This is a genomic window from Pseudonocardia petroleophila (genome assembly GCF_014235185.1).
Taxonomy (GTDB): Bacteria; Actinomycetota; Actinomycetes; order Mycobacteriales; family Pseudonocardiaceae; genus Pseudonocardia; species Pseudonocardia petroleophila.
Map to the genome: position 1 here is coordinate 4,740,139 of NZ_CP060131.1, position 55,145 is coordinate 4,795,283.

Genomic DNA, 55,145 nt, shown 5'->3' on the forward strand with positions numbered 1-55,145 from the left:
CATGCCGACGCGGTCCAGCGCGGTGCGCACCCGCACGCGCAGCGCGTCGCCGGTCACGCCGAAGTTGGCCGGCCCGAACGCGACGTCCTCGCCGACGGTGGGCATGAAGAGCTGGTCGTCGGGGTCCTGGAAGACGATGCCGACGCGGCGCCGGATCTCGCGGAGGTTGTCCTTCACGACCGGGAGCCCGCCGACGGCGACGCTGCCCGTCCCCGCGGTGAGGATGCCGTTGAGGTGCAGCACGAGCGTGGTCTTGCCCGCCCCGTTGGGCCCGAGCAGCGCGACGCGCTCGCCGCGCCCGATCCGCAGGTCGACGCCGTGCAGGGCGCGGTGGCCGTCAGGGTAGGCGAAGCCGAGCCCGGACACGGCCAGCGACGTGGTCGTGGTGGAGGTCGTCACGCCGTCACCAGGCCGGTCACCGCGAGGGCCGCGGCGACGACCACGGGCGACAGGCCGACCAGCCAGGTGCGGCGGGTGGTGACGGCGTCGTCGAGGCGGGGCATCTCCCCGGCCCAGCCGCGGGAGAGCATCGCGAGGTGCACCCGCTCGCCGCGCTCGTAGGACCGGATGAACAGCGCGCCGATCCCGCGGGCGGTCGCCCCGACCTGCCACAGGAAGCGCGGGTCGTGGCCGCGGGAGATGCGGGCCAGGCGCATGCGGCGGGCCTCCCCGGCGATGACGTCGACGTAGCGGAGCATGAGGGTGGCGATCGTGACGACCAGCGACGGGGCCCGCAACCGCTGCAGGCCCAGCAGCAGGTCGCGCAGCGGCGTGGTGGCGGCGAGGGTGAGCGAGGTCAGGACGCCGAGCGTGCCCTTGACCAGGATGTTCCACGCCCCGAGCAGGCCGGGCTCGGACAGCGTCAGCCCGACCAGCTCGACGTACGGCGCCGGGCCGGTGAACGGCAGCAGGACCGCCAGCACGACGAACGGCGCCTCGATCAGCGAGCGCACCGCGATCCAGCCGGCCGGGATGCGGGCGACCGCCCAGACCGCGGCGAGCAGCAGCAGGTAGCCGCCGAACACCGCGAACGCCTCGCGCGGGGTGATCACCACGCAGACGACGCCCAGGAACGCCGCGACGATCTTCACCTCGGCGGGCAGCCGGTGCACCGGCGAGGTGCCGCTCAGGTACAGCGGATGGGAGTGGCCGGCGCCCACTACTTCGGGCTGCGCGTGCGCAGGACCCAGAACAGCCCGCCCGCGACGACCAGGGTGACGACCACCCCGACGATCCCGGCGGCGCCGACGCTGCCCTCGCTCCCGCCGATCGCGTAGTCGGCCAGCGGGCTGCCCGACAGCCGGTGCTCCTCCGCGTTCTGCGCGATGCAGGTGCCGCCCACCGGTTCGCCCGCGTCGTCCAGGGTGCAGCCGGACAGGGTGACGCTGTCCAGCCCGTCGGGATCGGGGCTGGCGAAGTAGGACAGCCCGCCCGCGATCAGCAGCGCGACGAGCAGGAACCCGGCGAAGAAGCGGGTCCGGGACCGGGTCGGGGTGGTCACGACAGGCTCCTCTCGGTGGTGGCGGGTGCGGTGCGCAGCAGGTGCACGAGATCGGGCCGCACGGAGGCGACCGCGCCGACGGTGGCCGCGGTGATCACGCCCTCGCCGACGCCGATGAGCACGTGGAAGCCGAGCATCAGGGCGAACACCGTGCCCAGCGAGGCGCCCCCGGCCCCGCCGATGGCGTACTCGCCGACGAAGGCGAGTGCGGCGACGACCGTGTTGAGCAGGGCCGCGACGAACGCGGTGGCCAGCAGGCCAGCCCGGCTGCGGGTGGCGAAGCGGCGCAGCGCGAGCGCGACGAGGTGGCCGGTGAACACCCCGACCAGCGCCATGTTGGTGATGTTGGTGCCCAGCGCCGTCAGCCCGCCGTCGGCGAACAGGACCGCCTGCACGACCAGGACGATGGCGATGCACATCGACCCGACCCACGGGCCGACGAGGATCGCGACGAGCGCGCCGCCGAGCAGGTGCCCCGACGCCCCGGGCAGGATCGGGAAGTTGATCATCTGGACGGCGAAGACGAACGCCGTGACCAGCCCGGCCATCGGGGCCGTGCGATCGTCGAGGTCGCTGCGGGCCCGGGTCGCCGCGATCGCGAGACCGATCGCGGCGATCACCCCGAACAGCAGGGCCGTGGGCGGGCTGACCAGCCCGTCGCTCATGTGCATGGCGAGAACCACGTGGCGCCTCCTCGCGTCCCGGACACCCGTCCGGGTGGCCGGCCCAGGCTAGGCGCGTACGACCCGCAGTCGCAAAAGCAGTGCGACTAACGGTCAGGTCGGGTCACCCCCCGAAGGCGATCCCGACGTACTTGGTCTCCAGGAACTCGTCGATGCCGACCCGCCCGCCCTCGCGGCCCAGCCCGGACTGCTTGATGCCGCCGAACGGGGCGGCCGGGTTCGACACCAGCCCGGTGTTGAGCCCGATCATGCCCGCCTCCAGCCGCTCGCTGACCCGCAGCGCGCGCGTCAGGTCCTCGGTGAACAGGTAGCTGACCAGGCCGAACTCGGTGTCGTTCGCCGCGGCGACGGCCTCGTCCTCCTCGTCGAACACGGTGATCGCGGCGACCGGCCCGAAGATCTCCTCGTGGGTCAGCCGCGCCTCCAGCGGCACCCCGGTGAGGACCGTGGGCGGGTAGAAGTGCCCCGGGCCGTCGGACGGGTCGGCGCCGATCCTCACCTCGGCGCCCTTGTCGAGGGCGTCGCGCACCAGGGTCTCGACCTTCTCGCGGCCCTTCGCGTTGACCAGCGGGCCGACCTGCACGCCGTCCTCGGTGCCGCGGCCGACGACCAGCGAACCCATCCGGGCGGCGAGCTTGTCGGCGAAGGCGTCGGCGACGGAGCGGTGCACCAGGAACCGGTTGGCCGCGGTGCAGGCCTCTCCCATGTTGCGCATCTTCGCGGCCATCGCGCCCTCGACGGCCTTGTCCAGGTCGGCGTCGCCGAACACGATCAGCGGGGCGTTGCCCCCGAGCTCCATCGACGTCCGCAGCACCTTCTCCGAGGCCTGCTCCAGCAGCTTCTTGCCCACCGCGGTCGAGCCGGTGAACGACAGCTTGCGCGCGCGGCCGTCGCGGATCAGGGGCTCCATCACCGCGCCGGCGTTCGACGTCGTGACGACGTTGAGCACGCCGTCGGGCAGGCCGGCCTCGGCGAGGATCGCGGCGAGCGCGTGCATCGACAGCGGCGTCAGCTCCGAGGGCTTGATCACCATCGCGCAGCCGGCCGCGATCGCGGGCCCGATCTTGCGGGTGCCCATCGCCATCGGGAAGTTCCACGGCGTGATGAACAGGCACACCCCGACCGGCTGCTTCATCACCAGGAACCGGCTGTTGCCCGCCGGGGCGACCGCGTAGCCGCCGTCGATGCGCACGGCCTCCTCGGAGAACCAGCGGAAGAACTCCGCGGCGTAGGTGATCTCGCCCTTCGCCTCGGCCAGCGGCTTGCCCATCTCCAGGGTCATCAGCAGCGCGAGGTCGTCGATGCGCTCCATCAGCAGCTCGAAGGCGCGGCGCAGGATGTCCCCGCGCGCCCGCGGCGCCATCGCGGCGAACGACGACTGGGCCGCCGCGGCGGCCGCGAGGGCGTCGAGGCCGTCCTCGGGACCCGCGTCGGACACCTCGACGAGCGTCTTCCCGGTGGCCGGGTCGTCGACGGCGAGGGTGGCGCCGGACGCGGCCGGACGCCAGGACCCGCCGATGAACAGGCCGGTGGGGACGGCGTCGAGCACCCGGGCTTCGTCGGTCGGATTCGTCATGGGCGCGATGCTGCCACCCGGGTGCACCCGACGCAGCCCCCGCGTCCGTGCTGAGATCGCGGGGATGGCGCAGGATGGGGCGGTGACGTCCACGTTGAGCCGGTTGCCGGCGCTGGTCCCGCCCCCCACCGAGCTGCCGCCCCGCGCCGCCGCGCTGCGGGCCGAGGTCCGGGCCTTCCTCGCCGAGGAGCGCGCCGCCGGGGCCTGGACCCCGCGCGCCGACGTCTGGCTCTCCGGCTGGGACGAGCGGTTCACCCAGGAGCTGGGCAGGCGCGGCTGGCTCGGCATGACGATCCCCGTCGAGTACGGCGGGCACGGCCTCGGCGCGCTGGACCGCTACGTCGTCACCGAGGAGCTGCTCGCGGCGGGCGCCCCCGTCGCCGCGCACTGGGTGGCCGACCGGCAGATCGGCCCGACGCTGATGCGGTTCGGCACCGAGGAGCAGCGGCGGCGCTACCTGCCGCGGATCGCCGCGGGCGAGTGCTACTTCGGCATCGGGATGAGCGAGCCCGACGCCGGGTCCGACCTCGCCGCCGTCCGGACCAGGGCGGTGCAGGTCGACGGCGGGTGGGAGCTGACGGGCACCAAGGTCTGGACGTCCGGCGCGCACCACGCGCACGCCTTCTTCGCCCTCGCCCGCTCCGCCCCGAAGGACGACGCGAACCGGCACGCCGGGCTGAGCCAGTTCATCGTCGACCTCGACTCGCCGGGCGTGCAGATCCGCCCGATCCCGCTGCTCACCGGCGCGCACCACTTCAACGAGGTCGTGTTCGACCGCGTGTTCGTCCCCGACGGCCAGGTGCTCGGCGAGCTGGGGGCCGGCTGGGCGCAGGTCACGGGGGAGCTCGCCTTCGAGCGCAGCGGCCCCGAACGGTTCCTGTCGACGTTCCCGCTGCTCACCGCGCTGCTCGGCGAGCTGGCCGGCACGTCGGGGACCGAGCGCGAGGTCGGCCGGATCGTGTCGCGGCTGTGGACGCTGCGGCGCATGTCGCTCGCGGTGGCCGGGTCGCTGGAGTCCGGGGAGGCGCCGGAGCTGGCGGCCGCCGTCGTCAAGGACCTGGGCACCCGCTTCGAGAACGAGATCGTCGACGCGGCGCGCACGCTGGTGGCGGTCCCACCGGATCCCGGCGCGGAGTCCGGGTTCGCCCGGCTGCTCGCCGACGCCGTGCTGCACGCCCCCGGCTTCACGCTGCGGGGCGGGACCAACGAGGTGCTGCGCGGCATCGTCGCGCGCGGGATGGGGCTGCGCTGATGAGCGACGTACTGGACCTCGCCGAGTCCGTGCTCGCCGGATCCGCCTCCGCGGGGACCGACCTGGACGGTGCGCTCTGGACGGCGCTGGAGGAGACCGGGCTGGCCCGGCTCACGCTGCCCGAGGCGGCCGGGGGCAGCGAGGCGTCCTTCGCCGACGCCGCCGAGGTGCTGCAGGCCGCAGGGGCGCACGCGGCGCGCGTCCCCCTCGTCGAGACCGACCTGCTGGCCGGGTGGCTGCTGCACTCCCACGGCCTCGAGGTGCCCGACGGCCCGCTCACCGCGGTGGCCGCCGACCTCGCGGTGGACGGCACGGCCGTCCGGGGTGCCCTGGAGCGCGTGCCGTGGGCCCGCGGGGTGTCGGCGGTCGTCGTCCTGACGCCGTCGCACGTGGTGCTGCTGCCCGTCGACGGGCTCGCGGTCACCGACGGCGCGAACCTCGCCGAGGAGCCGCGCGACCGGGTCGTCGTCGACGGGGCGGACGCGGTCGTCGCACCCGTCGCGGAGGGGGCGGCCGCGGAGTTCCGGCTGCGCGCCGCGCTGGGCCGCGCCCAGCTCCTCGCCGGGGCCGCGCGCGGGGCACTGGCCCGGACCGTGCAGTACGCGGGGGAGCGGGTCCAGTTCGGGCGCCCGATCGGCAAGTTCCAGGCGGTGCAGCAGCAGCTCGCACTGGCCGCGTCGGAGGTGGCGGCGTCGGGTGCGGCGGCCTCGGCCGCGGCGGCCGCCGCCGACCGCGACGGGTTCGGTGCCGCGTCCGCCGCGTTCGCCGTGGCCGCGGCCAAGGCGCGCACCGGCGAGGCGGCGGGGGAGGTCGCGCGGATCGCCCACCAGGTGCACGGGGCGATCGGCTTCACCCGCGAGCACGACCTGCGGCTGCTCACCACGCGGCTGTGGGCGTGGCGCGACGAGGACGGCTCCGACGCCCGGTGGCAGGCCGAGCTGGGCGCCACCGTGCTCGCGGCGGGCCCCGACGCGCTGTGGCCGCTGGTCACCGGCACGCCGTAGGGGAGGGTCAGGGGTACCCGGATGCGTACGCATCCGGGTACGCTCCGGCCATGCTGCTGCCCCAGGTGCTGTCGTTCCGCGAGTTCCGCGCCGGGCTGGCGGCCACGCTGAAGCAGGTGCAGGAGCCCGACGCGGAGCCCGTGTTCGTCGGGGCGCACCGCAAGCCCGAGGCCGTCGTGATGTCGGTGTCGCACTACCAGCACCTGCGCGATCGCGCCGAGCGCCGCGAGGCGGTGGAGGAGGCGCTGGCGTCGGTGCGGGCGGAGGGGCTGGAGCCGAGCGCTCTCGGGCACCGGCTGCTCTCCGAGGTCGCCCTCGGCCGGATCAGCACCGACGAGATGCGCCGCCAGCTCACCGAGCACTACACCCGGTGAGCTGGGACCCCTACCTCGATCTCGACTCCGGGGTCCTGCGCAACCGCTTCGGCATCACCGACCGCGAGGAGCTGGCCCGGGCCGAGTCCGACTTCTCGGCGTCGCGCCTGGTCGACCTGGAGCACGCCGACCTCCCCGGCCGCTACGACCTCCCGCACCTGCAGGCCTTCCACCGCCACCTCTTCGGCGACGTCTACGACTGGGCGGGCGAGCTGCGCACCGTCGCGATCGGGAAGGGCGTCGCGTTCTGCGCGCCGCAGGACCTGGCGGCGACGGGCGAGCGCGTGTTCGTGCAGCTCGCGCGCCACCGCTGCCTCCGGGGACTCGACCGCGACACCTTCGTCGACGCCCTCGCCCGGCTGCTGGGCGAGATCAACGGGCTGCACCCGTTCCGCGAGGGCAACGGCCGCACCCAGCGCGCCTTCCTCGGCCAGCTCGCCCGCACGGCCGGACATCCGGTCCGCTGGGCGGCGATGGACCCGGCGGAGAACGTGGCGGCCTGTCGGGCGGCGCACCTCGACGGCGACCGCGTCCCGCTGCGGACGATGCTGGACGCCCTGGTCGCCGCCTGACGCGGCGTCCCGCGGAACGCCGCCGGTGCGCGCCGCCCGGCTCGCGTTCCGCGGAACGCGCGGGCGCTCAGCCGATCTTGCGGAAGTCCCAGCTGGTGATCTTCTCGGGCACCAGCTTGAGCCACGCGTGCCGGCCGTCGTGGTGCATGGTGCCGCCGGTGTAGCGGTCGGCGAAGGCCTGCTCCGGGCCGTCGAGCTCGGGCACCGGCTCCCCGGTGCGCGGCACCTCGCCCACCACCTCGACCCGCCCCCGGATCTCGACGCCGCGCAGCTCCGCGTAGTCCTGCCCGGCGTCGACGACGGCGGCGATCCGCGGGTCGGCGGCGAGGTCGGCCCAGCGCTGGCTGCGCGAGAGCGACGTGAGCCACATCGCCCCGCCGTGCCAGACGTACCAGAGCGGGGTGGCGTGCGGGCCGTGCGTGCCGTTGGTCGCGACGCGGACCGTCCGCTCCTCGGCGAGGAACGCGTCCACCTCCTCGGGCGTCATGGCGATCTTGCGGGACCGGCGCTGCTCCTTCATCCCGCGATCATCGCAGCACCCGGCGCGCAGGGTCGGATCAGCGGCGGCCGCGGGCGAGATCGAGCAGGTGGTCCAGGATCCGGGCGCCGTCGACGCGCAGCCCGTTGTGCTCGTACTCGCTGGTGATCCACGGCCGCAGGCCGCGGACCCGCGCGGCGGTCTCCTCGGAGAACGCGCGCTCGACGTAGAGGTCGTCGGTGTAGATCGCCGCCGCGGCCGGCACGTCGTTGCCCGCGAGCACCGCGGCGTCGTAGAGGCGCGGCCACTCGTGGGCGGCCAGGATCTCCGCGGCCCCGCGCAGCGGCGTCAGCGCGCCGAACTCGTCGAACATCCAGGGGTGGACGTGCTCGCCGGTGAACAGGGCCGGGTCGTCGGCGTACTCCGGCGGCATGACGCGCTGCGCCGACCAGCCCGTGACCCCGCCGTCGGCCCAGGAGGCCTCGTGCAGCACGGCGTAGAGCGGGTTGCGGGAGAACCCGATCGCGTCCACGTCGTGGGCGAACGCGGGGGAGTCCGGGGGCAGCTCGAGGATCGCGTGCACCGCCTCGGGGCCGTCGCTGCGCCCGAGGAGGTCACCGAGCTGGCGCAGCCGGGCGAGCGAGAGCCGGTCCCCGCCCGCCAGCCGCGGGGCGAGCGCGACGGCGGCGAGGAAGCGGTCGCGGTCGTCGGGGTAGCGGGCCCAGTAGCGGCGGGTGCGCTCCAGCACCCGGGCGTAGGTGGCGCGGTACACCTCGTCGACGTGCCGCCCGATCGGCGGGAGCCCGCCGGTGAACAGCGCCTCACGCAGCCCGTGCGGGGCCCGGGAGAGGTAGGCGAGCAGCGTGAAGCCGCCGAAGCTCTGGCCCAGCACCGTCCACGGCGGGCTGCCGAGGTGGGCGCGGAACGCCTCGGCGTCGCCCACGATCGCGTCGGCGCGGAAGTGCGTGAGGTACCGGGCCTGCTCCGCGGGCGTGCCGGGCAGCACGCCGACGGGCGTCGACCGGCCGGTGCCGCGCTGGTCGAGCATCAGCACCCGGAAGTCGGTCAGGGCGCGGTCGAGCCAGCCCGGTGAGCCGGGCAGGCGGGTCGGCCGCGGCGCCTCGAACCCCGGCCCGCCCTGCAGGTAGACGAGGAACGGGCGGTCGCGGCCGTCGGGGTCGGCGACCTCGCGGGCGAACACGGTGATCCGCTCGCCCGCGGGGTCGGCGTGGTCGAGGGGGACGGTCAGCTCGTGCTCGACGGTGACGAGCCCCGGGAGCCTGCGCAGCACGGACATGCCCCGATCATGCCCACCGGTCAGGGCCAGAGGCGCTTCGAGGCCAGCTCCGCCCCCGCCGCCAGCGCCCGGAACTTCTCCCACACGACGGTGGGGTGCACCTCGGGGGAGAAGCTCGCGCGCGAGGAGAAGCCGCAGTCGGCCCCGGCGATCACGTTCTCGCGGCCGACGATCCCGGCGTACTGCTCGATCTGGTCGGCGATCAGCTCCGGGTGCTCGACGTAGTTGGTGGCGTGGCCGAGCAGGCCGGGGATGAGGATCTGCCCGTCCTCCAGCGGGATGTCGCGCCAGATCTTCCACTCGTGCTGGTGGCGGGGGTTGGCGACCTCGAAGGAGTACGCGCCGGCCGGGATCCTCAGCATCAGCGGGGCGACGTCGCGCAGGTCGATGTCGTGCACCCGCGGGCCGTGGTTGAGGCCGTAGCAGGTGTGCAGGCGGATCTTCTCGCGCGGGATGCCGCGCAGGGCGTGCGAGAGGATCTCGACGTGCTGCTCGGCGTCGGCCCGGCGCTGCTCGGGCGTCGTCCCGGGGTTCTCCGACAGGTACTCGATCAGCCACGGGTCGTCGACCTGCAGCAGGAACCCGGCGTCGACGATGGCCAGGTACTCCTCGCGCAGCGCCTCGGCGACGGCCTGCAGGTACTCCCCGTGCGAGCCGTAGTGCTCGTTGCGGCCGAACCCGCTCGGGCTCGTCGAGGGCAGGAACGCCTCCGTGACGTGCCCGCCCGACTCCTCGGCGCCCGCGATCGCGGCCCGCAGGTTCGCGATGTCGGTCGCCAGCTGCTCCTGTCCGACGTAGCTGATCGGCCCGGTGCAGACCATCGTCGTCATGGGGGAGACCTGCTCGGTGTACTTGCCCAGGTAGCCGGCGTAGTACTCGGGGAACGCGTCGATCTCGACCTGCCAGGACGGCGGCATCAGCTTCTCGCCCGAGTCGGCGGCGAAGCCCGACAGCCGGTCCTTGACGTAGGTCAGGAAGCTGACCTTGCCCATCTCGCCGTCGGTCACGACGTCGATGCCGGCGTCGACCTGCTTGTCGACGACCTCGGCGACGGCGGCGGTGACGCGCTCGGTGTAGCCGTCGGCGTCGTAGGGGCGGCCGTGCTCCTTCTCCCGCATGACCTCCAGCAGGTCACGGGGCCGGGCGAGGCTGCCGACGTGGGTGGTGAGGATCCGCTCGCTGCTGCGCTGCATGGTCCACGGAGGCTAGGAGCGCGCGGCGGATCCGGACACCCCCGCGTTCCGCCCCGGGGAACGGTGGCGGCCGCGTAACCGACGCGGCGCGCGGTCGTTCGACAGGACGTGATGCGTCTGAGCCCGACCCGGATCGCCAAGCTGCTCCTGCCGGGCACGGTGCTCGCGCTCGGCGTCGTCCTCGCGACGCCCGCGGGGGCCGCGCCCGCGGAGAGCCCGTACGCCGCGGAGCCGCTGTTCGACTCCTACGTGGCGCTCGGCGACTCCTACGCGGCCGGGCCGCTGATCCCGCTGCAGAAGGGCACCCCGGCCGGCTGCCTGCGCTCCAACCGCAACTACCCGTCGCTGGTGGCGCAGACCGGCCGCGTCCCGGACTTCCGCGACGTCAGCTGCAGCGGCGGCACGACCGAGGACCTGTTCACCCCGCAGGTGACCGAGCTGGGCACCAACCCGCCGCAGCTCGACGCGCTCGTGCCGGACACCGCGGGCGTCACGCTGTCGATCGGCGGCAACGACATCGGTTTCGCCACCATCATCTCCGAGTGCGCCGCCCGGTCCCCGCGCGCGCCGCTCGGCGCCGCGTGCCGCGACTTCTACACCGGTTCCGACGGCGGCGACGAGCTCGCCACCCGCATCGAGGAGACCGCCCCGAAGGTGGCCGCCGCGCTGGCCGCGATCGCCGAGCGCGCCCCCGACGCCGAGGTCTACCTCGTCGGCTACCCCGCGATCCTGCCGGACGAGGGCCCCGGGTGCTTCCCGGTCGTCCCGTTCAGCGCCGGCGACGTCGCCTACCTGCGCGACACCGAGAAGGCGCTCAACGCGATGCTGGCCGAGCAGGCCGCCGAGGCGGGCGTGACCTACGTCGACACCTACGACCGGTTCGTCGGGCACGACGTCTGCACGCCGCCGGGCACGAAGTGGATCGAGGGCCTGGTGCCGACGGCCCCGGCCGCCCCCGTGCACCCCAACGCGCTCGGGATGCTGTCGATGGCCCAGGACGTGCTCGCCGCCGCCGAGGGCTAGCTAGCGCTCGTCGTAGCTCGCGACGGTGCGGGCCTGCAGCGGGAACCGGACCGGGGTGTCGCCGAACAGGCGGCGCCGGGTGGTGTCGGCGGCCGTCGCGACCGCGTCGACGACGGCGGGGGCCAGGTCGTCGGGGCAGTGCAGCACGACCTCGTCGTGCTGGAAGAACACCAGCTCCGCGGGCCCGCCGCGGAGCAGCAGCCGCAGCTCGGCGAGCAGCACCAGCGCCCACTCGGCCGCGGTGGCCTGCACGACGTAGTTGCGGGTGAACCGGCCGCGGGCCCTGGCGCGGGCGGGGTCCTCGTCGCCGGGCCGCGCCGGCGGGCAGGTGCGGCCCAGGTGCGAGCACACGAGCAGTCCCGTCTCGCCGGCACGGGCGGCGTCGTCGACGTAGGCCATCGCGCGGGGGAACCGGCGGCGCAGCCGCACCAGCAGCTCGCCCGCCTGCCCGGCGCTCGCGCCGTACATCGCGGAGAGCAGCGCGAGCTTGGCCTGCTCGCGGTCGCCGCCGAACTCGCGGGCGGCGAGCGCGGCGTAGAGGTCGTCGACGTCGGGGGCGAGCCCGTGGTCGCCGGACAGGGCGGCGAGCACGCGGGGTTCGAGCTGCGCCGCGTCGGCGACGACCAGCCGCCACCCCGGATCGGCCCGCACCGCGCCGCGCAGCGCCTTCGGGATCTGCAGCGCCCCGCCGCCGCGGGTGGCCCAGCGACCGGTCACCACCCCGGCGACGACGTACTCGGGATGGAACCGGCCCGTCCCGTCCGGTCCGGTGCGCACCCACGTCCGGAGCCACGCCCAGCCGTGGGCGGTGTGCAGCCGGGCCAGCTCCTTGTAGGCCAGCAGCGGCGCGACGGCCGGGTGCCCGACGTGCCGCAGCTCCCAGGCGCGGGTGCTCGTCAGCTCGTGGCCGGCGCGGGCGAACGCGCGCAGCACCTCGGCGGGGGAGTCGGGGTTGACCGGACGGCCGAACGCGGCCGTGATCTCCGCGGCGAGGGCGGCCAGGCGCGGCGGGCGCCCGCCGAGCACGGGACGCGGGCCGAGCAGGTCGGTGAGCAGCGCGTCGTGGTGCGCGGCGCTCCAGGGCAGCCCGTGCGCGGTCATCTCCTCCGCGACGAGCACCCCCGCCGACTCGGCCGCGGCGAGCAGCCGCAGCCGCGGGTCGGTCAGGGCGCGGAGCTGGGCGGCGTGCACGGCCACGAGGTCGGCCAGCTCGTCGCGGGCGGGACCGGTGTCGAACAGGCCGGGCGGCCCGTCGTCGACCGGCGCCGGGTCGGGGCCGGGCACCCGCCCGGCGAGCCGGGCCGCCGCGGCGGCGAGGCCGTGCGGCTCACCGGAGCGCCCGGCCGCGCCGACCAGCAGCCCCTCCACCAGCTCGACGTCGTGCGCCCGCCCCACGCGCACCCCCGCGTCGAGCAGCCTGCGGTAGGTGCGGGCGCGGGCGAACACCCAGCGCGGGGCGTGGTCGCGCTCGAGTGCGGCCGCCGCGGCCAGGTCCGGGAGCGCCTCGACGCCGGCCAGCGGCGCGCCGTCGTCGGCGAGCCGCCGGATCCGGACCGGCCCGTCGCGGGGGCCGGGGTCGAGGGCGATCCTCATCCCGGGATCCTCACCGCCGGGCGAGCAGCCCCCGCTGCGGGATCCCGCGGATCTCCTCGGGACCGGCGCCGACCTCGTCGAGGATGTCGTTGGCCGCGAGCACCCCGGTGACCGACGCCCGCTCCATCAGCCCCGTGAGGAACGGCGAGTCGACGTGGTCGCCCGCGATCCGGATGCCCCGCGCGTCGCCGGTGACGCAGGGCCGGGTGCCCGCGCCGCCGGGCGGCCAGGTGGGCGCGGTGGCCTCCATGCGCTGCTGCAGGTGCACGACCTGCGCCGCGACCGTCTCCGGCCACAGCGCGCCGAGCTCCGCGCGCATCCGTGCGGTGGCGGTGTCGGCGTCGGGGGCGTCGCAGGCGTAGGAGTGCAGCTCGACGACCGACCCGCCGGTGCGCGCCGCCCACTCCGCCGACGGCCGCTCCAGGCGGGAGTAGATCGTGACGGAGTCGAGCGTGGCCTCGCGGCTCACGGCGTTGAAGGTGGCGCGCTCGGGCCGGACGTCGCGGTCGAGCCACAGCCGGGTGACCGCGAACGGCGGTGCCACCGCGATCGCCGCGGCCTTGCGGGCCAGCTTGGGCGCGGCGACCGACATGTCGGGCGACCCCGCGACGATGGCGCGCAGCGCGCCCGGGTCGGTGGCCAGCACGAGGTGGCGGGTGCGCAGCGACGGGGCGGCGTCGACCTCGACCTGCCACAGGTGGCGGTCGACCGGCGCGATCGCGCTGACGCGGCTGTTCACGAGCACCTGCGCGCCGCGGGCCTGCAGGTACTCCGCGAACGGGGCCCAGATGCAGGTGAGGTGGTCGGTGTCGGGGGAGTCGAAGGCGATGCCCTCGGGGTTGCCGAGGAAGTAGTAGTGGAACATCGCGATCAGCTCGGCGGCCGAGAGCGCGCCCGGGTCGGCGAAGAACGACCGGGCGAACGCCTCGAACAGCATCGCCTGCGCGCGGTCGGACATGCCCAGCGAGGTGAGGAACTCCGCGGCCGGCATCCGGTCGAAGCGGGCGGTGGTGCGGTCGCGGTCGTAGGCGAGCAGCTGGGCGGCCAGGCCCTGGTTCGAGCCCAGCAGGTCGCGCAGGCCGAGGCTGGGCGATCGGGCGAACAGCGCCAGCAGGTTCAACGGCGGCGAGCCGGGCAGCGACGTGAGGTCCTCGTCGGGCCACTCGCGGGAGATCACGGGGTAGCCGCCGACGGGCTGGAGGAACGACAGCTGCGGGTCGATCCGGCGCAGCACCGCGCGCCAGGTGTAGTAGTGCCGGAAGAAGGCGTGGAACCCGTGCTCGACGACCTGCTCCGTGCCGTCGGGCAGGGTGTGCGGCCAGGCCCCGAGCCGCCCGCCCAGCGTGGGCGCGGCCTCGACCAGCGTGACGGCCACACCGCGCTCGGCGAGCACCACCGCGGCGCTGATGCCGGCGATCCCTCCGCCCACCACGACGGCCTCGGTGCCCTCCGGTGCCTGGTGGGGGCGGCCCGGGTCGGCGGGCACGAGCACCCGGGGACGCATGCGCAGGGGAGCGGCGCGGGAGAGCAGTTCGTTCACACCGCCGACCCTATGCGCGACCCCCGACACCCGCCCGGAATGCCGCGGCGGCCCCCGGGGTTGCGGTGATCATGACGGTCGAACTCGGCAGGTACGGGATCTGGCGGCACGCGGGCGGGCTCACCCCCGACCTGGCACGCGACATCGAGGCGCTGGGCTACGGCGCGGTGTGGATCGGCGGGTCCCCGCCGGCCGACCTCGAGCTGGCGGAGTCGCTGCTCGACGCCACCGAGCGCGTCGCCGTCGGGACCAGCATCGTTAACATCTGGTCCTCGCCCGCCGCCGAGGTGGCCGCGTCCTACCACTGCATCGAGGCGAAGCACCCCGGCCGCTTCCTGCTCGGCGTCGGGGTCGGCCACCCCGAGGCCACCAGCGACTACACCCGGCCCTACGCCTCCCTCGTCGCCTACCTCGACGAGCTCGACGCCGCCGGGGTCCCCACCGCCGGTCGGGCGATCGCCGCGCTGGGCCCGAAGATGCTCAAGCTCTCCGCCGACCGGTCGGCGGGCGCGCAGCCCTACCTGACCACGCCCCGGCACACCCGCGAGTCCCGCGAGCTGCTCGGGCAGGGCGTGCTGCTGGCGCCGGAGCACAAGGTCGTGGTCGACACCGACCCGGAGCGGGCCCGCGCCGTCGGCCGCCCGTTCGTGCACAAGCCCTACCTGGGGCTGCGCAACTACACGTCCAACCTGCTGCGCCTGGGCTGGACCGAGGACGACATCGCCGACGGCGGCAGCGACGCCCTGATCGACGCACTGGTCGCGCACGGCGACGCCGCCGCGGTGGCCGCGCAGCTCGCGGAGCACGTCGACGCGGGCGCCGACCACGTGTGCGCCCAGATCCTCACCGAGGGCTACGCCGATCCGCTGCCCCCGATGCGCGCGCTGGCGCAGGCGCTGGAGCTCGGCTGAGCGCCCGCCCGCACCCGGTGCGCTAGCGCGCCGGGTGCACCTGCGGCCCGGTGACGCCGCAGTGGGCGCACTCCTCGATGCGCACCCGGGCCGTCGGGGCCGCGGGGGCGGACGGCCGCCGGACCAGCGCGAACGCCGTGACCGATGCGGCGACGAGCAGTCCGGCCCCGATCGTCATCGCGGTCCGGAAGCCGGAGCCGAACGCGGCGGGGTCGGTGTAGTCGGCCCCGCCGATCCCGGCCAGCCCGGGGATCACGGCGACCGCGAGCAGCCCGGCCGCGCGGGCGACGGCGTTGTTGACGCCCGACGCCGATCCCGCGTAGCGGTCGGGGGCGGCGTCCAGCACGGTCGCCGTCAGCGGGGCGACGGTGAGCGCGAGCCCGGCGCCGAAGACCAGCACCGCGGGCAGGACGTGCAGCACCCAGGTGGCGTCGGCACCGATCCGGAGCATGAGCAGCAGGCCGCAGGCGCTCACCAGCGGGCCGACGGTGAGCGGGATCCGCGGGCCGATCCGCCCGGCCAGCGCCCCGGCGCGGGCGGAGAACACCAGCATGATCGCGGTGACCGGGAGCAGCGAGGTGCCCGCGGCGAGCGGGGAGAACCCGGCGACGGTCTGCAGGTGCAGGACCAGCAGGAAGAACACCACCCCGAGCGCCCCGTAGATGAGCAGCGTCACGGCGTTGGCCGCGCTGAAGGTGCGGCTCGCGAACAGCGCGGGCGGCACGAGGGGGTGCCGGGAGCGCCGCTCCACCACCACGAACGCGACCAGGGCGAGAACTCCGACCACGAGCCCGACGACGAGCGCCGGCGTCGGGCCGGCCTCGGCGAGACCGGTCAGCGCGTACGTCAGCGCCCCGAGCCCGACGACGGCCAGTGCGGTGCCGGAGACGTCGAGGCCGGGCGCGGAGTCCGGGTCGCGCGTCTCCGGCACGTGCCGCAGCGCGACCACGACGATCAGCGCGGCGAGCGGGAGGTTGATCAGGAACACCGCCCGCCAGGTCCACTCGACCAGCCAGCCCCCCAGGAACGGCCCGACCGCCCCGGCGATCCCGCCGAGCCCCGACCAGGCCCCGATCGCGGCGGCCCGGTCCGGGCCGTGGAACGACGCCGAGATCAGCGCGAGGCTGCCCGGGGTCAGCAGCGCCCCGCCGACGCCCTGCAGCGCCCGGGCCGCGATCAGCGTCTCCACGTTCGGCGCGAGCCCGCACAGCAGCGACGCCAGCGCGAACCAGACGACGCCGACGAGGAACACCCGCCGCCGCCCGTACCGGTCGCCCAGTGAGCCGCCGAGCAGGATCAGCGAGGCGAGGGTGAGCGTGTAGGCGTTGACCGTCCACTGCAGCGCGGTGAACCCGGCCCCGAACTCCGATCCGATCGACTCCAGCGCCACGTTCACGACCGTGCCGTCGATCATGACCAGGCCGGAGCCGAGGACCGTGGTGAACAGCACCCAGCGACCCGCCGTGGTGCCCATCCGCAGCTCGCCGACCGTCGTCATCCCGGGAGCCTACGGCGCACGGCCCGGACCGGCCCCGGGCGGAGACCCGTAATCTGCGGCCCGTGATCAACGTGACGACCGCGGACGCCGTGGGCCTGCTGGAACTGGACCGCCCCGACCGCCGCAACGCCCTCGACGTCGCCCAGTGCCGCCGGATCGTCGACGCCGTCGGCGGACTGCTCGACGGCGGCGTGCGCGCGATCGTCGTGACCGGGTCGGGCAGCAGCTTCTGCTCGGGCGCCGACTTCGGCGAGGTCTACACCGAGGGCTTCCGCGACGCCCTGCACGCGGCGCTGCGGGCCGTCGTCGAGGCCCCGGTTCCGGTGGTCGCCGCCGTCAACGGGCCCGCGATCGGGGCAGGCACCCAGCTCGCGATCGCCTGCGACCTGCGGATCGCCACCCCCGACGCCGTGTTCGGCGTGCCGACGGCCCGGATCGGGCTGGCCGTCGACCCGTGGACGGTGCGCCGGCTCGCCCGCCTCGGCGGCGGGGGCACCGCCCGGGCGATCCTGCTCGCCTGCGACCGGATCGGGGCCGAGCTCGCCCACGCGCGCGGGCTCGTCGACCGGCTGGGGGACCGGGCCGACGCCCTCTCCTGGGCCGCGGAGCTCGCGACGCTGGCCCCGCTCACGCTGCGCTACAACAAGCTGGCCCTGGACCGGGCCGACCTCGCCGACGACGACCCCGCCCTGCTCACGGCCTTCGAGGACTGCTGGACCAGCGACGACCGGCGGGAGGGACAGCAGGCCCGGCTCGAGAAGCGGAACCCGATCTTCCACGGACGGTGAGGCCTGCAACACTGATCGTCACCACTGTGCGGTCAGGTCGTTGACACGTGCAGTAAGTCCGGAAGGGGCCAGTACGTGGGAGCACATCCGCAGGGTGCGCGTCGTGTCGCGATCGGGGCCGCGCTCGCGGCCGTCGTGAGCACGGTGCTCGTGGGGGTGGGGTTCGGGGTCGGTGCCGCCGACGAGGCCCCGGTCTCCGCCGCCCCGGTGACCCGCGCGGCCCCTGCCGTCCCCGCCCCGGCCCCGCAGGCGGCCGAGCCGGCCCCCCGCGAGCGGGCCGCGGCACCGGAGGCCGCGGCGACCGGGACCGCGGCGGAGCCGGTCGCGGAACCCGCCCCCGCGCCCGAGGCGGCGACGCCCACCCCGACCCCCACGGCCACGGCGGAGACGCCCGTGTCGGTGCCGGTCCGCTCCGCCGCGTCCGCCCAGTTCGTGCCCGGCACCCCGTGCACCGCCACCGCGCGGGCCTGCGTCGACCTCGACGGCCGCACGGCGTGGCTGATCGAGAACGGGGCGGTCCGCCGGGGCCCGGTCCCGGTGATGATCGGCGACGAGATCGACCCCACCCCCAGGGGCACGTTCCAGGTGGAGTGGAAGGCCGAGCAGTGGACGAGCCGGGAGTACCTCACGCAGATGCCGTACGCGGTCTTCTTTGCCGAGGGCGGCATCGCGTTCCACGAGGGACCGCAAGACACCAACTCCGCGGGCTGCGTGAAGCTGACCCACGACAACGCGGTGGCCTGGTTCGAGTTCCTGCAGGTCGGCGACGAGGTCCAGATCCGTTAGGCGGGGCCTTCTACCGGGGGTAGAATGGTGGCGTGCCAAGCCTGGGTGAGCTCGAACGCGCTGTGATGGAGACGCTGTGGGCGGCCGCCGCGCCGCTCACCGCGCGTGACGTCCAGGACGCGCTCGCCGCCAGGGACCTCGCCACCACCACCGTCCTGACCGTGCTCGGGCGCCTGGAGCGCAAGGGCCTGGTCACCCGCGAGCGCGAGGGCCGGGCGCACCGCTACCGCGCCGTCGCGAGCCGCGAGGACCACGTCGCGGAGCTGATGCGCGACGCCCTCGACGCCGCCCCCGACCGCGGCGCCGTCCTGGCCCGCTTCCTCGGGTCCATCCCCGAGGACGAGCGCGCCGCCCTGCGCGACCTCCTCGACTGACCCCTGCTGCCACACTTCCCGTGTGATGGAGCTGACCGCGCTGGGGCTGCTGCTCCTGGGTGTCGTGCTGGCCGAGCCGGCCAGCCGGGCACTCGCGCGGGCGCACTGGCCCGCCCGCGACCCCGTCGGCGCCCTGCTGGTCTGGCAGGCGGTCGGCCTGGCGGGCGGGCTGTCGCTGCTCGGCGCGGGCGTCGTCTACGGGCTCGCCCCGCTGGGACCCACCCTGCCGTCCGCGCTGCGGGCGATCGACGCGTCGGCGCCGGAGCGGCTCGGCGTCACCCACGTCGTCGCGCTGGTGCTGGCCCTGCTGCTCGCGCTGCGCCTGGTCGGCGTGCTCGTGGCGATCACCGTGCGCACCCAGCGGGCCCGGCGCCGCCACCGCGACCTGCTCGACGTCCTCGGCACGCCCTGGCCCGCCGCCCCCGGCGCCCGCGTGCTCGACCACCCCGTCCCGGTCGCCTACTGCCTGCCCGGGCTGCGCAGCAGGCTCGTGCTCTCCGTCGGGGTCCTGGACAGGCTCGACCCGGCCGGGGTCCGTGCGGTGCTCGCGCACGAGCGCGCCCACCTGCGCGAACGCCACGACCTCGTCGTCCTGCCGTTCGTCGCGTGGGGGGCGACCGCGCCGTTCGTGCAGGGGATGGTGTGCGCGCAGGTGGCGGTGGCGGCGCTGATCGAGATGCGGGCCGACGACGTCGCGGCGTCCGGGTCGCGGTCGGCGGAGCTGGTGGGGGCGCTGCGGACGATGGGCGGAGCGGCCCCGGCCGCGGCGCTGAGCTCGTTCACCACCGCCCTCGACCGCAGGCTCGCCCGCATCACCGAACCGCCCGCGCCGCTCCCGCTCGCCCTGTGGGCCCTGGTCCGGCTCTCCGCACTGGCCCTCGTGGCCGTGCCGACGGCGCTGCTGTTCCTGAGCTGACCGGTCCCCGGCCCGCTCCTCGGCGGCGGGTCCTCAGCGCAGCGGCGCCGCGGCCGCCCGCAGCGACCCGAGCATCTCCGACCACGACCCGAGCAGGGTCGTCTCGTGGTAGGGCACCCCGATCTCGGTGCAGAACTCCCGGACGACCGCACGGGCCCGTCGCTGGCGCGGGGTCGGCATCGAGGGGAACAGGTGGTGCTCGATCTGGTGGTTGAGCCCGCCCATCGCCACGTGCAGCAGCCCGTCGGTGAGCCGGCCGCCCCGGACGTTGCGCGAGGTGAGGACCTGCTTGCGCAGGAAGTCCATGCGCTCGGTCGGCATCGTCATGCCCTTGTGGTTGGGGGCGAAGATCGAGCCGAGGTACACCCCGAACAGGCACTGGTGGACGGCGAAGAACGCGACGGCGAGCCCGGGCGGCAGCAGCACGAACAGGGCGGCCAGGTAGCCGCCGACGTGCACCGCGATCAGCGCGATCTCGGTGCGCCGGAACGGCATGCGTCCGCGGAGCAGGCCGAGGACACCCGCGCGGCGCAGGTCGAGCCCGGCCAGGGTCAGCACCGGGAAGAACAGCGCGTCCTGGTGGCGGACCAGGAACCGGGTGGCCCCGCGCGTCTCCCGCGCCTGGTCCGCGGTGAACGCGAGCGAGCCGGGCGCGACGTCGGGGTCGCGGCCGATGTGGTTGGGATCGGCGTGGTGGCGGGTGTGCTTCTGCATCCACCAGCCGTAGGCCATGCCGATGCCGAGGTTGCCCACCAGCCGTCCCACCCACTCCGACGCGGTGCGCGACCGGAAGACCTGGCGGTGGGCGATGTCGTGGGCCAGCAGGGCCACCTGCCCGTAGACCACGGCCGCCACCGCGGCGACGGCGAGCTGCCACCACGAGTCCCCGAGCAGCAGGAACGCGGCGACGGTCGCGGCGACCACGGACCCGAGCAGGACCGCGCGGCCGACGTAGTGGGCGGGGGCCGGGTCGAGCAGGCCCGCGGCGCTGATCCGCCTCGACAGCCGCGCGAAGTCGCTCCCGGACCGGGCCGGGCTGATCGTCATGGTCGCGGTCTCGGCGCCGGTCACCGGTGTCCGGTCGGCCCCGCTCCGTGACGGGGGCGAACCCCACCTGTCGTCTGCCACGCGCTCCCCGTCCCTGGTATCGGCTTCCGCACCGCGGCACGACGGGGTCTCGATCGCTCGAACGGCGATGTCCAGGTTAACCCGCCGTGGCCGGTTCCACCCGATCCGGACCCCCGACGAGCAGCGCGACGATCCCCAGCACGGGCAGCGCGATCAACAGGCAGAACGCGGCCGGCACGCCGATGACGCCGCTCAGGCCCCCGACCAGCGCCGCACCGACGCTGGCACCCGTGAGGAACACCAGGGTCGCGATCCCCAGCGCGACGCCGCGCTGGGCGCCGGGCACGGCGGCCCCGACCGAGGAGATCATCGCCGGCTGCCCCACACCGAACGCGATCGTCACGAGCACGACGGCGGTGGCGAGCAGCCACGGCGACTCCAGCACCCCGCCCAGCGCGGCGACCAGCAGCGCCACGACGGCCGTCGGGCAGGCCAGTGCGATCGTCCGGCGGCCGCCGAGCCGGACGAGGAGGCGGCGCGCGATGGGCGGGGAGAAGAACCCGACGACGGCGGCCGGGACCAGCAGCAGGCCGGTGGCCAACGGGGTCCAGCCCCAGGACGCGGCGGCGAGCGGCACCCCGAGCAGCAGGGCGAACCAGCTGGCGGGCACCGCGGCGGCGGCGAACGCGCTGCGCAGCACGGTGACGTTGGTGACGATCGAGCGCGGCAGGAACCCCTCCGGACGGCGGCGGACCCACCAGGCGACGGCGGGCGCGCCGACGGCGAGCAGCACGGCCCCGATCGATCCCGCCACGATCCCGGCGGACGGTGACTGGATGAGCAGCACCAGCCCGGAGGCGGCCACGGCGACCAGCAGGGCACCGACCTTGTCGACGGGCTCACCGCTGCCGCCCCCGGGGGCGCCGCGCCACAGCATCGGGATCGCCAGCAGCCCGACGACCGGCAGCGCGACCGACCACCGCCACCCGCCCAGCGCCTCCAGCGCGCCGCCCAGCAGCGGGCCCAGCGCGCTGAGCGTGCCCGCGACCCCGGCCACGCGCCCGAGCGCCGCGCCTCGCTCCTCCCCGCTCCAGCGGGCGCTGATCAGCGCCGTGCCCAGCACCGCCACCGACGCGGCGCCCGCCCCCTGCAGGACGCGGGCCACCATGAGGACCCCGAAGCTCGGGGCGAGCGCCGCACCGACGGCGCCCAGCCCCATCAGCGTGACGCCGACCGTCAGCGGGAGCCGGATCCCGGCCATGTCGGCGAGGCGCCCGTGCAGCGGCGTCGCGACGGCGAGGGCGACGGTGTAGCCGCTGACGATCCAGGCCGCGGTGGCGGCGGTGATGCCGAGCTGGTCGGAGAGCTGCGGCAGCGCGACGGTCACGGCGGACGTCGAGGTGCCGGCGAGCCCGAACAGCAGGCCGAGCAGGACGGCGGTGCGCCCGGGCGAATGCATGTCCGAAGGCAACGATCTCCGGAGCAGCCGCATTCCCCGGTCGGGGCGTCTCGTCCCGCCCGTCGCCCGTGTTGCGACCGCGACGGACCGTCTGCTGGGATGGCGGCCGTGCTGCCGCCGTCGCTCGAGGGGTTCTGGCCCAGCAGGCGCAGCGCCCACTTCGACGGGCTCTGTCCGGCCCGACCGGCGTCCTGACCGCGTCCGCCCACTCCTGTCGAGGTTCCCGTGTCCCGTCTGTCCCGCCGCCACTTCCTGGCCGGCACCGCGGCCGCAGGCCTGCTCGCCGGGTGCGCGCTGCCCGGCACGACCCGCGCCGGCGGGGCCGCCCCGGGCGGTGGGGGCGCCTCCGGTCCGGCGCTCGTCCCGGCCCCGGCCCGCCCGGCGTCGGGAGAGATCTCGTTCGCGCACTGGCGCGGCGAGGACCGGGCGGTGCTCGACGGGATCATCGCGGCGTTCGTCGCGGAGAACCCGGGTGCCGCGGTGCGCCAGGACATCAGCCCGTCGAGCGACTACCAGTCCACGGCGCTGCTGCGGATCCGCCGGGGCGGCACCGGGGACGTGTTCACCGCGTTCCGCGGGGCGCAGTTCGTCGACATGGTCGACGCCGGGCTCTACGGCGACCTGTCCGCACAGCCGTTCACCGACGGCTACCTGCCCCGGCTGGTGCGCTCGGGCCGCGACGCGCAGGGCAACCAGCTCGGCCTGCCCTACCAGTACGTGTTCAACATGCCGCTGGTCAACACCGACCTGCTGGCCGCGGCGGGGGCGAGCTCGGCCCCGGCCGACTGGGACGGCTTCCTCGCGCTGTGCGAGTCGCTGCGCGGTCTCGGCATCGCCCCGATCGCCTGGCCCGGCGGGGAGCCCGCCAACGCGGGGCAGCTGCTCAACGCGATGGTCATGAACAACGCGCCCACCGACGACATGTTCACCGCGATCGAGGCCGGCACCGCCCGGGTCACCGACGACTGGTTCCTCACCACCCTGCGCCAGTACGCCCAGCTGGCGCCGTACTTCCAGGACGGCGCGCTCGGGGCGTCCTCGGAGCCCTGCCAGCAGGTGTTTGCCTCCGGCGGGGCGGCGATGCTCGCGACCGGGTCGTTCCACCTCACCGCCGTCCGGACGCTGGGGGCCGCGTTCCCGATCGACCTCATCGCCCCGATCACGGTCGACGCCGGGGCGGCCCGCCACCAGGGCGTCGCCAACGCCACGTTCCTCGTCGGGGTGAGCACGTCGTCGGAGAAGCAGGACGCGGCGGTGGCGTTCGTGGAGTTCCTGTCCCGCCCCGAGGTGGCCTCGCGCTACGCCAACGGCACGGTGCAGCACTCCACGGTGGCGGGCGTCGAGTACACCGACCCGGACCTGCGGGCCACCGCCCGCTGGCTCGACGCGCCGGTGATCCTCGCGCCGCGGTTCCAGTTCGAGAACCTCGACATCCGGTCGGCGGTGGAGAACGCCTGCGTGGAGGTGGTGCGCGGGGTGCCGCCGGAGCAGGCGGCCGAGTCGGCGCAGACCGTGGTCGACCAGCGGCGGCCGGGATGACCGCCGTCGCCGACGCGCCGGCCGCCGCGACGACGCAGCGACGGCCCCGGGCGAGCGGGGTGCGCCCGGCGCGCACGCTGTGGCTGTTCGCCGCCCCCGCGCTGGCCGTCTACACCTACTTCTTCGCCGCCCCCGCGCTGCAGACGGTGCTCTACTCGGTCACCGACTGGGACGGCTACAGCGCCGAGTTCTCCTGGGTCGGACTCGACAACTACGTCGGGCTCACCACCGCCGACGACCAGTTCCGCAACGCCGCGCTCAACAGCCTGCAGTTCACCTTCGTCGTCGCGATCGCGCAGACGCTGCTGTCGCTGGGGCTGGCGGTGCTGCTCACCCGCACCACCCGGGCCTCGACGGTGCTGCGGGCGGTGTTCTTCTTCCCGGCGATCCTGTCCAGCGTCGCGGTGGCGTTCGTGTGGAAGTTCGTGTTCGACCCCGAGCTGGGCCCGCTCGACCCGGCTCTCTCGGCGATCGGGCTCGGCGGCAGCGGCTACCTCGCCGAGCCGGGCACCGCGATACTGTGGCTCGCCGTCGTGCAGGTGTGGGCGCACGCCGGGCAGCTCATGGTCGTGTTCATCGCCGGGCTGCAGCAGATCCCGGAGATGTACTACGAGGCCGCGAAGGTCGACGGGGCGTCGCGCTGGCAGCGGTTCCGCTACATCACGCTGCCGCTGGTGGCGCCCACCGCCCTGATCGTGGTCGCGTACACGACCGTCCAGTCGTTCAAGGCGTTCGACCTGGTCCTCGGCCTGGCCGGCAACCCGCCGAACCCGCCGCTGGACATCCTCGCCACCCGCATCTACGCCGGGTTCGCCGACTCGCGCTTCGGCTACGCCGCGGCCGAGTCCGTGCTCTTCCTCGTGCTGATCGCGCTGGTCACGTGGCTGCAGCGGCGCGCCATCTCCCGGGGGGCGGACGCGTGAGGTACTCCCTGGGGCGCGGCACCGCGCTGACCGTCTACACGCTGGTCATCGTCGTGCCGCTGCTGATCGTCGTGTTCGGCACGTTCAAGACCACCCAGGACCTGTTCGCGTCCCCACTCGGCCTGCCCACGGCCGCCACCGGCGCCAACTACGGCACCGTGCTCGCCGACGGCCAGATCACCGTCGCGCTGCGCAACAGCATCGTGGTGACGGCGTGCGTGGTGCTGCTGACCCTCGGCCTGGCCTCCGCCGCGGCGTTCGCGTTCACCCGGCTGACGGGGCGGCTCGCGCTGGCCGCGTACGGGTTCGTCGTGGCCGGGCTGGCGGTGCCCGTGCAGGCGTCGATGGTGCCGCAGTTCGTGCTGTTCGACCTGCTCGGGCTGACCGACTCGCTCGTCGGGCTGGTGCTGGTGCAGACCGTCACCGGGCTGCCGGTCGCCGTCTTCATCCTCACCGGGTTCATGCGCACGCTGCCGCGGGAGCTGTTCGAGGCCGCCGACGTCGACGGCGCGTCCCCGTGGCGCACGTTCCGCTCGATCGTGCTGCCCCTGTCGACGCCGTCGCTGGCCGCCGCGGCGATCTTCCTGCTGGTGATCTCCTGGAACGACCTGCTCTACCCGCTGCTGTTCATCACCGACCCGGCCAAGCAGACGCTGCCGCTGGCCCTGCTCGGCTTCACCGGCGAGTACCTCACCGACTACCCGCTGCTGTTCACCGGCGTCGTCGTCGCGTCGCTGCCGCTGGCGGTGGCCTACGTGCTGCTGCAGCGCTGGTTCGTCGCCGGGCTGACGGCGGGGTCGGTCAAGGGATGACGTCCCTGGTCACCGCGCTCACGTCCTGGCGCCTGGACGGCGGGCGGCTGCACCTGACGCTGCAGGAGCGGTCGGCGCAGCGCTCGCACACCGGCGGCTGGCTCACCGCCGACGCGGCCGGGCTCGAGGCGTCGCTGCCGAACCTGCCCGCCGCGCTGCCCGCCCCCGCCGGCCCGGCGGGGGAGCGCCAGCTGGTGGTGTCGGTCGTCGGTGACGGGGTGGTGCGGCTGCGGTCGGGTCCGGACCTGCCGCCGCTGGGGATCCTGGTCGCCGAACCGGAGCCGCGGCCGGTCGAGGTGCTCGACGTCGGCGACGGGCTGGTGCTGCAGGGGCCCGGGGTCGCGCTGCGGGTCCGGGCGCGGCCGTTCGGCTTCACGCTGCTCGGCGACGCCGGGCACCTCGCCGTCCGCACGGCCGAGCACGTCCGCCAGACCGACGGCCTCCCGCTCGCACCCGCGCTGCGCCACGACACCGGCCCGGTGCTGGGGATCGCGCTCGACGGCGCCCCGGTGCACGGATTCGGCGAGCAGTTCGCCGCGTTCGACCTGCGGGGCCGCGCCCTGACGCTCCGGGTCGCCGACGCGATGGGCACCGCCACCGGGCTGGCGTACAAGCCGGCGCCGGTGTGGCAGTCCGGCGGGCACCTGGGGTTCCTCAACACCGGTGCGGTCGTGCACGCCGACGTCGGCCAGTCCGTGCCCGACGCGCTCGTCCTCGGGATCGCCGACGCCACGCTCGACCTGTTCCTCGTCGCCCACCCCGACCCGGCGGAGCGCCTGCGCCGCTACACCGCGCTCACCGGCCGCGCGCCCGAGCCGCCGGACTGGTCGCTGGGGTTCTGGCTCGGGCGCTGCCGCTACCACTCGGCGGAGGAGATGCTCGCCGTCGCCGACCGGCTGCGCGCCGAGGACGTCCCCGCCGACGTCCTGCACTGCGACCCCGACTGGCTGCGCGTCGACCGCCTCAACTGCGACTTCGACTGGAACACCGACCGCTTCGGCGACCCCGCCGAGTTCGTGGCCGCGCTCGCCGAGCGGGGCCTGCGGCTGTCGCTGTGGGAGCTGCCCTACCTCGACCCGGCGTCCCCGCGGCACGCCGAGGCGCTCGCGGCGGGGCACCTCGTCGTCGACGCCGACGGCGAGCCGGTGCCCGTGCAGGGCACGCCGACCCCCGACGGGCGGCCGCGTGCGCTGGTCGACCTGGGCTCGCCGGACGCCAGGGCCTGGTGGCAGAAGCTGCACGCGCCGCTGCTCGACGCCGGGGTGGCGGTGTTCAAGACCGACTTCGGCGAGGGGCTGCCCGACGGCGCCGCGCTCACCGGGGTGCCGCCCGCGCACGCGCACAACCTCTACCCGCTGCGCTACCACTCGGCCGTCGCCGCGGTCAGCGGGCTGATCTGGGCGCGGGCGGGGTGGGCCGGGTCGCAGCGGTACCCGACGGGCTGGGCCGGGGACGCCGCCGCCACCGTCGACGGGATGCGGGCCACGCTGCGCGGCGGGCTCAACGCGGCGATGTCGATCCCGGGGTGGTGGAGCCACGACATCGGCGGGTTCAGCGCCGGAACCGAGTCGGGCCCCCTCTACGCCCGCTGGCTGCAGTTCGGGGCGCTGTCGCCGATGATGCGCGCCCACGGGCTGCACCCGCGCGAGCCGTGGGCGTTCGGGCCGGAGGTGCTGGCGATCGCGCGCCGGTTCGTGAAGCTGCGCTACCGGCTGCGGCCCTACCTGCGGCGCCTGGCCCGCGACGCCGCCGCCGGGCTCCCGGTGCTGCGGCCGCTCGCGCTGGCCTTCCCCGACGACCCCGACGCCGCCCGCGTCGACGACGCGTTCCTGCTCGGCCCCGACCTGCTCGTGGTCCCGGTCTTCTCCGACTCGCCCGATCCGGTGCGCCGCAGCTGGTACGTGCCCGCCGGGGAGTGGACGGACCTGCTCACCGCGCAGCGGTACACCGGCCCGGCGCGGGTCACCGAGCAGGTGCCCCTGGACCGCATCCCGCTGCTGGTCCGGGCCGGGGCCGACCTGCGACTGGAGGAGCCGACATGAGCGTCGAGGTGTCCTGGTTCGCCGCCCTGTGCGACGACGACCACGAGTTCCTCGGGGTGTCCGATCCCGCCCTGCTGTCGTCGTGGGAGCACTGCCGCGGCATCGCACTGGCCGCCGAGGAGGCCGGGTTCGACAACATCCTGCTGCCCTCGGGGTACGCCCTGGGCATCGACTCGGTGGCCTTCGCCGCCGGCATCGCGCCCCTGCTGCGGCGGATGCGGCTGCTGCTCGCTGTCCGGCTCGGGGAGATGTGGGTGCCGCAGCTGGCCCGCCAGCTCGCCAGCATCGACCAGATGCTCGGCGGGCGGCTCACCGTCAACGTCATCTCCTCGGACCTGCCCGGGCAGACCCTCGGGTCCGCGCCCCGCTACCGGCGCACGCTGGAGATCATGCGGGTGCTCCGCTCCCTGCTCGACGGGCAGCCGGTCGACGTCGACGGCGAGTTCGTGCAGCTCACGCTGGACCCGCCGCGCGTGCGGGCCGTCGGCCGGGCGCCGTTCTACTTCGGCGGGATGTCGGAGGCCGCGCGCGAGGTGGCCGCGCAGGCCGCCGACGTGTTCCTGCTGTGGCCCGACACGCTGCCCAAGGTCGCCGCCACCCTCGACGACCTGCGCGCCCGCGCCGCCGCGCACGGCCGCACGCTGCGGTTCGGCTACCGCGCGCACGTGATCGTCCGGGAGACCGAGGCGGAGGCGCGCGCCGCCGCGGCCCGGCTGGTGTCGAAGCTCGACGACGGGGTGGGGGAGCGGGTGCGGGCGCAGTCGCTCGACACCGGCTCGGCGGGCGTCGCGAACCAGGTGGCGCTGCGCGACTCCGCCGACGACGAGGGCTACGCCGAGGCGAACCTGTGGACCGGGATCGGCCGGGCCCGGTCCGGGGCGGGCGCGGCGATCGTCGGGGACCCCGACCAGGTGCGGGCCAAGCTGACGGCCTACGCCGAGCTGGGCGTCGAGTGCTTCATCCTCTCCGGCTACCCGCACCGCACCGAGGCCGACCTGTTCGCCCGGTACGTCCTGCCGGGGCTGGACCACGCCCCGCTGGAGTTCTGACGGGTGTCGGTCCGCAGGCCGACGGGGGCCCGCGGGCGTAGCGTGGAACCGTGCCCCACGATCTTCCCCGCACCGACCTCCCGCAGACCCTGGGCGCCCTGCGCGCCTCCGGACACCAGCTGCGCGGCGTCAAGGACGAGATCCGCGCAAACCTCGTCGACGCCCTGCGCGCCGGCCGCGACCCGTGGCCCGGCATCGTCGGCTTCGAGTCCACCGTGCTCCCGCAGCTCGAGCGGGCGCTGATCGCCGGCCACGACGTCGTGCTGCTCGGCGAGCGAGGCCAGGGCAAGACCCGCCTGCTGCGCTCCATCACGAACCTGCTCGACGAGTGGACGCCCGTGATCGAGGGCTCCGAGCTCGGCGAGCACCCGTACGACCCGATCACCCCGGCGTCGCAGCGCCGGGCCGCTGAGCTCGGCGACGACCTGCCCGTCGCCTGGAAGCACCGCGACGACCGCTACACCGAGAAGCTCGCCACCCCGGACACCGCGGTGGCCGACCTGATCGGCGACATCGACCCCGTCAAGGTGTCGGAGGGGCGCTCGCTGGGCGACCCGGAGACCATCCACTACGGGCTGGTGCCCCGCGCGCACCGCGGCATCGTCACGATCAACGAGCTGCCCGACCTGGCCGAGCGCATCCAGGTGTCGCTGCTCAACGTGATGGAGGAGCGCGACATCCAGGTCCGCGGCTACACGCTGCGCCTGCCCCTGGACATCCTGCTGGTGGCCAGCGCGAACCCCGAGGACTACACCAACCGCGGGCGCATCATCACCCCGCTCAAGGACCGCTTCGGCGCGGAGGTGCGCACGCACTACCCGCTGGAGCTCACCGACGAGATCACGCTGGTGGAGCAGGAGGCGCACCTCGTCGCCGACGTGCCCCGGCACCTGCTGGAGATCGTCGCGCGGTTCACCCGGGCGCTGCGCGAGTCGAGCGCGGTCGACCAGGGCTCCGGCGTCTCCGCGCGGTTCTCCGTGGCCGCGGCCGAGACCGTCGCGGCCGCCGCGCTGCGCCGCGCCGCGATCACCGGGGAGGCGCACGCCGTCGCCCGGCCCGTCGACCTCGAGTCGGTGCCCACGGTGCTCCGCGGCAAGCTGGAGTTCGCCTCCGGCGAGGAGGGTCGCGAGATCGAGCACATGGAGCACCTGCTGCGCCGGGCCACCGCCGACACCGCCCGGGCGCGGCTGCGCGGCATCGACCTCAACCCGCTCGCCGAGGCCGTCGCGGGCCAGCCGGTGCGCACGGGCGAGCGGGTGCCCGCGGCCGAGGTGGTCGCCGCGCTGCCGCAGGTGGAGGCGCTGACCGAGATCGCCAAGCGGCTCGACGCGGGCGGTACCGAGCAGCCCGGCCCGATGGCGAGCGCCGCGGAGCTGGCCCTGGAGCTGCTGTTCCTCACCCGGCGCCTGGCCAAGGACACCGCCGACGACGACTCGGTGAGCTACGGCTGACCCCCGTGCGCGGAAACGGCTGCCCGGGCAGCCGTTTCCGCGCACGGGTCAGTCGGTGACCTCGATGCCGAGCGCCCCGAGCAGCGCCGCCCCGACCGGGACGAGCTGGTCGGGGCTGATCCGCGCGCCGGCCAGCGACATCGCGCCGCGCACGTCGTCGAGCCGGGAGCCGTGCAGCCGGGTGCCGGCGAGGCGGGCCTCGTGGAACGAGGCCTCGCCGAGGTCGCAGCCGAGGAACGCGCAGCCCGAGGCGGTGAACGAGTAGAAGTCCGCCGCGTGCAGCGAGGTGTTCTCCACCAGCAGGAACGTGCCCGTGGCCATGCGGAAGCCGGTGAGGTCGGCCGTGCTGTCGGTGATCCGCACGTCGTCGAGCCGGGCGCCGGCGAAGGACGCCCCGGTGAGCCGGCAGTCGGTGAACGTGACGCGGCGCAGCACCGCGTCGTCGAGGACTGCGCCAGACAGGTCGCAGTGCTCGAACCGGGTGTCGCGGGCCCGGAACCCGGTGAGCTCGCGCCCCCGGAGGTCGGCGCCGGTCCAGCGGCACTCGCGGAGGTCGAGATCGGCCACGCGGGGCGGCACCTCGACGTCGGCCCCCGCGTCGACGCCGTCCCAGACGGCCCCGTCCTCGGCCACCGCGGGCGCGGGGTCCCACCGCGTCGGGGTGTCCGGCGGGTCCGGGAGCAGCTTGGTGGGGCGTGTCCGACGGGCCCGTGCCATGGCCCGGACCCTACCGATCCTGCCCGGCACCGATCCTGCCCGGCACCGATCCTGCTCAGCACCGATCCTGCCCGGCACCGGTCGTGCTCAGCCGGCCGCGGCGAGCCGGGGCCGCGGGGACGGGGCCGGGCGGTCGCCCAGCAGCCGGTGCATGTCGCGGAACACCCCCGGTCGCGCGGCGAGCTCGGCGTGCGTGCCCGAGTCGACGACCCGGCCCCGGTCCAGGACGTAGATCCGGTCGGCCTTCTGCAGCGTCGAGAGCCGGTGCGCCACGACGATGACGGTGCGGCCGGCCGTCAGGCGCTCCAGCCCCCGCATCACCAGCGACTCGCTGACGGCGTCGAGCCCGGACGTCGGCTCGTCCAGGATGACGACCGGGGTGTCGCGGACCAGCGCCCGGGCGATCGCGATGCGCTGGCGCTGCCCGCCCGACAGCGAGCTGCCGCGCTCGTGCACCTCGGTGTCCCAGCCGTCGGGGAGCCGGTCGACGAACTCGTCGACGTGGGCCGCCCGCGCCGCCGCGATGAGCTGCTCGCGGGTGGCGTGCGGCGCGCCGAACGCGATGTTCTCCAGGATCGTGCCGGACATCAGCGCGGCGTCCTGCGGCACGAGGGAGACCTGGTCGCGGATCGAGTCCAGCGTCAGGTCCCGCACGTCGTGGCCGTCGAGCCGGACCGAGCCGGACTGCACGTCGTAGAGGCGGGGGATCAGGCCCGACACCGTCGACTTCCCGGCCCCGGTCGGCCCGGCCAGCGCGATCGTCTGCCCGGGCAGGGCGGTGATGTCGACGCCGTCGAGGATCGGGCGGGCCGGGTCGTAGCCGAAGACGACCCCGCGCAGGGCGACGTGGCCGCGCATCCGGCGCAGCGGGCGGGCGCCGGGCCGGTCGCGCACCGCGGCCTGCACGGCGAGGACCTCCAGCACGCGGTCGGCGCTCGCCTGGCCCTTGCTGATCGTGGTCTGCAGCTTCGCGAGCTGCTTGACGGGCTGGTAGAGCTTCTCGTTGTAGGCCAGGAACACCAGCAGCAGGCCGAGCTCCATCGCCCCGTCCAGCACCCGCAGCGTCCCGACGAGCAGCACGACCGCGCGCCCGACGTGCACGATGACGTCGACGGCGGCGGGCAGCCGGGCCGCGAAGTCGACGCGCTGCAGCCCCGCGGCGAGGCGGGCGTCGGAGAAGGACCGGAAGCGGCGCTCCGACCGGCCCTCGCCCGCGTTCGTCGCCACCAGCCGGATCGCCGAGAGCACCTCCGAGGCGTGCGAGGCGACCTTCCCCTCCTCCTTGCGGGCGACGGCGGCCCAGCTCTTGATGATCCGGCGGTAGCGCACGAGCACCAGGTACAGCGGCGGCACGACGAGCAGCGACAGCAGCGCGAAGAACGGGTCGATCGCCACGGAGATGGCCAGGATCCCGACCAGCAGCGTCGCGTTGGGCAGCAGCACCGACAGCACCGCGACGAGCAGGCTCTGGATGGTGTTGACGTCGTTGGTGAGCCGGTTGCCGAGGTCGCCGACGCGCTGGGTCTGGTGGTAGCCCAGCGACAGCCGCTGCAGGTGGGCGAAGGTGGCCGTGCGCAGGTCGGCCAGCATCTTCTCCCCGACGCCCGACAGCGTGCGCTCGGCGAGGTAGGTCACCCCCGCGCCCAGCGCGGCGAGGACGCAGATCGCGGCGATGCACGCCGCGAGCAGTCCCGGTCCGGAGAGCGGGCCGAACGGGCGGCCCGCCAGCACGTGGTCGACGACGACCTTGAGCGGCCACGGCAGGGCCAGCGCGAGGCCCGCGCCGGCGAGGATCAGCAGGCCGCCGATCGTCAGCTCGCGGCGGTGGGGGGCGAGGGTGCCGCGGAAGCGCCACAGGACGGAGAGCATCAGGCCGCCCGCCCCGTGCCGTGCTCGCGGACGAACGCGGCGACGACGGCGCGGTCGCGCTTGCGGGTGAGCAGCCCGGCCGCGTCGGCCAGCGGCACCCAGCGCACCTCGTCGATCTCGGCGGGGTCCGGCGGCGCCGCGGGCCCGACCGGCGTCATGTGCCAGAACCGCACGTGTTTGGCCCGGTTGTTGCGGTCCCGGTAGACGACGGAGTGGATCTCCGCGCCCATCCGGCAGCGCAGCCCGGTCTCCTCGCGCACCTCGCGCAGCGCGCACTCCTGCACGGTCTCGCCGGGGGCCGTCGCGCCCTTGGGGATCGACCAGTCGTCCTGCCGGACGCGGTGCACGACGAGCACCTCCGGGCCGCCCGGGCCCGGCCGCACGACCAGGCCGCCGCCCGCCGCCTTGGGCGGGCCGTCGTCGTCGGCGGGGATCAGGTGACCGAGCGCGGCGACCCCGGCCAGCGCCTTCTCGACCTGGCGGGTCACCCAGACCCGGCGCTCGACGATCCGCGCCAGGTCCCGGCGGGTGGTGCAGGCGGGCAGGCGCTCCTTCAGCTCGTGCGCGGCCCCGACCCGCAGCGCGGCGGCCGCGGCGGTGCGCAGGGCGTCGGCGGCGGGCCACAGCCCGATCACCGGGAACTCCAGCCGGGCCGCGACCTCGACGACGACGATCAGCTCGGCCGCCCGGCGGTGCAGCGACTCCAGGTCCTGCACGGGCGTCTCCTTCACGAGCTTGCGCCAGCGCCGGTGCAGCATCGGCGGGAGCAGCACCGCGGCCGGCAGGCCCGGGTCCCCGACGGGGGCGGCGGCGCGCAGCGGGGCCGGTTCGCGGCCCGACGCGAGGAAGGCGAGCGCGGCCCCGGTCTCCGGGTCGAGCGCGGCGGGGACGGTCTCCAGGAGCGCGGCGCGCTCGCGCCCCGTCGACGCGACGAGCGCGTCCGCCGGCCCGGAGCCGCCGCACTCCGCGAGCAGCCGGACCCGCCCGTCGAGCACCGCGATCCGGGCGAGCACGGCCGTCACCTCGTCGAGGCCGTCGCGCAGCGCGACCGTCCAGCCCTTGTCCAGCACCGGGCGCAGCGAGCGCAGGTCGGTGCGCAGGGCGCCGAGCGCGTCGAGGGCCGCGGCCACCTCGGCCGGCCCGTCCTCGCGCGCCAGCACCCGCAGCCACCCGACGACCGTGGCCGCGTCGCCGGCGAGCCGGGTGCGCGCGACGGCGCCGATGCTGGGGGTCAGGGGCGGTGGGGTCATGGGGACCAGCGTCGGGCCGGCCGATGGCGCCACCATGAACGGTCGGTGAGCGGCTTCTCATCCGGCAGGATCGGGGGATGGCCGCACCGCTCGTCCCCGCCGGGGCCCGTGTCGAGTTCGTCGCCCACGCCGGGGGCCGGGTCCGCGTGCTGCGCGGCGGGCCGGCCGGCGCCACCCCCGTCGTGCTGGTGCACGGCGGCGGCCCGGACAACGCGGCGATCTCCTGGTTCGAGGTGTTCGGCGAGCTGGCCCGCACGCGGCCGGTGCTCGCACTCGACCTGCCCGGGTTCGGTTACACCGAGGGCCTGCCCGTCGACGGGGCGCCCGCCGCGATGGCAGAGGTCGCCGTGGCCGTCGCCGGATCGGCCCCGGCCGTGTGGGTCGGGGTGTCGATGGGCGGCGACGTCGTGCTGAACGTCGCCCTGCGCCACCCGGTCGCCGGGCTCGTCCTCGTCGCGCCGGGCGGGTTGGCCCGCTACGCCGGGAACCGCGTGGTGCACCCGCTCGCCTGGCTCGCCGGACGGCTCCCCGACGCCGTGCTGCTGCCCCTGCTCCGGCTGGCCAACCGGTTCACCGGCACCGCGGTCCGGGCGATGGTGCACGACCCGGCGAGCGTGCCCCCGCCGGTCCGCGAGGAGATCCGGCGGGAGTCCCGACGGCTGCGGCTGGGCTACCTGCGCTACAACCAGGCGACGGTCGGGCCGTGGCGGATGCGCAACGACCTCAGCGCGCGCGTCGGGGAGATCCGGGCGCCCGCGCTGTTCGTCCACGGCCGCGAGGACGGGCTCGTCGACCCGCAGGACTCCGTCCGCGCCGCGGCGGCGATGCCCGACGCGCGCGTCGTCCTGCTGCAGGGGTGCGGGCACTGGGCGCAGATCGAGCAGCGCGACCGGTTCCTGGCCGAGCTCGGGCCCTTCCTGGACCGGATCGACGACGAGCACGACCGGGGTGCGGAGACGTAGCGTGGAGGGGTGACACGACGCCGCCCCGGTTACCAGTACGGCCCCTACGTCGACGGGCCCGATCCGCTGGCTCCGCCGTTCGACCTGCGCGCGGCCATGGACGAGATCGGCCGCGACGTCATGGAGGGCTCCTCGCCCCGCAGCGCCCTGCAGGAGCTGCTGCGCCGGGGGATGGAGAACCGCCGCGGCCTCGACGAGCTGACGCGCGAGCTCTACCAGCGCCGCTCGAAGCTCCAGCGGGAGAACCGGCTCGACGGCACGCTGCAGGAGGTCCGCGAGCTGCTGCAGCGCGCCCTGGACGCCGAGCGCGACAGCCTCGGCCGCCAGGACACCGACGACGCCCGCTTCCGGGAGATGCAGCTCGACGCCCTGCCCACCGACACGGGCGGCGCCGTCCGCGAGCTGAACTCCTACGACTGGCAGAGCTCCGAGGCCCGCGAGGCCTACCAGGAGATCCGCGACCTGCTCGGCCGCGAGATGCTCGACCAGCGCTTCGCCGGGATGAAGCAGGCGATGCAGAACGCGACGCCGCAGGACGTCGAGGCCATCCGGGAGATGCTCGACGACCTCAACTCCCTGCTCGCGAACCACGCCGCGGGGCAGGACACCACCGAGCAGTTCCAGCAGTTCATGGCGAAGCACGGCGAGCACTTCCCGGAGGACCCGCAGACCACCGAGGAGCTGATCGACACCCTCGCGCAGCGCGCGGCGGCGGCCCAGCGGATGCTCAACTCGATGAGCGCCGAGCAGCGCGCCGAGCTGATGGAGCTCGCGCAGCAGGCGTTCGGCGACCCGCGCCTCGCTCAGGCCATGGCCCAGCTCGACGCCCAGCTCCAGGGCCTGCGCCCCGGCGAGGACTGGGACGGCCAGGGCCGCTTCCGCGGCGAGAACCCGATGGGCATGGGCGAGGCCACCCGCGCGATGGAGGAGCTGGGCCAGCTCGACGCGCTCGCCGAGCAGCTGTCCCAGAGCTACCCGGGTGCGCGGCTGGAGGACATCGACCTGGAGTCCGTCGGGAAGCACCTGGGCGACCAGGCCCGCGTCGACGCCCGCGCGCTGGCCGACCTGGAGCGCGAGCTGCAGAGGCAGGGGCTGTTCGAGCGGGCCGCCGACGGGTCGCTGCAGCTGTCCCCGAAGGCGCTGCGGCGGCTGGGGGAGTCGGCGCTGCGCGAGGTCGTCGACCGGATCGGGGCCCGGCGCGGCGAGCGCGACACCCGCCGCTCGGGTGCGGCCGGCGAGGCGACCGGCGCGACCCGGCCGTGGGCGTTCGGTGACACCGAGGCCTGGAACGTGCCGAAGACCCTGCTCAACGCCCAGCTGCGCCGGGCGGGCGGCGACCCCCGGCAGCTCGACGTCACCGACGTGGAGATCGTCGAGACCGAGCAGAGGACCCGCGCGTGCGTGGCGCTGTGCGTCGACACGTCCTGGTCGATGGTGCAGGACGGGCGCTGGGTGCCGATGAAGCGCACCGCGCTCGCGCTGCACCAGCTCATCTCCACCCGCTTCCGCGGCGACGACCTCAAGCTCATCACGTTCGGCCGGCACGCCCGGTCGGTGGAGCTGGGCGAGCTCGTCGGCCTGGACGGCGCCTACGAGCAGGGCACCAACCTGCACCACGCCATGCTGCTCGCCGGTCAGCACCTGCGCCGCAACCCCGACGCCCAGCCGGTCGTCCTCGTCGTCACCGACGGGGAGCCGACGGCCCACCTCGAGCCGGACGGGCACGCCGCGTTCGACTACCCGACCAGCCCGGAGACGCTGCGGGCCACCGTGGCCGAGGTCGACCGCCTCACCGGCCTACGCGCCGCGTTCACCTTCTTCGTCCTGGGCGACGACCCCCGCCTCGCGGCCTTCCTCGACGGCCTCGCCCGGCGGTGCGGGGGCCGGGTCGTCGCCCCCACGCTCGACGGCCTGGGCGCGGAGGTGGTGGCGGACTACCTGCGCACCCGCCGCTGACCCACCCACCCGCCGGATGGTCCTGTCGCCGTGCCTCGCCCGGGTCTACGGTCGGCCGCCGGGACCGAGGAGGAGCCGTGCCGAGTTCGTACCGTGTGCACCGGGTGGTCGATGCCGACCCGCAGACCGTGTGGGACCTGCTGACCGACGCCCCCGCCTACCCGCACTGGAACCCGGCGGTGGTGTCGCTCGGCGGCCGGATCGCGGTGGGGGAGAAGATCGCGATGGTGTCGGTGGTGTCCCCGAAGCAGACCTTCACGCTCACCGTCGACCGGATGGACGAGCCGCGGGAGATGGTCTGGTCCGGGGGGCTGCCGCTGGGCCTGTACCGGGGCGTCCGGACGTTCACCCTCGCCCCGCTCGACGGGGGCCGCACCGACTTCACGATGGCCGAGGTGTTCGGCGGCCCGCTCGCGCCGCTGATGAACCGCGTGGTCCCCGACATGACCGACTCCTTCGAGCAGTTCGGGGATGCGGTGGTCGCCGCCGTGCGCGGGGCGCGTTGATCACCTGGCGGCGGGTCACCGCCGAGGACCTCCCGATGCTCGGGCGCTGGCTCGCCGTACCGGCCGTGGCGCGCTGGTGGAACCACGAGACGTCCCCGGAGGCCGTCGAGCGGGACTTCGGGCCGACCCTGCGCGGCGAGGAGCCGGCCGAGGACCTCATCGCCTCGCTCGACGGGCGGCCGTTCGGGCTGGCGCAGCGCTGCCGCATCGACGCGTACCCCGACGAGTTCGCGGAGCTCTCCGCGCTGACCGACGTCCCCGACGGCGCGATGACGATCGACTACCTCGTCGCCGAGCCCGGCCGCGGCCTCGGCACGCCGATGATCCGTGCGCTGCTCGCCGACACGTGGGCGGCGTTCCCGGACACCCCGTGCGTCGTCGTGGCGGTGGCCGAGGGCAACATCGCGTCGTGGCGGGCGCTGGAGAAGGCCGGGTTCGTCCGTGTCGGGCAGGGGCACCTGGAGCCCGACAACCCGATCGACGACGGGTGGCACGTCGTGCACCGCATCGACCGGCCGCAGCGGTGCGAGCGCTGCCCGGCGCAGCGGGCCGGGGCCGACCCGACGTGGTCGCTCGGGACCGACGGGTGGCTCTGTCCGGTCTGCACCCGGACGCACGTCCGCGACATCGAGGCGAAGCTCGCATCCGAGTGGTGGTGAGCCCGCGTAAGTTGTGGCGTATGCACACCTGGGCCCCCGTCGACGTCCCGCTCGTGCCCGGCGAGGGCCCGCCCCTGCGCCTGTACGACACCTCCACCGGCCGCGTCCGGCCCACCGCCCCCGGGCGCGAGGCGCTGATGTACGTCTGCGGCATCACCCCCTACGACGCCACCCACCTCGGCCACGCCGCCACCTACCTGGCGTTCGACCTGGTCAACCGGCTGTGGCGCGACCTCGGCCACGACGTGCACTACGTGCAGAACGTCACCGACATCGACGACCCGCTGCTGGAGCGCGCCGCCCGCGACCAGGACGACTGGGTCGTGCTCGGCATGCGCGAGACCGCCCTGTTCCGCGAGGACATGGAGGCGCTGCGGGTGATCCCGCCGCGGCACTACATCGGGGCGGTCGAGGCGATGGGGGAGATCTCCGAGCTCGTCGGGAAGCTCCTGGCCTCGGGTGCGGCGTACCGCGTCGACGACGCCGAGTTCCCGGACGTCTACTTCGACTCCGCGGTCACCGGGCACTTCGGCTACGAGTCGAACTACGACGAGGAGACGATGCTGCGGTTCTCCGCCGAGCGCGGCGGCGACCCCGAGCGGCCCGGCAAGCGCAGCCCGCTCGACCCCCTGCTGTGGCGCATGGCCCGCGACGGGGAGCCGCACTGGGAGTCCGACCTGGGCGCCGGGCGCCCCGGCTGGCACGTCGAGTGCGCCGCGATCGCGCTCAACCGGCTCGGCCCGCAGATCGACCTCAACGGCGGCGGCTCCGACCTGATCTTCCCGCACCACGAGTGCGGGGCCGCCCACGCCGAGGCGTTCACCGGGGTGCACCCGTTCGCCCGGCACTACACGCACACCGGGATGATCGGCCTCGACGGCGAGAAGATGTCCAAGTCCCGGGGCAACCTGGTGTTCGTGTCCAAGCTGCGCTCGGAGGGCGTCGACCCGAACGCGATCCGGATCGCGCTGCTCGCCGGGCACTACCGCGAGGACCGGGCCTGGACCGGCGCACTGCTCGACGAGGCGAACGCCCGCCTGGCCCGCTGGCGCGAGGCCGTCGCCCTCACCGCGGCACCTGCGGCGGACGACCTGGTCACGAGCCTGCGCACCCACCTCGCCGACGACCTCGACACCCCGCGGGCCATCGCCGCTGTCGACGCGTGGGCGGCGCAGGCCCTGGAGCGCCGGGGCTCCGACGAGACCGCCCCGGCGCTGGTCCGGGACGCCCTCGACGCCCTGCTCGGGATCCGGCTCTAGCTAGTCGGGGATCTCCGGTCCGTCCTCGTCCTCCTCGTCCGCCGCGGTCTCGGCGGGCGAGGCGGGCACCGGCACGTCGAGGTCGAGCTCGGGGGCGTGGGGGTTGAGGGGGCCGTCGGGGTCGGGCTGCTGGTTCTCGGGTGCCTGTGTGGACATGCCCCCGCTTACCCGTTCTGGTTGCATGTCGCACATGGCCCACAACGTGCTCGGCGGCGACCTCGCGGTCTGCGGCACCGATCCGATGACCGGCTTCTACCGCACCGGCTGCTGCGACACCGGCGGCGAGGACCAGGGCGTGCACACGGTGTGCGCGCAGGTCACCGCCGAGTTCCTGGAGTTCAGCGCGGCCGCGGGCAACGACCTGTCCACGCCGAGGCCCGAGTACGGGTTCGCGGGCCTGCGACCGGGTGACCGCTGGTGCCTGTGCGCGTCGCGGTGGGCCGAGGCGCTGGAGGCCGGCGCCGCCCCGCCCGTCGTGCTGGAGGCCACCCACGCGCGCACCCTGGAGTGGATCGACCTGGCCGACCTGAAGACCCACGCCGTTCCGTGACCGTGGAGGCGCCGTGATCTCCCTCGAGCTCGCCGACCGGCTGCGCGCCGCGGGCCTGCCGTGGTCGCCGGTGTCCGGCGACCGGTTCGTCATCGCCGACCGCGGCATGGACGACCAGGTGTGGGTCGTCAGCGAGCTGACGATCGAGGTGCACGACGGCCCGGGCGGGCGGACCCTGCGGTTCAACGGCACCACGGAGTGGGCCCTGGACAGCGTCGACGCCGACGCGGCGGTCTGGCTGCCGCACGAGGGCCAGCTGCGCACGGCGCTGGGGGCGGCGTTCCGGGCGCTGGAGCCGGTGGGCGACGGCTGGGCCGTCGTCACCGGCGACGGGACCCGCCACATCGACGTCGACGCGGAGCGCGCCTACGCCCGCGCGCTCCTGGCTCAGCTGGCCGGCTGAGCGGGCGCCGGGCGCGGCAGTGCGATCGGCACGACCACCGCCAGCACCAGTGCGGGCAGCAGGAACGCCGCGAGGGGGTCGGCCGCGAAGACCGGGGTCAGGGCGAGCGGGGTGAGCGCCCCGCCGCCGAACCGCACGGCCTGCACCACCGACATCGACCCGCCCGGGTTGCCCCCGGACGACCCCAGCACCAGCGCGTTCACGCCGACGAGCAGGAGCTGCGTCGCGGCCCCGCCCACCGCCCACGCCGCCGCGACCGCCCAGACCACGGGTGCGAACCCCACCGCGACGACGACGAGGACGCCGAGCCCGGCGCCGAGCAGCACGCTGCGCCGCGGCCCGATCCGGTCCACCCCGCCGCCCACCAGCCGGGCCGTGAGCAGGCCAACCACCCCGAGGCCGGTCAGCACCAGCCCCCGCGCCCCGGCGCCCAGCCCGAACTCGTCCTCCAGCCGCAGTGCGACGAGGAAGTTCAACCCGGACAGGCACCCCCAGCCGACCGCGGCGACCACCCCGGCCCGCAGCACCGACGGCCGCCACGCCGAGCGCAGCGAGGCCCCCAGCGACCCCCGCGCCGCCGACGGCGCCCCGGACGGGATCCCGGCCACCGCGAGCAGCGTCGCCACCACCGCGACGCCGCCGAACGCCCAGCGCCAGTCGAACTCGGCCGCGAGCCCGCCGAGCAGCGGCGCGGAGGTCTGGCCGAGCGCCTGCAGCGACCCGAACCAGCCCAGCGCGCGACCGAGCCGGTCCGGGGCCGTCGCCGAGGCGATCGCGGCGAGCAGCAGGGGAGTGGTGAACCCGTTGGCGAGGCCCTGCAGCGCCCGTCCGGCCAGGAACACCGGCCAGGCCCAGGCCAGCACGCACATCGACGACGCCAGCACGTAGAGGGCGTAGCCGAGCACGACGGTGCGCCGGCGCCCCCAGCGCTCGCCGAGGGTGCCGGACACGAGCATGACGGCCGCGAACGGCAGCAGGTACGCGGTGACCGAGACGGCCGCCGTGCCGGCGGGGACACCGAACGTCGCACCGAGCTCCGGCAGCATCGCCACGGTGACGCCGCCGCCGAACGGCCCCAGGAACGCGCCCGCGTAGAGCCCGCCCCGGGCGAGGGGACCGGTCAGCTGCCCGCGCCCCCGCTGCCGCGACGGCGCAGGTAGCGCTCGAAGTCGGCGGCGATCGCGTCGCCGTCGGCCTCCGGGAGCACGTCGGTGTCCTCCGCCTCGGCCTGCTCCTCGAGCTGGCGCACGTACTCGCGCACCTCGTCGTCGGCCTCGGCCATCTCCGAGACGGTGCGCTCCCACTCCTCGGCCTGCTCCGGCAGCCCGCCGAGCGGGACCTCGACGTCGAGGACCTCCTCGATGCGGTGCAGCAGCGCCACGGCCGCCTTCGGCACGCGGGCCTGCGAGACGTAGTGCGGCACCGCGGCCCAGAACGACATCGCCGGGACGCCGGCCTCGACGCAGGCGTTCTGGAAGACGCCGACGATGCCGGTGGCGCCCTGGTAGGTGGACTGCTCCACCTGCATCCGCTTCGCGGAGTCGACGTCGTAGGAGATGCCGCTCACGGTGGTGGGCCGGGTGTGCGGGATGTCGGTGAGCAGGGCACCGAGGGTGATGACCTTGGTCACGCCGAGCCGCTCGACGTGCCCGAGCAGCTCGGAGCAGAACGAGCGCCAGCGCAGGTTCGGCTCGATGCCGTTGACGAGCACGACGTGCCGCTCGGTGCCGGGGAGCGTGGCCACCGACAGGCGGGTCGTCATCCACTCGATCTTGCGGGTGACGCCGTCGGTGTAGCGGACGTGCGGGCGCGTGACCTGGAAGTCGTAGTAGTCCTCGGGGTCGATCGACGCCAGCGGGGTGGCGTCCCAGCTGAGCTCCAGGTGCTCGAGCGCCGTGCTCGCGGCCTCACCCGCGTCGTTCCACCCCTCGAACGCGGCGATCATCACCGGGTCGACGAGTCGGGGCAGGTCGGATGCCGGGTCGGGATCGGTCATCGCCCCAGCCTACGGCGGTGAGGCCGTCCCGTGGCGTTCCGGTCGGTGTCGGCGGGTTCGCGACCGGTAGCATCTCGGACGCGGTCGAGAGGCGCTGCAACGGTTGGCTCGCCATCCGCCACGCTCGGCCGGTTCGCGGTTCGATGAGAAGGGCGCCTCCCACGACAGACGCGGGAGGCCCGATGTCGGTGAAGGATCTGCGCGACCTGCTCGATCAGCGGGTGGCGGTACTCGACGGTGCCTGGGGCACGATGCTGCAGTCCGCCGGGCTCTCCCCGGCCGACTACCGCAACGACCAGCTCGCCGACCACACCCACGACGTCACCGGCGACCCGGACCTGCTCAACATCACCTCGCCCGACGTCGTCCTGGACGTGCACCGCCGGTACCTGGCGGCGGGTGCGGACATCACGACCACCAACACCTTCACCGCCACCGGCATCGCCCAGGCCGACTACGGCCTGGAGCACCTCGTCCGCGAGATGAACGTGCGCGGCGCCCGGCTCGCCCGGCAGGCCGCCGACGAGGCCGAGGCGCAGGACGGCGGGCGGCGCTTCGTGGCCGGCTCGGTCGGACCGCTCAACGTGACGCTCTCGCTCTCGCCGAAGGTCGAGGACCCCGCCTTCCGCCGGGTGACGTTCGACCAGGTCCGCGACACCTACGCCGAGCAGATCTCCGCGCTCGCCGAGGGCGGCGTCGACCTGCTGATGTTCGAGACGATCTTCGACACGCTCAACGTCAAGGCTGCGGTGGCCGCGGCCCGCGAGGTCGCACCGCAGCTGCCCCTGTGGATCTCCGTGACGATCGTCGACCTGTCCGGGCGCACGCTGTCGGGCCAGACGGTGGAGGCGTTCTGGAACGCCGTGGCGCACGCGGACCCGCTGGTGGTGGGCGTCAACTGCTCGTTGGGGGCCGCCGAGATGCGCCCGCACGTGGCCGACCTCGCCAAGTTCGCCGGCACCTACGTCTCCAGCCACCCCAACGCCGGGCTGCCCAACGCGTTCGGCGGCTACGACGAGACGCCCGAGCAGACCGCCGCGCAGCTGCGCGAGTTCGCTCACGCCGGCCTCGTCAACATCGTCGGCGGCTGCTGCGGCACCACCCCCGAGCACATCGCGGCGATCGCCGAGACGGTCCGGGGCACGGCGCCGCGTCCGGTGCCCGAGATCGGGGCCGCCACCCGCTACAGCGGCCTGGAGCCGTTCGCGATCGGCGCCGACACCGGGTTCGTCATGATCGGTGAGCGCACCAACGTCACCGGGTCGAAGAGGTTCCGCAGGCTGATCGAGGCCGACGACTTCCAGAGCGCCGTCGACGTCGCGCTGGAGCAGGTCCGCGGCGGCGCGAACCTCATCGACGTGAACATGGACGCCGACCTGCTCGACAGCGAGCAGGCCATGACCACGTTCCTCAACTACATCGCCACCGAGCCGGAGATCGCCCGCGTCCCGGTGATGATCGACAGCTCGCGGTGGAGCGTGCTCGAGGCCGGGCTCAAGTGCGTCCAGGGCAAGGGCGTGGTCAACTCGATCAGCCTCAAGGAGGGCGAGGAGCCGTTCCTCGCCCAGGCCCGGCGCATCCGCGACCTCGGCGCGAGCGCGGTCGTGATGGCGTTCGACGAGCAGGGCCAGGCCGACAGCGCCGAGCGCAAGGTCGCCATCTGCGAACGCGCCTACGCGTTGCTGACCCAGCAGGTCGGATTCCCGCCCGAGGACATCATCTTCGATCCCAACGTGCTCGCGATCGCCACGGGCATGGAGGAGCACAACGGCTACGGCAAGGCGTTCCTCGACGCGCTCCCGCAGATCAAGCAGCGTTGTCCCGGCGTGCGGATCAGCGGCGGCATCTCCAACCTGTCGTTCGCCTTCCGCGGCAACGACGTGGTCCGCGAGGCCATCCACTCGGCGTTCCTGTTCCACGCGATCCCGCTCGGCCTCGACATGGGCATCGTCAACGCCGGCCAGCTCGCGGTGTACGAGGACATCCCGAAGGACCTCCTCGAACTCGTCGAGGACGTCCTGTTCGACCGCCGCCCCGACGCCACCGACCGGTTGGTCACCCACGCGGGGACCGTCGGCGGGAAGGGCACGCAACGCGTCGTCGACCTGACCTGGCGCGAGGGCACCGTGGACGAACGGCTCTCGCACGCGCTCGTGCACGGCATCGTCGACTTCATCATCGACGACACCGAGGAGGCCCGGTTGACCGCCGCCCGGCCCCTCGACGTCATCGAGGGCCCGCTGATGGACGGCATGAAGATCGTCGGTGACCTGTTCGGCTCGGGACGGATGTTCCTGCCGCAGGTGGTGAAGAGCGCGCGGGTGATGAAGCGCGCGGTGGCCCACCTGGAGCCGTTCATGGACGCGGAGAAGGAGGCGCTGATCGCCTCCGGCGGCACCCACCGCGGCAACGGCAAGGTCGTGATGGCCACCGTCAAGGGCGACGTGCACGACATCGGCAAGAACATCGTCGGCGTGGTGCTCGGCTGCAACAACTACGACGTGATCGACCTGGGCGTCATGGTCCCGGCCGCGAAGATCCTCGACACCGCGATCGCCGAGGGCGCCGACGTCATCGGGCTCTCCGGGCTGATCACGCCGTCGCTGGACGAGATGGTGTCGGTGGCCGCGGAGATGCAGCGGCGGGGGATGTCGTTGCCGCTGCTGATCGGCGGGGCCACCACGTCGCGCCAGCACACCGCGGTGCGGATCGCGCCCGCCTACGACGCCACCACCGTGCACGTCCTGGACGCCTCCCGCGTCACCGGTGTCGTGTCGGCCCTGCTCGACCCCGACCGCGCCGGCACCCTCGACGCGGACAACCGGGTCGAGCAGGACCGCATGCGCACCGAGCACGAGGGCCGCCACGCCGTCCCGCTGCTCACCGTCGAGCAGGCCAGGGCCAACGCCGAGCGGATCTCCTTCGACGACCTGCCGGTGCCCCCGTTCACCGGGATCCAGGAGGTCGAGCCCACCCTCACCGAGCTGCGCGAGCTGATCGACTGGACGTTCTTCTTCTTCGCCTGGGAGCTGAAGGGCCGCTACCCGAAGATCCTGGAGAACCCCGTCGCGAAGGACCTGTTCGACGACGCCGTCGAGATGCTCGACGAGATCGTCGCGGACGGATCGCTGCGCGCGCGGGGGGTGTACGGCTTCTGGCCGGCCCACGCCGAGGGCGACGACCTGGTCGTCGACGGGGTGCGCCTGCCGATGCTGCGCCAGCAGACGAAGAAGCCCGACGGCCGGCCGAACCGGTGCCTCGCCGACTTCGTGTCCCCCGACGGCGATCACCTGGGCGGGTTCGCCGTCGCCATCCACGGCGCCGAGGAGCTGTCCGCCCGCTTCGAGTCCGAGCAGGACGACTACCGCTCGATCATGGTCAAGGCGCTGGCCGACCGGCTGGCCGAGGCCTTCGCCGAGTGGGTGCACCTGCGGGCCCGTCGCGAGTGGTTCGAGCCCGACGCGCAGCCGGAGCTCGCCGACCTGCACGCGGAGCGCTTCCGCGGCATCCGCCCCGCGTTCGGCTACCCGGCCAGCCCCGAGCACACCGAGAAGCGCGAGCTGTTCGACCTGCTCGGCGCGGAGAAGGTGGGGCTGGCGCTGACCGAGTCGTTCGCGATGACACCGGCGGCCGCCGTGAGCGGAGTGATCTTCGCGCACCCGGGTTCGCGCTACTTCACCGTCGGGCGGATCGGGCGCGACCAGGTCGAGGACTACGCGGCGCGGCGCGGCACGTCGGTCGAGGAGGCCGAGCGGTGGCTGCGGCCCAACCTGGCCTACGACCCCGAATGACGACCACCACTCCGGCGGCGGTGCTCTGGGACATGGACGGCACGCTCGTCGACTCGGAGAAGGTCTGGACGGTCTCGCTCGCCGACACCGCCCGGGCACTGGGCGGCGAGCTGAGCGCGGCCGCCCGCGAGGCCATCATCGGCTCCAACCTGCCGCGGACGCTCGGGATCATGTTCGACGACCTCGGCCTGCCCCGCGACGCCGACCGGATGGCCGATGCGGAGCGGCTGATCCTGCGCCGCACCGGCGAGCTGTTCCGGGAGGGGCTGGAGTGGCGACCGGGCGCGCAGGCCGCGCTGCGGACGGTGCGGGAGGCCGGCTGGCCCACCGCGCTGGTCACCAACACCGTCCGCGAGCTCACCGAGCTGGCGCTCGACGGCATCGGCCGGGAGCACTTCACGGTGTCGGTCTGCGGCGACGAGGTGCCCCGCGGCAAGCCCGACCCCGACCCGTACCTGCGGGCCGCGGAGCTGCTCGGCGTCGACGTGCGCGACTGCCTGGCCGTGGAGGACTCGCCGACCGGCGCGCTGGCCGCCGAGCGGGCCGGGGCGGCGGTGCTGGTGGTGCCCTGCGAGGTGCCGGTCCCGGCCGGCCCGGGCCGGGTCGAGCGCGACTCGCTGGTCGGTCTGACCGCCGCCGGCGTGCGCGACGACTACACCCGGGCACGGGGGCGGGACGCCGCGTGAGACCGTTGGACCGCACGGGCCGGCCTCTCGTCGGGGTTCGTTGCGCGTTCCACCGCTCCCACCGCCCGTCCGGCGCAGGTGAGCGGCCGGAGGCAGCAGCCACCCGACGGCGACGGGGCACGTCGTGCACGACATATGACACTGGTTCCGTGAGAGGTGAATCCCGGTGAAGACCTTCGACGAGCTCTACGCCGAGCTGACGGAGAAGGCCGCCACGAAGCCCGCGGGGTCGGGCACTGTGGAGGCACTCGCGGCGGGCGTCCATGCGCAGGGCAAGAAGGTCCTCGAGGAGGCGGGCGAGGTGTGGCTCGCCGCCGAGCACGAGGCCGACGACGCCCTCGCCGAGGAGATCTCGCAGCTGCTCTACCGCGTGCAGGTTCTGATGATCGGCCGCAAGATCACGCTCGAAGACGTCTACAAGTTCCTGTAAGGCCGAAACACCGAAGGACGAGCTCATGCTTCGCGTCGCACTCCCGAACAAGGGCACCCTGGCCGAACCCGCCGCAACGATGATGCGCGAGGCCGGTTACCGGCAGCGTTCGGACTCGCGCGACCTGTCGATGCAGGACGACGAGAACGGCATCGAGTTCTTCTACCTGCGGCCCAAGGACATCGCCACCTACGTCGGATCCGGCGACCTGCACCTGGGCGTCACCGGAGCCGACCTCATGGAGGAGTCCGGCAGCCAGGTCCAGACGGTGCTGGAGCTGGGCTTCGGCCAGTCGAAGTTCCGCTACGCCGCCCCCGTCGACGGCGACATCGGCAAGCTGGAGGACCTCGAGGGCAAGACGATCGCTACGTCCTACCCCCGGCTGGTGCGCTCGCACCTGGCCCGCAACCGGGTGCGCTCGGAGATCGTCAAGCTCGACGGCGCCGTGGAGATCTCGGTGCAGCTCGGCCTGGCCGACGCCATCGCCGACGTCGTGTCCTCCGGGCGGACGCTGCGCCAGCACAACCTGCAGGTCATCGGCGACGCGATCGCGCAGTCGGAGGCCACGCTGATCGAGCGCGAGCCGCGGCCCGACCGCGAGGAGTCGGTCGACACCAAGAACGAGAAGATCGTCTTCATCGAGCGGCTGCGCGGCGTGGTCTACGCCCGCCAGTACCTGATGCTCGACTACGACTGCCGCAACGAGCTGCTCGACCGGGCGAAGAAGATCAGCCCCGGGCTGCAGGCCCCCACCGTGTCGCCGCTCACCGAGGCCGGCTGGTCCGCGGTGCGGTCGATGGTCGTCAAGCGCGAGGTCAACCGGGTGATGGACCAGCTCGCGCAGCTCGGGGCCCGCGCGATCCTGGCGTCGGAGATCCGGTCCTGCCGCGCGATCGACGGCCGGGGCTGACCTAGCTGCGCGGCCGCACGGTCAGGCCCTGGGTCGTGCGGCCCACGTGCCCGTCGGTGTCGAAGAGCAGGCCGGTGGCGGTGCCGAGCCCGGTCGGGCCGATCACGCTGCTCGCCCGCACCCCGACCCACTCGCCGGCGGGGACGCGGTGCAGGTGCACCGTCAGCTCGGTGTTGACGTAGAGCCAGTGGCGGATGTCCAGCGGCGACCCGATGCCGTTGGCGCTGTCGCCGACCACGGCCAGGCGCTGCAGCGGGGTGATCTCCTCGCCCTCGACCAGCGCCACCCGGGGGCGGCCCCACAGCTCGCCCGGACCGGGGACGTCCCATCCGCCGGACACCCACCGCCACTCGACGGCGTCGATGTAGCCGGGCAGCCAGCCCTCGGCCCGGTCGGGGTGGACCTGGACGCCGTCGGGCGGGGGCAGGGCGGGCTCGGTGCCCGACACGACCTCGGCGGTGTCGCCCTCGGCCAGGCGCCACGCGCGGGCCCGCAGCACGGCGCGGCCCCCGGCCAGCATCTCCGCCCCGAGCAGCTCGATGCTGCGGCCCGGCCGCTCCATCCGGGCACGGACCTCGACCTCGCCCGCCGGGATCCGCCCCAGCACCTCGACGGTGACCCGGGACAGCGCGGTGCCGGGCCGGGGCGCGCACCGCTCGAACGCCCGGATCAGCAGCGCGGCGGGCGGGCCGCCGTGCTGGGCGTCGGCGAACCACGGCCCGGTGGTGGAGAAGGTGGCGTGGAAGCGCTCGCCGTCGGGGCCGTCGAGCGGGCGGTAGAAGGGTTCGAGATCCGGCACGTCCGCGATCATGCCCGCTCAGTCGGCCCGGTCGGGCACCGACTCCTCGGTGACCGCGGGCCACCCGGGATAGGGCGGGGGAGTGCCGCCCCAGGCCGGGCACAGCGCCTTGTGGCTGCACCAGTCGCACATCCGGCCGGGGCTGGGCCGGAAGTCGCCGGTCTCGCCCGCGGCGAGCACCGCGGCCCAGATCGCCTCCAGGGTGCGCTCGAAGCGGCGCAGCTCGTCCTCGTCGGGGGAGTAGGTCAGGCGCGCGCCGTCGGCCAGGTAGATCAGCAGCAGCTGGGTGGGGACGACGCCGCGCAGGTGCAGCAGGGCGAGCGCGTAGAACTTCATCTGGAACAGCGCCCGCGCCTCGAAGACCTCCCCCGGGGCCGCGCCCGTCTTGTAGTCGACGACCCGGATCCGCCCGTCCGGAGCGACGTCGAGCCGGTCGAGGTAGCCGCGCAGCAGCAGCCCCGACCCGAGCTCGGTCTCGACGAGCAGCTCGCGGGCCGCGGGCTCGAGCCGGCGGGGGTCCTCCAGCCGGAAGTAGGCGTCGAGCAGCGCCCCGGCCGACTCCCACCAGCCGGCCGCGTCGGCCTCGCCCGCCCCGGACAGTACGTCGGCCAGGTCGGGCTCCTCCGCGCGCAGCCGCTCCCAGGCGGGCCCGAGCAGCGCGCGGGCCGCGGCGGGCACCCGCTGCGGCGCCGGGAGCTCGAAGAGCTGATCCAGCACGGCGTGCACGAGGGTGCCGCGGACCTGCGCCGGGGTGGGCCGCTCGGGGAGCCGGTCGATCGTGCGGAAGCGGTAGAGCAGCGGGCACTGCTTGAAGTCGCCGGCCCGCGACGGGGAGAGGGCGGGGCGGCGGGTCACGCGGCGACAGTAGGCGACGGCCCCGACGCTCTCCCGGGGTCGCCGACCCGGGGGAGTGCGCGCCCCGTAGGTTGTCCCGCGATGAAGACCATGCGATCCGCCGTGGCCGCCGCAGCGCTCGCGGCGCTGCTCACCGCCTGCTCCACGGGCGGCACCGAGGCACCCGCGGACCCGACGCCCGCCGCACCGACGGCCGGGGCGGCCACCGCGGCCCCGACGGCGACGCGGGGGCCCGGCGCGGTCGGCCCCGAGGAGGCCGCGGTCGAGGCCGCCCTGCGCGCCTACCAGCAGGCCATCGCCACCCAGGACTGGCCGATCGCCTGCTCGCTCAACGCCCCGGAGACCAGCGCGCAGCTCGTCGCGGCGGTGCAGGCGGGCGGGGGACAGGCCGGCACCTGCGAGGAGGCGCTCGCCGCGGTGTTCGGGCAGCCCGGGGCGGCCGAGACGGCCGTCGAGGCGGCGAGCAGCACGGTCGTCGACGACGTGGTGGTGCAGGGGCTCAACGCCACCATCCGCTGGACCTCCACGCGGCAGGGCCAGTCCCGCACCGACGGGGCGACGATGCAGCTCATCGACGGTCAGTGGCGCCTGGCCGGCACGGCGTGACCGACCCCGACGCCGGGTCGACCGGTCCGGCCCGCGGCGGCCCGTTCCGCTCGGGCGACCGCGTGCAGCTCACCGACCCCAAGGGCCGGCACTACACGATCACCCTCGAGACCGGCGCGCAGTACCACACGCACCGCGGCGGGATCCGGCACGACGACCTCATCGGGCAGCCCGAGGGCAGCCTGGTCCTCTCGCCCGTGGGCACCCCCTACCTGGCGCTGCGCCACCGGCTCGCCGACTACGTCCTGTCGATGCCGCGCGGCGCGCAGGTCATCTACCCGAAGGACGCCGCGCAGATCCTCATGTGGGGCGACGTGTTCCCCGGCGCCCGCGTGCTGGAGGCCGGGGCCGGGTCCGGTGCGCTGACCTGCTCCCTGCTGCAGGCCGTCGGCCCCACCGGAAGGGTGGTGTCCTACGAGATCCGCGCCGACCACGCCGAGCACGCCGAGCGCAACGTGCGGCAGTTCTTCGGCCGCATCCCACCCAACTGGACCTTGACCGTGGCCGATCTCGCCGCTCACGCCGAGGCCGAGGACGGGCAGGTCGACCGGGCGGTGCTGGACATGCTGGCGCCGTGGGAGCAGCTCGACACCGTGGCGAAGGCGCTCGTCCCCGGTGGCGTGCTCGTCGGGTACGTCGCCACCACCACGCAGCTGTCGCGGCTCACCGAGGCCCTGCGGGAGCAGCAGTGCTGGACCGAGCCGGAGGCCTGGGAGACGCTGGTCAGGGCCTGGCACGTCGTCGGGCTCGCCGTCCGCCCCGAGCACCGGATGCAGGGCCACACGGCGTTCCTGGTGACCGCGCGTCGACTGGCCGACGGCGTCAGCCCGCCCCGGCCGCAGCGCCGGCCCACGTCCACCCGCTGAGCGGACGCGGCGCGCTGCGCCGCCCGGACGCGTACCGTCACGGACACGGAAGGTGCCCGGCCCGTCAAGGTGCCGTCCGCGTGAGTGATCAATCACCGTTTCGCCGCACCGCATGTGTCAGGGTGTCCAGGTATCGTATGGAAACGGAACACGGAGGGAGGATGCCGTGAACCCCTACGACGGAACCGGCAGACAGAACCCAGGTGGCCACGGGGACATGAGTCCCGACGAGGCCGTCGCCCAGATCCGCTTCCTCGAAGAAGAGGTGGCCCTACTCCGCCGCAAGCTCACGGAGTCGCCGCGCCAGGCCCGTGCCCTGGAGCAGCGGCTCGCCGAGTCGGCCAGCAGGCTCGCCCAGCTCTCGGCCCGCAACGAGAAGCTGACCGAGACGCTCAAGGACGCCCGGGGTCAGCTCATCGCCCTCCGCGAGGAGGTCGACCGGCTCGCCCAGCCGCCCAGCGGCTACGGCGTGTTCCTCGCGCGCTTCGAGGACGAGACGGTCGACGTCTTCACCTCCGGCCGCCGGATGCGCGTCGCGGTCTCGCCCGCGGTGTCCACCACGGACCTCCGCAGCGGCCAGACCGTGCGGCTCAACGAGGCGCTCACCGTCGTCGAGGCGGGCGACTACGAGCGCATCGGTGAGGTCTGCGGGCTCCGCGAGGTGCTCTCCGAGCCCACCGCCGACGGCCTCGCGGGCCGGGCGCTGGTCGTCGGGCACGCCGACGAGGAGCGCGTGGTGTGGCTCGCCGCGCCGCTGTTCGACGAGTCCGACCCCGACCTGGTCAAGCTCAAGCCCGGCGACTCGCTGCTCGTCGACACCAAGGCCGGCTACGCCTACGAGCGCGTGCCCAAGGCCGAGGTCGAGGACCTCGTGCTGGAGGAGGTGCCCGACGTCGGCTACGAGGACATCGGTGGCCTGTTCCGGCAGATCGAGCAGATCCGCGACGCGGTGGAGCTGCCGTTCCTGCACGCCGAGCTGTTCACCGAGTACGAGCTGCGGCCCCCCAAGGGCGTGCTGCTCTACGGCCCTCCCGGTTGCGGCAAGACGCTGATCGCCAAGGCCGTCGCCAACTCGCTGGCCAAGAAGATCGCGGCCCAGCGCGGCGACGACCCCAACGAGGGCCGGGCCTTCTTCCTCAACATCAAGGGTCCCGAGCTGCTCAACAAGTTCGTGGGCGAGACCGAGCGGCACATCCGGCTGATCTTCCAGCGGGCGCGGGAGAAGGCGAGCGCCGGCACCCCGGTGATCGTGTTCTTCGACGAGATGGACTCCATCTTCCGCACCCGCGGGTCCGGCGTGTCCTCCGACGTCGAGACCACGATCGTGCCCCAGCTCCTCGCCGAGATCGACGGCGTCGAGGGCCTGGAGAACGTCATCGTCATCGGCGCCTCGAACCGCGAGGACATGATCGACCCGGCGATCCTGCGGCCGGGCCGGCTCGACGTCAAGATCAAGATCGAGCGTCCGGACGCCGAGGCGGCCCAGGACATCTTCTCCAAGTACCTCACCGACACCCTGCCCGTCCACGACGACGACATCGCGGAGTTCGGCGGCAACCGCAAGGCCTGCATCGACGCCATGATCGAGCGCGTGGTCGAGCGGATGTACGACGAGACCGAGGAGAACCGGTTCCTGGAGGTCACCTACGCCAACGGTGACAAGGAGACCCTGTACTTCAAGGACTTCAACTCCGGCGCCATGATCCAGAACATCGTCGACCGGTCCAAGAAGTCGGCCATCAAGGCGGTGCTCGAGTCCGGCCAGCGCGGACTGCGGGTGCAGCACCTCCTCGACGCGATCGTCGACGAGTTCGCCGAGAACGAGGACCTGCCCAACACGACCAACCCCGACGACTGGGCGCGGATCTCGGGCAAGAAGGGCGAGCGGATCGTCTACATCCGCACGCTGGTCACGGGCAAGAACGAGGCCAGCAGCCGGGCGATCGACACGGCGTCGAACACCGGCCAGTACCTGTAGCGGGCGCCTGGAGACGGGGCCGGTCGCACCGCGACCGGCCCCGTCGGCGTCCGCGGCGGATCAGAGGGTGGCGAACCAGAGCACCCAGCGGCGCTGCGCCGCCGTCTCGACCGCGCGGGGGCGGTAGTGCTCCCGGGTCCAGGCCACGGCGTCGGCGGCGGGGTGCCCGGCCAGCACCGCCATGCACGCGATGACGGTCCCGGTGCGCCCGGTGCCACCGGCGCAGGCCACCTCGACGCGGCGGCCGTCGCGGGCGAGGCGGTAGGCGTGCTCGACCGCGGCCGCGGCGCGCCTGCCGTCGCGCGGGACGCGGAAGTCGGGCCAGTCCAGCCACTCGGCCGGCCAGTCCGGGACGAGCACCGGGCGACCCAGCAGCGTGCGCCGCCGGTGCAGGTAGAGCCCGAACTCCGGGGGCGGATCGGCGGGCCGCTCCCGGCGCCCGCGGCCGCGCACCCGGGTCCCGTCCGGGAGCAGCACGTCGCCCTCGACGTGCCGCGGTCTGTGCTCGACGGACATGCCGGGCATCCTCCCGCAGCCACCCGCGGCGCCGTGCGCGGGCTCCCGCCGGGAGACTCGCACCGTGCGCACCTGCCCCTGCGGTCTACCCGCCCCCTACGACGACTGCTGCGGCCGCTACCACCGCGGCGCGGCGGCCCCCACCGCCGAGGCGCTGATGCGGTCGCGGTTCAGCGCGTTCGCCGTGGGCGACGCCGCCCACCTGCACGCGTCGTGGGACCCGGAGACCCGCCCGCGGCGCGTCGACGTCGACCCGGGGACGCGGTGGACCCGGCTGGAGGTGCTCGACCGCACCGGCGGCGGGCTGCTGGAGTCCACCGGCACCGTGGAGTTCCGGGCGCACCACGACGGGGGAGTGGTGGCCGAGCACAGCCGGTTCCGCCGGGTGGACGGGCGCTGGGTCTACGTCGGGCCGGTCTGAGCCGGCGCGCTCAGAACTGCAGGCCGAGCGCCCAGCCGCCGAGCAGCCAGCTGAACAGCGTGATCAGCAGGACGCCGACGACGTTGAGCACCGCCCCGCCGCGCGCCATCTGGCCGATGGTGACCGTGCCGCTGCCGAACACGATGGCGTTGGGCGGGGTGCCGACCGGAAGCATGAACGCGCAGGTCGCGGCCAGGGCGGCCGGGATCAGCAGCGTCATCGAGTCGGCGCCGATGCCCAGGGCGACCCCGCCGAGCACGGGGATGAACGTCGCCGCGGTCGCGGTGTTGCTGGTGACCTCGGTGAGCAGCAGGACGATGGCCACGATCGCCCCGACGAGCAGCACGATCGGCAGCACGCCCAGGCCCTGCACCTGGGTGCCGATCCAGGCGTCCAGCCCGCTGGCCGCGACGGCCCCGGCCAGGCTCAGCCCGCCGCCGAAGAGCAGCAGGACGCCCCAGGGCAGCCCCTTCTGGGCGTCCTCCCAGACCAGGAGCATCTCGCCGCGGCCCTCACCGGTCCGGCGGTGGCCCGGCAGCAGGAACAGCACGACCCCTGCGGCGATGGCGATCGCGGTGTCGTCGAGGTCGCCGAGCCAGGGCAGCGCCGCCTCGACCGGCCCGATCTGGGTGAGCAGGCCGGGGGCGATCCACAGGAACGCCGCCCCGGCGAACACGGCGAGGACCCGCTTCTCCCCGGTGCTCGTCGGTCCCATGTCGCGGAGCTGCCCCGCGATCATCTCCCGGCCGCCCGGCACCTCGTCCAGCCCGCTCCGGAACAGGACGCGGGTGATGAGCAGCCAGGCGATCACCAGGAACACCACGACGAGCGGCACCCCGAGCTGCATCCAGCCCAGGAAGGTGATCTCGCGGTCGAGCTGCTCGCTGACGTAGCCGGCCACGATCGCGTTGGGCGGGCTGCCGAGCAGGGTGCCGAGCCCGCCGATCGACGCCGACCAGGCGATCGACAGCACGAGCCCGACGCCGAAGATCCGCACGGCGGGATCGTCGACGGTGTCGCTGATCGCCGAGCCGCGGCGCACCTCGCCGGTGCCGTGGCTGCGCTCGACCACGAGCGCGAGCACGCTCAGGGCGATCGGCAGCATCATCAGCGTCGTCGCGGTGTTCGACACCCACATCGACAGGAACGCCGTCGCGATCATCATGCCCAGGACGATGCGCCGGGGATGGGTGCCGACCGTCCGCAGCGTCAGCAGGGCGATCCGCCGGTGCAGCTCCCACTTCTGCATCGCGATGGCGATGAGGAAGCCGCCCATGAACAGGAAGACGATCGGGTCGGCGTACGGGGCGGTGGCGTCGCCGACGGAGAGCACGCCGAAGGCCGGGAACGCGACGATCGGGACCAGCGCGGTTGCCGAGAGCGGGAGCGCCTCGGTCATCCACCAGACCGCCATCAGCACGCCGATCGCGGCGACCGTGCGGCCGGCGGGCTCCAGCC

At 74.6% G+C, this 55,145-nt stretch carries 54 protein-coding genes (2 of these 54 only partly in view); 31 read left to right on the forward strand and 23 right to left on the reverse strand.

The features are described 5' to 3' along the window. From H6H00_RS23365 to H6H00_RS23385, 5 genes are all read right to left on the reverse strand, one after another. Nucleotides 1-399 carry the 5' portion of an energy-coupling factor ABC transporter ATP-binding protein gene (locus H6H00_RS23365; protein WP_185717845.1) on the reverse strand. Its footprint begins 348 nt before the window's first position, so only the first 399 of its 747 coding nucleotides appear in the window; it begins with the start codon at nucleotides 397-399; its stop codon lies off the left edge, out of view. Further along, complete coding sequence (gene cbiQ / locus H6H00_RS23370) at nucleotides 396-1,160, reverse strand: cobalt ECF transporter T component CbiQ (protein WP_185717846.1); 765 nt, start codon at nucleotides 1,158-1,160, stop codon at nucleotides 396-398. Before cbiQ ends, H6H00_RS23365 begins: the two co-directional genes overlap by 4 nt. Then, the gene (locus H6H00_RS23375) at nucleotides 1,160-1,501 is read right to left on the reverse strand and encodes a PDGLE domain-containing protein (RefSeq protein ID WP_185717847.1); all 342 of its coding nucleotides are present in this window, start codon (nucleotides 1,499-1,501) and stop codon (nucleotides 1,160-1,162) included. Before H6H00_RS23375 ends, cbiQ begins: the two co-directional genes overlap by 1 nt. Continuing rightward, on the reverse strand, nucleotides 1,498-2,172 hold the full coding sequence (locus H6H00_RS23380) for an energy-coupling factor ABC transporter permease (RefSeq protein ID WP_185722711.1): 675 nt from the start codon (nucleotides 2,170-2,172) through the stop codon (nucleotides 1,498-1,500). Before H6H00_RS23380 ends, H6H00_RS23375 begins: the two co-directional genes overlap by 4 nt. 115 nt (nucleotides 2,173-2,287) lie before the next feature. Then, on the reverse strand, nucleotides 2,288-3,760 hold the full coding sequence (locus tag H6H00_RS23385; RefSeq protein ID WP_185717848.1) for an NAD-dependent succinate-semialdehyde dehydrogenase: 1,473 nt from the start codon (nucleotides 3,758-3,760) through the stop codon (nucleotides 2,288-2,290). A gap of 82 nt (nucleotides 3,761-3,842) precedes the next feature. Here H6H00_RS23385 and H6H00_RS23390 point away from each other — a divergent pair, with 82 nt between their 5' ends. From H6H00_RS23390 to H6H00_RS23405, 4 genes are read left to right on the forward strand one after another with little or no spacing between them, the layout of a single operon-like run. Then, nucleotides 3,843-5,012 (forward strand): acyl-CoA dehydrogenase family protein, encoded by a 1,170-nt coding sequence (locus H6H00_RS23390; protein ID WP_255425333.1) that lies wholly within the window; start codon nucleotides 3,843-3,845, stop codon nucleotides 5,010-5,012. Further along, on the forward strand, nucleotides 5,012-6,016 hold the full coding sequence (locus H6H00_RS23395; protein ID WP_185717850.1) for an acyl-CoA dehydrogenase family protein: 1,005 nt from the start codon (nucleotides 5,012-5,014) through the stop codon (nucleotides 6,014-6,016). The genes H6H00_RS23390 and H6H00_RS23395 overlap by 1 nt, the downstream gene beginning before the upstream one ends. A 50-nt stretch (nucleotides 6,017-6,066) precedes the next feature. After that, complete coding sequence (locus H6H00_RS23400; protein WP_185717851.1) at nucleotides 6,067-6,390, forward strand: antitoxin VbhA family protein; 324 nt, start codon at nucleotides 6,067-6,069, stop codon at nucleotides 6,388-6,390. Beyond that, a complete protein-coding gene (locus H6H00_RS23405; protein WP_185717852.1) occupies nucleotides 6,387-6,962 on the forward strand; it encodes a Fic/DOC family protein in 576 nt (191 codons plus the stop codon). The genes H6H00_RS23400 and H6H00_RS23405 overlap by 4 nt, the downstream gene beginning before the upstream one ends. Nucleotides 6,963-7,029: 67 nt before the next feature. On the opposite strand, the gene H6H00_RS23410 is transcribed toward H6H00_RS23405, so the two are convergent. From H6H00_RS23410 to H6H00_RS23420, 3 genes are read right to left on the reverse strand one after another with little or no spacing between them, the layout of a single operon-like run. Then, the gene (locus tag H6H00_RS23410; RefSeq protein ID WP_185717853.1) at nucleotides 7,030-7,482 is read right to left on the reverse strand and encodes a pyridoxamine 5'-phosphate oxidase family protein; all 453 of its coding nucleotides are present in this window, start codon (nucleotides 7,480-7,482) and stop codon (nucleotides 7,030-7,032) included. Nucleotides 7,483-7,519: 37 nt separating this feature from the next. Beyond that, nucleotides 7,520-8,737 (reverse strand): alpha/beta fold hydrolase, encoded by a 1,218-nt coding sequence (locus H6H00_RS23415; RefSeq protein ID WP_185717854.1) that lies wholly within the window; start codon nucleotides 8,735-8,737, stop codon nucleotides 7,520-7,522. Between the two features lie 20 nt (nucleotides 8,738-8,757). Further along, complete coding sequence (locus tag H6H00_RS23420) at nucleotides 8,758-9,930, reverse strand: cobalamin-independent methionine synthase II family protein (RefSeq protein WP_185717855.1); 1,173 nt, start codon at nucleotides 9,928-9,930, stop codon at nucleotides 8,758-8,760. Between the two features lie 111 nt (nucleotides 9,931-10,041). Here H6H00_RS23420 and H6H00_RS23425 point away from each other — a divergent pair, with 111 nt between their 5' ends. Next, a complete protein-coding gene (locus H6H00_RS23425; RefSeq protein ID WP_185717856.1) occupies nucleotides 10,042-10,953 on the forward strand; it encodes an SGNH/GDSL hydrolase family protein in 912 nt (303 codons plus the stop codon). On the opposite strand, the gene H6H00_RS23430 is transcribed toward H6H00_RS23425, so the two are convergent. Both H6H00_RS23430 and H6H00_RS23435 read right to left on the reverse strand, forming a co-directional pair. Further along, nucleotides 10,954-12,546, reverse strand: a complete 1,593-nt coding sequence (locus tag H6H00_RS23430; protein WP_185717857.1) for a bifunctional 3'-5' exonuclease/DNA polymerase — start codon at nucleotides 12,544-12,546, stop codon at nucleotides 10,954-10,956. It lies immediately after the preceding gene. 10 nt (nucleotides 12,547-12,556) lie between these two features. Then, a complete protein-coding gene (locus tag H6H00_RS23435) occupies nucleotides 12,557-14,086 on the reverse strand; it encodes an FAD-dependent oxidoreductase (protein WP_304632927.1) in 1,530 nt (509 codons plus the stop codon). A 71-nt stretch (nucleotides 14,087-14,157) separates the two neighbouring features. Between H6H00_RS23435 and H6H00_RS23440 the strand changes: the two genes are divergently transcribed. Next, on the forward strand, nucleotides 14,158-14,997 hold the full coding sequence (locus H6H00_RS23440; RefSeq protein ID WP_185717858.1) for an LLM class F420-dependent oxidoreductase: 840 nt from the start codon (nucleotides 14,158-14,160) through the stop codon (nucleotides 14,995-14,997). A gap of 22 nt (nucleotides 14,998-15,019) precedes the next feature. On the opposite strand, the gene H6H00_RS23445 is transcribed toward H6H00_RS23440, so the two are convergent. Then, nucleotides 15,020-16,495: an MFS transporter gene (locus H6H00_RS23445; protein WP_185717859.1), complete on the reverse strand. Its 1,476-nt coding sequence runs from the start codon at nucleotides 16,493-16,495 to the stop codon at nucleotides 15,020-15,022. A 62-nt stretch (nucleotides 16,496-16,557) separates the two neighbouring features. On the opposite strand from H6H00_RS23445, the gene H6H00_RS23450 reads away from it, so the two are divergent. From H6H00_RS23450 to H6H00_RS23465, 4 genes are all read left to right on the forward strand, one after another. Then, entirely contained in the window at nucleotides 16,558-17,283 is a 726-nt protein-coding gene (locus H6H00_RS23450) for an enoyl-CoA hydratase (RefSeq protein WP_185717860.1), read from the forward strand. Nucleotides 17,284-17,358: 75 nt separating this feature from the next. Then, nucleotides 17,359-18,069: a L,D-transpeptidase gene (locus H6H00_RS23455; RefSeq protein WP_185717861.1), complete on the forward strand. Its 711-nt coding sequence runs from the start codon at nucleotides 17,359-17,361 to the stop codon at nucleotides 18,067-18,069. Nucleotides 18,070-18,101: 32 nt separating this feature from the next. Then, entirely contained in the window at nucleotides 18,102-18,443 is a 342-nt protein-coding gene (locus H6H00_RS23460) for a BlaI/MecI/CopY family transcriptional regulator (protein ID WP_185717862.1), read from the forward strand. A gap of 25 nt (nucleotides 18,444-18,468) precedes the next feature. Further along, nucleotides 18,469-19,359 (forward strand): M56 family metallopeptidase, encoded by an 891-nt coding sequence (locus H6H00_RS23465; RefSeq protein WP_185722715.1) that lies wholly within the window; start codon nucleotides 18,469-18,471, stop codon nucleotides 19,357-19,359. A gap of 33 nt (nucleotides 19,360-19,392) precedes the next feature. Here the strand turns inward: H6H00_RS23465 and H6H00_RS23470 are convergent, their stop codons facing one another. Next, on the reverse strand, nucleotides 19,393-20,406 hold the full coding sequence (locus H6H00_RS23470) for a fatty acid desaturase family protein (protein WP_185722716.1): 1,014 nt from the start codon (nucleotides 20,404-20,406) through the stop codon (nucleotides 19,393-19,395). Nucleotides 20,407-20,563: 157 nt separating this feature from the next. Next, on the reverse strand, nucleotides 20,564-21,886 hold the full coding sequence (locus tag H6H00_RS23475; RefSeq protein WP_185717863.1) for an MFS transporter: 1,323 nt from the start codon (nucleotides 21,884-21,886) through the stop codon (nucleotides 20,564-20,566). A 225-nt stretch (nucleotides 21,887-22,111) separates the two neighbouring features. Between H6H00_RS23475 and H6H00_RS23480 the strand changes: the two genes are divergently transcribed. Genes H6H00_RS23480 through H6H00_RS23505 form a run of 6 tightly spaced genes read left to right on the forward strand, consistent with a single transcriptional unit; the run spans nucleotide 22,112 to nucleotide 29,702 of the window. Next, a complete protein-coding gene (locus H6H00_RS23480) occupies nucleotides 22,112-23,425 on the forward strand; it encodes an ABC transporter substrate-binding protein (RefSeq protein ID WP_221775640.1) in 1,314 nt (437 codons plus the stop codon). Next, complete coding sequence (locus H6H00_RS23485) at nucleotides 23,422-24,348, forward strand: carbohydrate ABC transporter permease (RefSeq protein ID WP_185717864.1); 927 nt, start codon at nucleotides 23,422-23,424, stop codon at nucleotides 24,346-24,348. Before H6H00_RS23480 ends, H6H00_RS23485 begins: the two co-directional genes overlap by 4 nt. Then, complete coding sequence (locus H6H00_RS23490; RefSeq protein ID WP_185717865.1) at nucleotides 24,345-25,160, forward strand: carbohydrate ABC transporter permease; 816 nt, start codon at nucleotides 24,345-24,347, stop codon at nucleotides 25,158-25,160. The genes H6H00_RS23485 and H6H00_RS23490 overlap by 4 nt, the downstream gene beginning before the upstream one ends. Continuing rightward, nucleotides 25,157-27,202, forward strand: a complete 2,046-nt coding sequence (locus H6H00_RS23495) for a glycoside hydrolase family 31 protein (protein WP_185717866.1) — start codon at nucleotides 25,157-25,159, stop codon at nucleotides 27,200-27,202. Before H6H00_RS23490 ends, H6H00_RS23495 begins: the two co-directional genes overlap by 4 nt. Next, nucleotides 27,199-28,251 carry an LLM class flavin-dependent oxidoreductase gene (locus tag H6H00_RS23500; protein WP_185717867.1) on the forward strand — a complete coding sequence of 351 codons (1,053 nt, stop codon included), beginning with the start codon at nucleotides 27,199-27,201 and terminating at the stop codon, nucleotides 28,249-28,251. Before H6H00_RS23495 ends, H6H00_RS23500 begins: the two co-directional genes overlap by 4 nt. Nucleotides 28,252-28,301: 50 nt before the next feature. Further along, nucleotides 28,302-29,702: an ATP-binding protein gene (locus H6H00_RS23505; RefSeq protein WP_185717868.1), complete on the forward strand. Its 1,401-nt coding sequence runs from the start codon at nucleotides 28,302-28,304 to the stop codon at nucleotides 29,700-29,702. 48 nt (nucleotides 29,703-29,750) lie between these two features. Here H6H00_RS23505 and H6H00_RS23510 read toward each other — a convergent pair whose 3' ends face one another. The 3 genes from H6H00_RS23510 to H6H00_RS23520 all read right to left on the reverse strand — a co-directional run bounded on the left by H6H00_RS23510 (nucleotide 29,751) and on the right by H6H00_RS23520 (nucleotide 33,538). Continuing rightward, on the reverse strand, nucleotides 29,751-30,419 hold the full coding sequence (locus H6H00_RS23510) for a pentapeptide repeat-containing protein (RefSeq protein WP_185717869.1): 669 nt from the start codon (nucleotides 30,417-30,419) through the stop codon (nucleotides 29,751-29,753). A gap of 87 nt (nucleotides 30,420-30,506) precedes the next feature. Then, nucleotides 30,507-32,288 carry an ABC transporter ATP-binding protein gene (locus H6H00_RS23515; RefSeq protein WP_185717870.1) on the reverse strand — a complete coding sequence of 594 codons (1,782 nt, stop codon included), beginning with the start codon at nucleotides 32,286-32,288 and terminating at the stop codon, nucleotides 30,507-30,509. Further along, nucleotides 32,288-33,538: an NUDIX hydrolase gene (locus tag H6H00_RS23520; protein ID WP_185717871.1), complete on the reverse strand. Its 1,251-nt coding sequence runs from the start codon at nucleotides 33,536-33,538 to the stop codon at nucleotides 32,288-32,290. Before H6H00_RS23520 ends, H6H00_RS23515 begins: the two co-directional genes overlap by 1 nt. 77 nt (nucleotides 33,539-33,615) lie before the next feature. On the opposite strand from H6H00_RS23520, the gene H6H00_RS23525 reads away from it, so the two are divergent. The 5 genes from H6H00_RS23525 (at nucleotide 33,616) to mshC (ending at nucleotide 38,880) form a co-directional block, all read left to right on the forward strand. Next, entirely contained in the window at nucleotides 33,616-34,500 is an 885-nt protein-coding gene (locus H6H00_RS23525) for an alpha/beta fold hydrolase (RefSeq protein ID WP_185717872.1), read from the forward strand. Between the two features lie 9 nt (nucleotides 34,501-34,509). Then, complete coding sequence (locus H6H00_RS23530) at nucleotides 34,510-36,456, forward strand: vWA domain-containing protein (protein ID WP_185717873.1); 1,947 nt, start codon at nucleotides 34,510-34,512, stop codon at nucleotides 36,454-36,456. 104 nt (nucleotides 36,457-36,560) lie between these two features. Next, nucleotides 36,561-36,962 (forward strand): SRPBCC domain-containing protein, encoded by a 402-nt coding sequence (locus tag H6H00_RS23535; RefSeq protein WP_185717874.1) that lies wholly within the window; start codon nucleotides 36,561-36,563, stop codon nucleotides 36,960-36,962. After that, nucleotides 36,959-37,621: a GNAT family N-acetyltransferase gene (locus H6H00_RS23540; protein WP_185717875.1), complete on the forward strand. Its 663-nt coding sequence runs from the start codon at nucleotides 36,959-36,961 to the stop codon at nucleotides 37,619-37,621. Before H6H00_RS23535 ends, H6H00_RS23540 begins: the two co-directional genes overlap by 4 nt. Before the next feature lie 20 nt (nucleotides 37,622-37,641). Next, the gene (gene mshC, locus H6H00_RS23545) at nucleotides 37,642-38,880 is read left to right on the forward strand and encodes a cysteine--1-D-myo-inosityl 2-amino-2-deoxy-alpha-D-glucopyranoside ligase (protein WP_185717876.1); all 1,239 of its coding nucleotides are present in this window, start codon (nucleotides 37,642-37,644) and stop codon (nucleotides 38,878-38,880) included. Here the strand turns inward: mshC and H6H00_RS23550 are convergent, their stop codons facing one another. Further along, nucleotides 38,881-39,036 carry a hypothetical protein gene (locus H6H00_RS23550; RefSeq protein WP_185717877.1) on the reverse strand — a complete coding sequence of 52 codons (156 nt, stop codon included), beginning with the start codon at nucleotides 39,034-39,036 and terminating at the stop codon, nucleotides 38,881-38,883. Nucleotides 39,037-39,070: 34 nt separating this feature from the next. Between H6H00_RS23550 and H6H00_RS23555 the strand changes: the two genes are divergently transcribed. Both H6H00_RS23555 and H6H00_RS23560 read left to right on the forward strand, forming a co-directional pair. Continuing rightward, on the forward strand, nucleotides 39,071-39,430 hold the full coding sequence (locus H6H00_RS23555) for a DUF2237 family protein (protein WP_185717878.1): 360 nt from the start codon (nucleotides 39,071-39,073) through the stop codon (nucleotides 39,428-39,430). Between the two features lie 13 nt (nucleotides 39,431-39,443). After that, nucleotides 39,444-39,833 carry a pilus assembly protein CpaE gene (locus H6H00_RS23560; RefSeq protein WP_185717879.1) on the forward strand — a complete coding sequence of 130 codons (390 nt, stop codon included), beginning with the start codon at nucleotides 39,444-39,446 and terminating at the stop codon, nucleotides 39,831-39,833. On the opposite strand, the gene H6H00_RS23565 is transcribed toward H6H00_RS23560, so the two are convergent. Both H6H00_RS23565 and H6H00_RS23570 read right to left on the reverse strand, forming a co-directional pair. Then, nucleotides 39,818-40,957: an MFS transporter gene (locus H6H00_RS23565; RefSeq protein ID WP_185722720.1), complete on the reverse strand. Its 1,140-nt coding sequence runs from the start codon at nucleotides 40,955-40,957 to the stop codon at nucleotides 39,818-39,820. The genes H6H00_RS23560 and H6H00_RS23565 overlap by 16 nt on opposite strands. Beyond that, nucleotides 40,954-41,829: a PAC2 family protein gene (locus H6H00_RS23570; RefSeq protein ID WP_172162544.1), complete on the reverse strand. Its 876-nt coding sequence runs from the start codon at nucleotides 41,827-41,829 to the stop codon at nucleotides 40,954-40,956. The genes H6H00_RS23565 and H6H00_RS23570 overlap by 4 nt, the downstream gene beginning before the upstream one ends. A gap of 182 nt (nucleotides 41,830-42,011) precedes the next feature. On the opposite strand from H6H00_RS23570, the gene metH reads away from it, so the two are divergent. The 4 genes from metH to hisG all read left to right on the forward strand — a co-directional run bounded on the left by metH (nucleotide 42,012) and on the right by hisG (nucleotide 47,646). After that, the gene (metH, locus tag H6H00_RS23575) at nucleotides 42,012-45,620 is read left to right on the forward strand and encodes a methionine synthase (protein WP_221775641.1); all 3,609 of its coding nucleotides are present in this window, start codon (nucleotides 42,012-42,014) and stop codon (nucleotides 45,618-45,620) included. After that, nucleotides 45,617-46,306 carry an HAD family hydrolase gene (locus H6H00_RS23580; RefSeq protein WP_185717881.1) on the forward strand — a complete coding sequence of 230 codons (690 nt, stop codon included), beginning with the start codon at nucleotides 45,617-45,619 and terminating at the stop codon, nucleotides 46,304-46,306. Before metH ends, H6H00_RS23580 begins: the two co-directional genes overlap by 4 nt. A 166-nt stretch (nucleotides 46,307-46,472) precedes the next feature. After that, nucleotides 46,473-46,736: a phosphoribosyl-ATP diphosphatase gene (locus H6H00_RS23585; RefSeq protein WP_185717882.1), complete on the forward strand. Its 264-nt coding sequence runs from the start codon at nucleotides 46,473-46,475 to the stop codon at nucleotides 46,734-46,736. A 25-nt stretch (nucleotides 46,737-46,761) separates the two neighbouring features. After that, on the forward strand, nucleotides 46,762-47,646 hold the full coding sequence (gene hisG, locus H6H00_RS23590; RefSeq protein WP_185717883.1) for an ATP phosphoribosyltransferase: 885 nt from the start codon (nucleotides 46,762-46,764) through the stop codon (nucleotides 47,644-47,646). A gap of 1 nt (nucleotide 47,647) precedes the next feature. On the opposite strand, the gene H6H00_RS23595 is transcribed toward hisG, so the two are convergent. Next, complete coding sequence (locus H6H00_RS23595) at nucleotides 47,648-48,445, reverse strand: thioesterase family protein (RefSeq protein WP_255425335.1); 798 nt, start codon at nucleotides 48,443-48,445, stop codon at nucleotides 47,648-47,650. Nucleotides 48,446-48,463: 18 nt separating this feature from the next. Next, on the reverse strand, nucleotides 48,464-49,300 hold the full coding sequence (locus tag H6H00_RS23600; RefSeq protein WP_185717885.1) for a RecB family exonuclease: 837 nt from the start codon (nucleotides 49,298-49,300) through the stop codon (nucleotides 48,464-48,466). 81 nt (nucleotides 49,301-49,381) lie between these two features. Here H6H00_RS23600 and H6H00_RS23605 point away from each other — a divergent pair, with 81 nt between their 5' ends. The 3 genes from H6H00_RS23605 to arc all read left to right on the forward strand — a co-directional run bounded on the left by H6H00_RS23605 (nucleotide 49,382) and on the right by arc (nucleotide 52,750). Continuing rightward, a complete protein-coding gene (locus tag H6H00_RS23605; RefSeq protein ID WP_185717886.1) occupies nucleotides 49,382-49,906 on the forward strand; it encodes a hypothetical protein in 525 nt (174 codons plus the stop codon). Then, a complete protein-coding gene (locus H6H00_RS23610; RefSeq protein ID WP_185717887.1) occupies nucleotides 49,903-50,772 on the forward strand; it encodes a tRNA (adenine-N1)-methyltransferase in 870 nt (289 codons plus the stop codon). Before H6H00_RS23605 ends, H6H00_RS23610 begins: the two co-directional genes overlap by 4 nt. Nucleotides 50,773-50,989: 217 nt before the next feature. Continuing rightward, nucleotides 50,990-52,750: a proteasome ATPase gene (gene arc / locus H6H00_RS23615; protein ID WP_255425336.1), complete on the forward strand. Its 1,761-nt coding sequence runs from the start codon at nucleotides 50,990-50,992 to the stop codon at nucleotides 52,748-52,750. Nucleotides 52,751-52,810: 60 nt separating this feature from the next. Here arc and H6H00_RS23620 read toward each other — a convergent pair whose 3' ends face one another. Next, entirely contained in the window at nucleotides 52,811-53,266 is a 456-nt protein-coding gene (locus H6H00_RS23620) for a protein-tyrosine phosphatase family protein (protein ID WP_185717889.1), read from the reverse strand. Between the two features lie 64 nt (nucleotides 53,267-53,330). Between H6H00_RS23620 and H6H00_RS23625 the strand changes: the two genes are divergently transcribed. Next, nucleotides 53,331-53,687 (forward strand): YchJ family protein, encoded by a 357-nt coding sequence (locus H6H00_RS23625; protein ID WP_255425337.1) that lies wholly within the window; start codon nucleotides 53,331-53,333, stop codon nucleotides 53,685-53,687. A gap of 10 nt (nucleotides 53,688-53,697) precedes the next feature. On the opposite strand, the gene H6H00_RS23630 is transcribed toward H6H00_RS23625, so the two are convergent. Further along, a protein-coding gene (locus H6H00_RS23630; protein WP_185717891.1) for an SLC13 family permease crosses the window boundary here: on the reverse strand, nucleotides 53,698-55,145 show its 3' portion. 169 nt of this gene lie beyond the right edge of the window; 1,448 of the gene's 1,617 nt are visible here — the last part of the coding sequence; the start codon falls outside the window, past its right edge — the gene reads right to left on this strand; it ends in the stop codon at nucleotides 53,698-53,700.

Excerpts from the sequence above, each read along its gene's own strand:
- H6H00_RS23380 (WP_185722711.1), bottom strand. The coding sequence starts at position 2,172 with ATGCACATGAGCGACGGGCTGGTCAGCCCGCCCACGGCCCTGCTGTTC.
- H6H00_RS23385 (WP_185717848.1), bottom strand. The coding sequence starts at position 3,760 with ATGACGAATCCGACCGACGAAGCCCGGGTGCTCGACGCCGTCCCCACC.
- H6H00_RS23395 (WP_185717850.1), top strand. The coding sequence starts at position 5,012 with ATGAGCGACGTACTGGACCTCGCCGAGTCCGTGCTCGCCGGATCCGCC.
- H6H00_RS23400 (WP_185717851.1), top strand. The coding sequence starts at position 6,067 with ATGCTGCTGCCCCAGGTGCTGTCGTTCCGCGAGTTCCGCGCCGGGCTG.
- H6H00_RS23410 (WP_185717853.1), bottom strand. The coding sequence starts at position 7,482 with ATGAAGGAGCAGCGCCGGTCCCGCAAGATCGCCATGACGCCCGAGGAG.
- H6H00_RS23415 (WP_185717854.1), bottom strand. The coding sequence starts at position 8,737 with ATGTCCGTGCTGCGCAGGCTCCCGGGGCTCGTCACCGTCGAGCACGAG.
- H6H00_RS23420 (WP_185717855.1), bottom strand. The coding sequence starts at position 9,930 with ATGCAGCGCAGCAGCGAGCGGATCCTCACCACCCACGTCGGCAGCCTC.
- H6H00_RS23425 (WP_185717856.1), top strand. The coding sequence starts at position 10,042 with ATGCGTCTGAGCCCGACCCGGATCGCCAAGCTGCTCCTGCCGGGCACG.
- H6H00_RS23430 (WP_185717857.1), bottom strand. The coding sequence starts at position 12,546 with ATGAGGATCGCCCTCGACCCCGGCCCCCGCGACGGGCCGGTCCGGATC.
- H6H00_RS23440 (WP_185717858.1), top strand. The coding sequence starts at position 14,158 with ATGACGGTCGAACTCGGCAGGTACGGGATCTGGCGGCACGCGGGCGGG.
- H6H00_RS23445 (WP_185717859.1), bottom strand. The coding sequence starts at position 16,495 with ATGACGACGGTCGGCGAGCTGCGGATGGGCACCACGGCGGGTCGCTGG.
- H6H00_RS23465 (WP_185722715.1), top strand. The coding sequence starts at position 18,469 with ATGGAGCTGACCGCGCTGGGGCTGCTGCTCCTGGGTGTCGTGCTGGCC.
- H6H00_RS23470 (WP_185722716.1), bottom strand. The coding sequence starts at position 20,406 with ATGACGATCAGCCCGGCCCGGTCCGGGAGCGACTTCGCGCGGCTGTCG.
- H6H00_RS23475 (WP_185717863.1), bottom strand. The coding sequence starts at position 21,886 with ATGCATTCGCCCGGGCGCACCGCCGTCCTGCTCGGCCTGCTGTTCGGG.
- H6H00_RS23485 (WP_185717864.1), top strand. The coding sequence starts at position 23,422 with ATGACCGCCGTCGCCGACGCGCCGGCCGCCGCGACGACGCAGCGACGG.
- H6H00_RS23495 (WP_185717866.1), top strand. The coding sequence starts at position 25,157 with ATGACGTCCCTGGTCACCGCGCTCACGTCCTGGCGCCTGGACGGCGGG.
- H6H00_RS23500 (WP_185717867.1), top strand. The coding sequence starts at position 27,199 with ATGAGCGTCGAGGTGTCCTGGTTCGCCGCCCTGTGCGACGACGACCAC.
- H6H00_RS23510 (WP_185717869.1), bottom strand. The coding sequence starts at position 30,419 with ATGGCACGGGCCCGTCGGACACGCCCCACCAAGCTGCTCCCGGACCCG.
- H6H00_RS23515 (WP_185717870.1), bottom strand. The coding sequence starts at position 32,288 with ATGCTCTCCGTCCTGTGGCGCTTCCGCGGCACCCTCGCCCCCCACCGC.
- H6H00_RS23520 (WP_185717871.1), bottom strand. The coding sequence starts at position 33,538 with ATGACCCCACCGCCCCTGACCCCCAGCATCGGCGCCGTCGCGCGCACC.
- H6H00_RS23525 (WP_185717872.1), top strand. The coding sequence starts at position 33,616 with ATGGCCGCACCGCTCGTCCCCGCCGGGGCCCGTGTCGAGTTCGTCGCC.
- mshC (WP_185717876.1), top strand. The coding sequence starts at position 37,642 with ATGCACACCTGGGCCCCCGTCGACGTCCCGCTCGTGCCCGGCGAGGGC.
- H6H00_RS23550 (WP_185717877.1), bottom strand. The coding sequence starts at position 39,036 with ATGTCCACACAGGCACCCGAGAACCAGCAGCCCGACCCCGACGGCCCC.
- H6H00_RS23555 (WP_185717878.1), top strand. The coding sequence starts at position 39,071 with ATGGCCCACAACGTGCTCGGCGGCGACCTCGCGGTCTGCGGCACCGAT.
- H6H00_RS23570 (WP_172162544.1), bottom strand. The coding sequence starts at position 41,829 with ATGACCGATCCCGACCCGGCATCCGACCTGCCCCGACTCGTCGACCCG.
- metH (WP_221775641.1), top strand. The coding sequence starts at position 42,012 with ATGTCGGTGAAGGATCTGCGCGACCTGCTCGATCAGCGGGTGGCGGTA.
- H6H00_RS23580 (WP_185717881.1), top strand. The coding sequence starts at position 45,617 with ATGACGACCACCACTCCGGCGGCGGTGCTCTGGGACATGGACGGCACG.
- hisG (WP_185717883.1), top strand. The coding sequence starts at position 46,762 with ATGCTTCGCGTCGCACTCCCGAACAAGGGCACCCTGGCCGAACCCGCC.
- H6H00_RS23605 (WP_185717886.1), top strand. The coding sequence starts at position 49,382 with ATGAAGACCATGCGATCCGCCGTGGCCGCCGCAGCGCTCGCGGCGCTG.
- arc (WP_255425336.1), top strand. The coding sequence starts at position 50,990 with ATGAGTCCCGACGAGGCCGTCGCCCAGATCCGCTTCCTCGAAGAAGAG.
- H6H00_RS23620 (WP_185717889.1), bottom strand. The coding sequence starts at position 53,266 with ATGTCCGTCGAGCACAGACCGCGGCACGTCGAGGGCGACGTGCTGCTC.